This is a genomic window from Comamonas endophytica (assembly GCF_023634805.2).
Classification (GTDB): domain Bacteria; phylum Pseudomonadota; class Gammaproteobacteria; order Burkholderiales; family Burkholderiaceae_C; genus Comamonas; species Comamonas endophytica.
In genome coordinates this window covers 57672-113940 of record NZ_CP106883.1, presented here as the reverse complement: position 1 = coordinate 113940, position 56269 = coordinate 57672, and the positions used below count along the sequence as shown (strand labels likewise).

The window sequence follows — 56269 nt, the reverse complement described above, 5'->3', positions numbered from 1 at the left end:
GAACTGGTCAGTCAGGAGCGCCAAGGGCGCAACGTGATTTACCGCGCAGCCTTCCCAACGATGAACGAACTGCTGGCTTATCTCACCGAGAACTGCTGTCAGGGCGCTGTTTGCACGCCTGCGGATGCCTCCGCCTGCAATTGCTGATCTAACAGGCGAGCGGCACCGCTTGCTTTGTGCCTTTCCCCGCGTGCCGCAGCGGTGACCGTCTGCGCACCTCGCACCATTCGTCCTCAAGTCCTGCTGCTAAAACCTATGACCGATACCACTGCCCCCTTGAATGTCCTGTTCCTGTGCACCCACAACTCGGCGCGCAGCATCCTGGCAGAAGCCCTGCTCAACGACATGGGCCGGGGCCGCTTCAAGGCCTATTCGGCCGGCAGCAGCCCACGTGCCAACCAACAGCCCAACCCCCTGGGCCTGCAAGTGTTGCAGCGCGCCGGCGTGTCGGTGGACGGCCTGCGCAGCAAGACCTGGGACGAGTTCGCCACGCCCGAGGCACCCCACATGGATCTGATCATTACGGTTTGCGACAACGCTGCGGGCGAGGTCTGCCCGATCTGGCCTGGGCATCCAGCCACGGCGCACTGGGGCTACCCCGATCCTTCCGCAGGCGATGCGCCTGAGGACACCAAGCTGGAAGCCTTCCGCCAGACCATGCACCTGATGCGTCGCCGCCTGGAACTACTGGTCAACCTGCCCGCCGACAAGCTGGACAAGGCGCGCTTGCAAGGCACGGCGCGCGACATGTCGGCCTCCTGATTTCCTGCGCCGTCGCCCACGAACGCAGACCTCTCACCCTCGCACTCCCACACTATGCTCACGGCTGCCCTGATCTTTGTTTTCACCCTGGTTTTGGTTATCTGGCAACCCCGTAACCTGGGCATCGGCTGGAGCGCTTCACTGGGCGCGGCCATTGCGCTGCTGCTGGGGGTCGTGCAGCTGACGGATATTTCGGTGGTCTGGAATATCGTGTGGAACGCTACGGCCACCTTTGTCGCAGTGATCATCATCAGCTTGCTGCTTGATGAGGCCGGGTTCTTTGAATGGGCCGCGCTGCACTTTGCGCGCTGGGGCGGCGGCCGTGGCACCAGGCTCTTTGCGCTCATCGTGCTGCTGGGCGCGGCCGTGTCTGCCTTGTTCGCCAACGATGGGGCCGCGCTGATCCTCACGCCCATCGTCATGGCGATGCTGGTGGCCCTGGGCTTCTCGCCGGCAACCACTTTGGCCTTTGTCATGGCGGCAGGGTTTATCGCCGACACGGCCAGCCTGCCGCTGATCGTTTCCAATCTGGTCAATATCGTTTCGGCCGACTTCTTCGATATCGGATTCAATGAATACGCCGCGGTCATGGTGCCGGTCAACATCGTCTCGGTGATCGCCAGCTTGGCCATGCTGCTGTTGTTCTTCCGCCGTGACATTCCCGCAGCCTACGACCTTGGCAAGCTCAAACGCCCCGCCGATGCCATCAAGGACCCGGCCACCTTCCGTGCGGGCTGGGTGGTGCTGGTCCTGTTGCTGGTTGGCTTCTTCGGCCTGGAGCCCCTGGGCGTGCCGGTCAGCGCCGTCGCGGCGGTGGGCGCTGCCATTTTGCTGGCGGTGGCTGGGCGCGGGGCTGTCATCAGCACCAAGAAGGTATTGCACGGCGCTCCTTGGCAAATCGTGGTTTTCTCCCTGGGCATGTACCTGGTGGTCTACGGTCTGCGCAATGCGGGCCTGACAGACTACCTGGCGGCGTTACTGGACCGTTTTGCGCAGGGCGGCATATGGGGCGCGGCCCTGGGCACAGGCCTGCTGTCTGCCCTGCTGTCGTCCGTGATGAACAACATGCCGACCGTGCTGGTGGGCGCTTTGTCTATCGATGCCTCCAGTGCCAGTGGCATCGTCAAGGAAGCCATGGTCTACGCCAATGTGATCGGCTGTGACCTGGGCCCCAAGATCACCCCCATCGGCAGCCTGGCCACGCTGCTGTGGCTGCATGTGCTGGCCAAGAAGGGCATGACGATTGGCTGGGGCTACTACTTCAAGGTCGGTGCGGTGTTGACCGTCCCGGTTCTGCTGGCCACCCTCGCGGCCCTGGCATTGCGCCTGAGCCTTTTTGCTTGAAGCGCCCCTTTGCTTTGGACCTGCCATGAGCACCATCACCATCTACCACAACCCCGCCTGCGGCACGTCCCGCAACGTGCTGGCCTTGATCCGCAACAGCGGCGAAAAGCCCTGCGTCATTGAGTATCTCAAGACGCCACCCGACCGGGCTACGCTGGAGCGTTTGCTGGCCACGATGGCAATTCCCGTGCGCGATCTTCTGCGGCAAAAGGGCACGCCTTTTGATGAACTGGGCTTGGCCGACCCGAAGTGGACCGACCAGCAGTTGATCGATTTCATGCTCGAGCATCCGATCCTGATCAATCGCCCCATCGTGGTGACGCCGCTCGGCACCCGCCTGTGCCGCCCTTCCGAGGCTGTGCTGGACATCCTACCTCGGCCCCAACAGGGCGCACTCTCCAAGGAAGACGGCGAAGCCGTCATCGACGCGAAAGGACAATGTGTTGCAAAGCACTGATCTCCCCAACCTGGATATGCAATCGTTCGAAGTGCCAGACCTGGCGCGGCTGCTGCCGCAGCAGCGCGCTGCACATCCCCCTCGCATCTTGCTGCTCTATGGGTCGGCCCGGGAGCGCTCTTACAGCCGGCTGTTGACGGAGGAGGCAGCCCGGCTGCTGCGAGCAATGGGGGCCGAGCCGCGGATTTTGACCCACGCGGACTGCCTCTGCCCGACGATGCACCGGACAACCACCCTAAGGTGCAGGAGTTGCGTGAGTTGGCGCTATGGGCGGAAGGCATGGTCTGGACCTCACCCGAGCGCCATGGGGCCATGACCGGAATCCTGAAGGCCCAGATCGACTGGATTCCCCTTGCCGTGGGCGCCGTACGGCCGACCCAGGGCAAGACCCTGGCCGTGATGCAGGTCTCCGGGGGCTCGCAGTCCTTCAATGCTGTCAACCAGATGCGCGTGCTGGGTCGCTGGATGCGCATGCTCACCATCCCCAACCAGTCGTCCGTCGCCAAGGCCTTTGCAGAGTTCGACGAAGCAGGTCGCATGAAGCCGTCCTCATATTACGAACGGGTGGTTGATGTGATGGAGGAGTTGATCAAGTTCACGATCCTGACCCGCGACTGCGCGGACTACCTGGTGGACCGCTACAGCGAACGGCGCGAAAGCGCCGAGGCGCTGTCCCAGCGGGTCAACCAACGCAGCATTTAAGGCGACGCGACGATGCAGCGCCGCACACAGACCACCGTCATGCTGGGTGTGGCGCAAACGCTGTCCTGGGCATCGTCGTACTACCTGCCCGCGGTGCTGGCTGAATCAATCAGCCGTGCCGTTGGCATGGCGTACTCCACAGTGTTCGCCGCGTTCTCAGCGGCACTGCTGGTTTCAGCTGCCACTGGGCCCGTGGCCGGTCGGCTCATCGACTGTTTCGGTGGCCGTCCGGTTTTGATCGCAAGCAACCTGGTATTTGCTGCCGGACTGGCGATACTGAGTCAGGCCACCCAGTCCAGCGAGGTGTTTCTGGCCTGGGCCATCATGGGTATTGCCATGGGCAGCGGCCTGTACGAGGCAGCGTTTTCCACGGTTGTGCGCCTCTATGGTCAGGACGCCCGACCCGCCATCACTGGCATCACGCTGTTTGCAGGATTCGCCAGCACCATCGGGTGGCCACTATCCAGCCATCTTGCGCATGAGTTTGGATGGCGCGAGGCCTGTTTGACCTGGGCGGCGCTGCACCTGTTGCTGGGGCTCCCGCTCAACATGTTGTTGCCACGGGCTGCAAAAGCGGCCGAGGAGGGGTCAAGCGACCGCAGACAAGAAGGAATGCAGGACGCAAGCGAGGAAGTGCAGTTCCGCAGGCGCACCGTGTGTCTAATGGCCTATGTGTTCGCTGTCTCATGGTTTATCAGCACCGCCATGGCTGCCCACCTGCCACAGTTGCTGCAAATTACAGGCGGAACGGTGGCGGTAGCTATCTGGGCCGCAGCGCTTGTGGGGCCTGCACAGGTGGCGGGACGCTTGGCAGAGTACGGGTTCCTCAGGAATGCACATCCGCTGCTGTGCGCAAAACTGGCGATCCTTGCCCATCCCTTGGCCGCCATCTGTCTGGGTTTGGTTGGTGCCCCTGCGGCCAGCGTTTTTGCCATTCTGCATGGGTTGGGAAACGGCATTCTGACCATCGCCGTGGGTACGCTGCCGCTCAAGGTGTTCGGCGCGCACGGCTATGGTCTGCGCCAGGGCTGGCTGATGGTACCGGCGCGCATTCTGCAAGCCGGCTCGCCGTTTCTCTTTGGCATGGCCGTCTCCCAGTGGGGTTCAGGCGCACTGTGGCTGTCCTCATTGCTGGGAATCACCGCCTTCTGGGCGCTTCACGGTATACGGCTTCCGCAACATGTCACTGAGCTAGACAAGCCAAACCTGTAGCGGAATGGATGTCACGAGGGGGCATTCGGCGGCAGAGGAAAACGTGCGGCGCCCGATTTCTCCACGACTGCCATGACAACGTAGCGTGGCTTCTGCGACTCTTGGGGAAGTGGAGTCTCATATGCACAGCTTATCGCGATGATGTTGAAACGATACCTGGTTGACGGATGATTGCATTCCACATAATCGTCTGATCTGGCAATGGCGCAACCGTCGTTGTTGGACAGCACGACCACCGGAATGCCGCGCAGCGAGGGGCGAAAGGCGCGTTCGCACGACACATAGAAATTATTCCCGTCGATCAGCGCGAACATGGCTATCTCGAGAATCGCTTCACACAGGCCGTGACCACGCCCCAGATCTCGAGGGTCTGGCCCTCGCGCGGAACAATGTCGGGATAGGTGCGGTTGCCCGCCTTAAGGCGAAAAGTGCCGTTGACCTGGTGCAGAACCTTCACGGTGAATTCGCTGTCCAGGATTGCAACCACTATGCAGCCATGGCGCGCCGTCAGCGCTCGGTCCACCACGATCAAATCGCCGTCATCGATGCCGTATTCGGTCATTGAGGGCCCAGCCACACGCAGCAGATAGGTAGCCTGGGGGTGTTCCACCAGAATTTCCGAAATGTCCAGGCGCTTACCGCTGAAGTCTTCCGCGGGAGAGGGAAAGCCGGCACGCACAGAGCAATCCGCTAATGGCAGCACCAAAGGAGTTGCAAGCCAAGGAATCGGCTGGCCGGCGATTAATGAATTGCTGTACATGCGTACAGTATACGTTTGGTTGCGGAGCTTGAAATGATTTTCATAACGCTGCGGGTCTAACGGTGCGCTTACCACGCTTAAAAGAAGTTGCTTGACCTTTACATGTATTCCTTTGACGGAATATTCCATGGAAGCTATACTTGAGTCATGAAATGGGATGTCGAGTACACAGATGACTTTGGCGACTGGTGGGCCGGCTTGACTGCAGAAGAGCAGGAATCGCTGGATACATCGGTACGTCTGTTGGAAGCGCGTGGGCCTACCCTGGGTTTTCCTCATAGCAGCGGAATCAATGGCTCACGGCACAGCCATATGCGGGAATTGCGCACTCAGCATGATGGGCGCCCACTTCGAACCTTGTACGCGTTTGATCCCCGACGATCAGCTATTTTGTTGATTGGCGGGGACAAGACAGGAAACGACCGTTGGTATGACGTCCATGTTCCCATCGCCGACAGGCTTTACGACGAACATCTGGAGCAACTTCGAAAGGAAGGGCTGATCAATGGCTAAGAAATTCTCTGAACTGCGGCAGCAAATGTCACCCGAGGCACAGGCCCGCGCCGAGGTTCAGGCACAGGCAATGCTTGCCGAGATGCCGCTCAATGAGCTGCGCCAAGCGCGTGGCCTGTCGCAAAAGATGCTGGCGGATGTACTCCGCGTTCAGCAGCCTTCCATTGCCAAAATGGAGAGGCGCACGGATATGTACCTTTCCACGCTACGCAGTCACATCGAGGCGATGGGCGGACAGCTGGAGATCGTGGCGCGCTTCCCGGACGGCGCGGTGAAGATCAATAACTTCGCCGATCTGAGCGGCAAAGCGGTAGCGTAGATAGTCGGCTGGGAAGATCAAACGCGCGCCAGTACGATTTACCCAGTGAGAAATGGGCACCCAGCAATGACATGCTTCTGTGCTTGGGGGCCCTACGCTGGGGCAGAGCGGATCTCCACAGGCTGGTACCGAATGGCCGAGTACGTATCTTGGCTATATGCGAAGCTTGGAGCCTCAAGTGGCCCGAAGATTAAGGAGCTCTCAGATGTCGTCAGGGAAGATAAGGACGATAGGCCAGGACTTGAAAAACCATTGCAGTACCTGCGCGAAGGTGACGCCCTTATCGTTTGGAAGCTGGACAGACTGGGCCGATCCCTTAAACATTTGGTGCAAACGGTCTTAGACTAAGGGAAACGCGGAATTTCATTTAGATCATTGAGTGATCCAGAGATCGATACGACAACACGCAGCGAAAGACTGCTTACCAATCTGCTTCACTCGCGGAATTCGAGCGTGATTTGATCCTCGAGCGGACCGTTGCTGGGCTGACGTCAGTAGCAGCCAGGGGCGCAAGGGAGGAAGAAAGCCCGTAATCCTCACTGCAAAGCTTCAGCAAGCGAAACAGATAGTGGACAAGGGGCTTACATTCCGAGAAGTCGCTGCAGCATCAAAGTGGAGAAGACTGTGCTTTATGAAGCGCTAAAAGTTGATTCAACATCCTAGACGGAGGTAAACTATGAGTTACCATCATATGTACGCGCCACTGGCTAAAGTAAGCGGAGTAGTCCGCCTCTTTCTGAAGCTATTTGCTTGGGTGCTATGTTTGAACGTCGCTCTCCTTTCAATAGCTGCGTCGGTGGCCGATATTCCGTTGATGACGTTGCTTCCTCATTTTATTAAAGCTGGTTTGGCTGTTTTCGCTGCTTATATAATTCCAAGAGTAATGAGTAACATTTTGATGAGAATTCGTTAAGTAGATGTTAGAATTCTCATTGAATTTTGTGGATAATGTTTAATAAGATAAATGAAAGGATTTTTATGCAAACTACTTATAAAGAATTGATGGCTCAGCGCGATGCCCTGGAACAACAGATCCAGGCTGCACGTAAGGCAGAGCTCGACGAAGCCGTATCCAAAGTTCGCTCCATTGTTGCCGAATATTCTTTGACCGCTGAAGATGTTTTTGCGCCTGCGCGCGGACAACGCAAAGCATCTGCTGGTCATAAGGTAGAAGCAAAATATCGCAATCCCGCCACGGGCGATACCTGGACTGGCCGCGGGAAGGCGCCAAAGTGGATTGCTAATGAGGATCGCCAAAAGTTTTTGATTCAGACCTCGGCGGCTTAATAGGTTTTAAATAAAAAGGATGGCAGTAGTCATCCTTTTTTGTTATTTGTCCAACCTGAGGTGCAAAATTTTCATATTGTCGAGGGTATAAAGACGGATGACAAAGGGGCTGCTTTGGTTTGGCACATATTAGAGTGCAAAGAAGATAGGCTACCTTACTAGGAGAGAAATGAACGAACGTTATGCATTCTTTTCCAAGATCCAGGAAATAATTAGGGGACGCATAGAAAAGCAAAGCCGGAATCCGCAGAAACCTCGAAGGCAGCATTTTGTTCCGGCGAGTTACCAAGCAAGGTTTCGGGCAGATGACGAAAAGCTTTGGGTATACATTTTCTCAATGAAAAGCATTAGGGAAAGTTTTCCAAGAAGAATTGGGGTAATTCAAGACCTATACACTCTTCCTAAAAATTAGGGCGAGCCTAGCTATGTAGTTGAACACTTCTTAGCAGCTATCGAAGATATATCAGCACCAGTTATTGAGCGTATCTTAGCAGGCAAGGATTTATCCGAGGAAGATAGATTCTGGCTCTGCTATTTCCTTGGAGTCTCGTTCTGTCGCTCACATGATCTAATTCGTTCCTACAAAGCGATTTATAGTGAACTTCACTTGATGGAAATAAAATCTCAGTATTCGTCGCTTGAGAAAACTCAGGAGCGGATTGATGAAGATCCTAACCTGGATGGGCTAAGCGCCCAAGAGTTATTCGATTTAGTGCACTCAGAAGAATATGAAATTATTTATGAAAATCATGGGGTCGTTCCTGCAGTAGTGCGGCTTGTTCCGCTTATTTGTCAACTTTTTTGGGATTCCAAATTAACAATTATTCAGGCGCCAAAGAAGGAGTTTTTCGTAACTGGAGATAGTCCAGTTGTGTTGCTACCATCTCGTGAAAAAAACTCCATAGGCTTTGCGCAATCGTCTCGTGCAATACCCTTAAGCAGTGATATATGCATCATCTCCACACCTGGTATACCAGATATATCAAGAAAGATCGCGGATCGAGAATTTGTAAATTACATGAATCTGCTAATTGCGGCATCGGCACATGAGTTCATTCTGGGAAGAAGCAAAGCCTTGATTGAAAGCCTCGTTCGAGCAACAGGGGCACAAGATCGAACTTGGAAGTCTGCCTTCCGAGTGAACCAATTCACTTAGTAATTGATGTGAAGTGACTGCCCAATATGGATATTGAATTAATGCCAATAATTTCATTGAGAAGAAATGCTTGACAAGGGGTGTCCCTCCCACGTTGGCAATATAATATCTTTTGTCACCATAACATTGAACTCATAGCCTGGTCGGATTTGCAATGTAGGCTGTATGTTCATGTTCCTTTGCGCCATCTGCATACCAAGCTGTCCCATTTGCTGACCCAGCGAACCCGCGATGATTTGCGAGCTGCTGTAGTTTTCTCCGTTTTGGGCCTGCGGTTGTGAGAGCTGAATTCCTGCCGAAAACAATGAAAGCAACAGACCATGCCCGAAAAGCCGCCCGTAGTGGTTGTTAACTTTGTCATGGAAACCGGCATACCCGCCCTGATCCGCGCCTGGCATGCCATCAAGTGAAATAGACGAGCTATCGGGATAGATGATCCGTTTCCATACAACGAGTGCACGGCTCTGTCCTAAAGTTACGCTGCTGTCATAGGTGCCGATGAGCGTAGCTCCTGGCGGGATGAGCAGTTGGGAACCGGTGGCTGAGTCATAGACCGCTTCGGCTACGCGTCCAATGATTTGCCCTGGCAAGTCTGAATTAACCCCGGACACCAAGACGCTCGGAATTACCGTTCCTGCTTTGATCTCTTGAGATGGCGCGAGGGGGGCTTTGCGCTGGTTTGCCAGATAGACATTTGCTTCGGGAGTGCCAGACAAAAATGCGCGCTTTTGGGCTTGACCATTTTCAGCAGCCATCCCACTCACAGCGCCCATGCCATAGGGGTCCCCAGAGCTTGGCATAGGGCCTGCGGCCATGTATCGCTGCATCATTTCCTGCGGGTTGAGCTGTGATCCGGGACTATCTGGAGCACCCGGCGTTGGGGCTCCCGACTTTCTCTCAAATTTTTGAATGGCCCCATCGCTATCCAATGCGGCCTCCCATTTGGCAAGGTGTTTTTCTTCGACCTGCTGAATGAGTTGCAGGCGGCGCTCCATTGTTTCGTTGACCGGGGGAAGAGACGACGGGCCTACTGCCGCGGCTGCAGCCTCACCGGGTGCCAATGCAGACTCCAAGGGGGCCGGTTTTCCAGGTGGAACAAAGTCTTCTCCAGGAGGCCACACTGGTGGGCGGGCTGCTTCTGTGACGACAGGAAGTGCAGCCGGCTTAGTCTGCGCAACAGCATCTGCTTGTTTGGAAAAAAAGGTGTATGTCATGCCTGCGACCGCCATTAGCAAGATCGCACCAACGATGACCAGGGGTACCTTGTTTAGCCGTCTCACCCCTTGCCCTCGTCGGGTAGACGACAAAAAATCGGGAGACTGGTCGGCTTCGTAGTCGTGGCGTTCGTCGATTTGTGTCTCCTCGGGAGAAAAATCAGAATTTTTATCGTATGTCATTGGGGCCACCTCCCACGGTAAATGGAAAGCCATTTGGCAGCAAAGCACCATCCTTATTCCGCTGATAGAAGCGCGAAGCTTCTATCCCTTGAAATTGCAAACGTAAAAGGACCCCGGTTTCCAGCGGGGAGGCCAAATAACGCAGTGCTGTTCCTGCCGGAGGATCCGCCTTTTCTTTTTTTTCAGGATTTTTCGTTGAAAGAATAAGAACGCCATAGCCTTTTTCCCGTAATGCAGTTTGCATCGCAGGCGTAAGCTCATCCGCCACGTTGCGGGTCGGTGGTGGATCAATCACCAGCATGGTTTTGGCAGGGGACAGCGATTTGGACAGGTATACGGCAGCATCGTTCGCTAATGTGATGGCGTCGGCGGCATTGATATTTGAATCAACGTAGGAGGACGAAGATCGTAAAGGCGCAGCACACGCACTTAGGAAAAGAGCAGCTGAAAATGAGATGAAAAGACAAAAGCGCATATCAATTTCCTCCGCGAATAAGGATCACCTTGACTTGGTCTCGGCCTACGCCGCTAATCAATGCCGCCCGATCCAGCACTTTATCGACAACGTACCGATCTCCGATCACGCGATAGTTCACAATTTTTATTGATGGATCAGAGAATAGGCCACCATCCTTGCCAAGTGCGACTAGCGCTGGAGCCGATCCACCGAAATCGGACGATGGGAATTGGATAAAGGTCTTGCTGCCATCGCTATAAACGCGTATAGGCTTCCAGCTTGGAGAATCACCGCTCAATTGAAATCCAAAATCCAGATTCGCGAGATTCTGGCCGGTAGGCATGGTGTTGCTTTGCAACTGCTTCAGTTGCCTTTCACGATGTTCAGCCCACATCTTTTCCGTTTCATCTGGGTAATCGAAAGAAAGGACAGGAATCCAGTCCCGCTGCGTACTAGCAAGCTTTATGGTGTAAAGGCGGCGATCCGTCGTTACTGTTAGATTGGTCACCAATCCGGTATTAGTAGGCTTCACGATAATAACGGTCTTTGCCGATGACCCGTTGCCGATGGAAGCGGGAGAAATCTTCCAGCGTGCGCTATCTCCAGCATGAACGTCATTGACAATTTCCCCGGATTGCAATTCGATGGAGCAAACTTGCAATGGGGTACAAACGAGTGTTGGCAAAGTCGCACCAAAGAGATATTTCACGCTGCCATCGGCGCCTTTGCGTGGTCTTTCTGGGTTTATTTTCCAGTCGTTTGCCAGCTGGGCACCATAACGCTCCTTGGCGTCTAGTGGAGCTGAATGCGGAGAAGTCAAATTGACGGGCGGGAGAGCCTCTTTTGGAGAACTCGAAAGTGCCGGTACTTTTGTTTGAGCAAGCGCCGCACTGCCTGCTACCGCAAATAAAGAACCAGCGATCCAGACAGTCGTTTTTTTCATGGTAATCACCCAACTAGTTGATTCGTTGATTCCAGGAGAACTGCTTTACATAGATTCCAAAGGGATTTAAGGTAATCGTGTCTTCATCGGTTGGGGTGGCCAATGAGGTCATGATTGTTGCGGTGTATGTTGTCGGATCTGAAATGGGTTTTCCATCTCTAGAATGGACAGTTTCTGTCCATTCGATTTGCCATGTATCTCCCCCAATCAGACTGGCGCCGTGCCAAGCCACTTCGGCAGTTTCTTTTTTTGCCCGCTGATAGGGATTGTGGTCACGGTGGTAAGTGGAAAGCGTTGTATATGCGGGACTATCCGGCAGCGTTGTGGCATATGTCGCTGCCACGATTTGTTGCTGTGCACGCGCATCGACATAAACAGTCCGAGCGCCTGTAATCCACTGGCGCAATGTAGACTTTATTTGTTTTTCGCTTGGTCTTCCAAGGCTGTTTGCAGGGGACACGCGGATGACTTCACCATAGCCGTTGGTTTCCACGATGTAAGGAATAACTTTTTGCTGACCTGAAATCCAAACCAGTCCCGCCGCCAAAATGCTCGACGTTGCTACACAGCCAAATGCCACGAGTCGCCAGTTGTTCGCCCTGGAGATGTAATCACCATAGCGTTCGTTCCATTCACGCCGTGCCGCTAGGTAGGGCGTTTCCGAGATTGCCTTTGATGTCGGTGCTTTCTGCTTGGAGCGCATAATTTACTCCATTTCTATAGTGGAGGACTTTTGACACGTAAAAAAATCGATGATTTGAATTATTAATATCGACCGTTTTTTTCTTGTGATTTAAACGTGTCAAGAATTTTCCTGCTACTTTTGCTTCCCAATAAGGGGGTATGGCTCAATGCGGAGCCGGCGCCTAACCAAGCCAACCCTAATATCGCGGAAAAGCGGCCTATTATGGCTTGCGCTTTGCGAAGTCGTGTGTCTATAAAGTCCAGCCGCTCTCCCCAGCCACGGCGTCGCAAAAACTGGCCCAGCGCCCATAGCGCAATTCCGAAAATAAGCATTAGCAATAAAGGAAGAAAACCGAGGAATCCGTTCATGGCTTACCTCCTTTAGGCTTAGAGGGTCTAATGATGTTTTCTGGATCACTACGGGAATCAAAACTGTCGGAATCATCTATTGGTGCGTTAACCCGTGGGGCGCCGCTTGTTAAAGACAACCCCGCAGCTCCTTCCATGCCGGGGACGGAAATGGCCGCCAAAATGCCCGTCCCTTTCACTACGCCTGATGCAACTTGCAGACCTGTTATCGGACCCTTTTGCGCTGCTGTGAGAATGGCTTCACCCATCTTTGTTGCCAACGTTGCGACACCCGCTGGAGGAATGTTCGCGGTGTTACCTGTAGCCCCTGCAGCTGGTGGAGCAGCAGTTGGTCGAGCAGCAGCTGGTGAAGCAGCAGTTGGCGAACCTGCAGCTGGTGAAGCAGTAGCTGCTGTTGGAGCAGTAGCGGCTGGTGGAGTCGACGCAGCTGATGGAGCCGTATCAGTTGATGGGGTGGCTGCCACTGGGGGTGTGGCTATTGGGGGTTTCGCCTCTGTGTTGGAGGTTTCGACTATTGGGGCAGATATCGTGTTGTCAGAAGCTTCTACTTCTGGAGAAGCTGTCGTTGAAGTTGGTGAAGTAGTCATTGAAGCAGAGCTTGCAGTGTCCTCCGTTGACGCCTTTACAGCTGCGTCACCGTGCGTTGTCGGTGACTTCGCCGTTTGCTTTGTTGCCTGCTGAACCGCGCTGGTGGAACGAGTGGAAATTGGTTGTGCCGGGTCGGATGGCAGATTACCCCCAACCCTTGTTGGCGCCGTTGCTGCTGCATTTGACCCGCCAGTGGTTGCGCCCAAGTCGGACTTCGCGGCGGATGTTCCTCCACCCGCACCCGCATTCCCTCCAATGCTGGAGTTCAAGACTCCCGCTAAGCCCCCGCCAGTTCCACTGGCTGCTCCGCCGCCAGTGCCTAATACCCCAGCCGCCGGCGCTGCTGCACCTGCCGTCGCAATCGTTGCCACGGCCGCAGCCGCGCCCGCCGCACCAGCTGCTGCCATCCCTCCAAGAGCCGATCCACCTCCCATGGATGAGCCATTAATCATGCCAGCTACGAGTTCAGGGACGGTTTTGGCAAGATAAGCACAGACAAGGCTCAATCCAACCATCGTCCACATTGATACGTTGTCTGCTGTATATGCTTGCGCCCATTTTTTTGCTGATTGCAAGACCATTCCAACAATTAGCGTCAAAACAAACAACTTGGCTCCCACGGAAACTGCATATCTAATCATGGCAAGCGAAAATTCACGTGTCCATTGGGATCCACCAAAACCCATAAAAAGTACAGAGGCATGAATAACTATATAGGACTCGATGAGAGTGACTGCCATAAATGCTGCGATAAATGTAAAGCAAATCACGACAATAAATGCTGAAAGAGAAACCAGTAATGCGGTAAGCGGATTAATAGTCTTCACATTTCCAATGGTGTTGGCTAACTTGATGGCTTCTGAAAAAACAGCGCCTGGTTTCAAGGTTTTTTCACTAATTCCGATAGCATGGGATCCCGCTTCTCTGAAGCTGTTGACTACTGCCTGTCCCCAATCAGTAGAAAATAGTAAAAGAGCATAGAAAAAACCAATTATCAAGATAAATCGTATGAGTTCCCCAACAATCTCTCCAAAATCAGCTTGGCGGAATATTAGTGGGAAGAATATCCATACAAACTGGATCGAGGCAAGTAACCAAAAAATACTAATGGCGTAGCCGCGTAATCGGGCGTCCCAAGAGGACGCGCTGTTTTTTACAAGATCAAGTAAGCCGTTAAGTGAGCCACTCGGGTCAGTGAGATGTGCAAATGTCTCGCCAGGAAAAAATGTCAACACGACAACCATCAGAGCTGACACCAAAAACATTGGCCGGCTACGTCGTGTTAAAAACATTTCAATACCCCTTATTTAAGTCGGTGTCATTTTGTTTTGCATCAAAACGGAAAGTTTCTTTTGGTTCTGAAACGCATTCTTGTGGTAAAAGGTGAACTTTTTCTGAAATTGTGTTTCTTGTGATAAACAATGAAGTTCCCAATCCTCCAATAATTATTGCTGTAATAATAGAGGATAAAAAAATCCATATGTTGATTTTCATCATTGTTAGTACCCCTTATCCAGGCCGGTGTCATTAATTATCATTGAACTGCGCTGCTGTTGAAGTGCGTTTTCAATAGACATGCGTTCTTGCTCTTGAGCCATATAATTGCTTTGCATCTGAATTTGTGTAGCCAGCAAATCCCGGAGTTTTTGAAGTTGCTGCACGTTGGAGGCCGCGATTTCGTTGCCTGCTTGGATGGCCTGAAGGCGCCCCTCTGCGTTTTGGGAGCGACTGACCAGCGTTCTGAGTTGCGCCTCTTCTGAGGCGAATGTGCTGATGTTCATTCCTGCGGATAGCATTGCCGTGCGCGCGTTATCCTGCCCTTGCCTATCCCACTTTTCATAGCGGCTTGGCATCATCTCGGACGCTCTGCTAGATGATTGAAGATAGGTTTGGTAGCCAGGAAACTGCTGCTTGAATGCTTCTTCAAGGTTTGAAATGTTCCTCCCAATCGCCTGGGTTCCGCGGTAGACATCTGCGATGTTTTCCAGATCGCGCGTTATATTTTTGAAATTTCTCGATGGCAAGGACATGCCTTGCTTCACCATGTCGTTGTATTGACTAATTTGGGTCTGCAGCTGTTTGGCCGTATTCAAATTCGTCGATACAGCTTCAGCGTACTCACGCATTTGGTGATACCACGTAGCGCAGTTCGAGCAATAAATGGCATGAGCAGGTTTGGGAGCCGATAGATAGAAAACAGAACCAATGAGCACGCTCGCCATGATTGCCGCCGAAGCATGCAAGCCGAAGGATTTATGCGAGATATTTCTCATAGTCCACCCCCTTTTTGGTCATCCAATGAAGCGGCCAGTCCGCGCCTTCTGTATCGATAAGGCGACGAATTTCCGCCAGTGTTTCCTTGTCTGATATCGCAACAAAAGCCAGTGCAAGAGGCCCCAGGCCTAGCTCAAATATCCGCCGTCCAAGCGGTGACTTGTAATAATATTGGCGCTTGTATCGACCGTTCTTCAGCAGAGCAATTTCTTTATTGTTCAGTCCAAACATCGCGTAAAGATCAGCCGGGCCAGGGCTGTCTTTGGTCCCGTGAAGCTCAGCCTCTTTGTTGGGCAGGAGAATCTTTGTGGGGCACTGTTCCATAAGGACATCGAGCAGACCAGAGCCCACTGCATCGGACAGGCTCTGCGTTGCCAAAATGACCAAACAGTTCTTCTTTCTAAGCTCCTTGAGCCATTCGCGCAGTTTTTCCCGGAAAACTGGATGGCCCAGCATCACCCATGCCTCATCCAGCGAAAGCATTGCTGGCTGACCTTTCAAGGACCGCTCAAAGCGGCGAAAAAGGAATAGAAGCACAGGGATGGCGTTTGCATTCCCCATGTTCATTAGCTCGTCTATTTCAAAGACGGTGTAGCTACTCAATTTCAGAGAATCGTCTTTGCCATCCAGTAGATGACCCATGGAGCCGTTCAGCGTGTAGTGCGACAGGGCGGCCCGGATCTCGCCGTCCTGTATGGTTGAAACGTAGTCAGTCATCGAGCGGAAGTCGCGTGGCGAGTCCCGCAAGAGATTCATGGCCCGATGGATCTCCGACTTCTGCTGCGGCGAGGGCTGTTTCCTGGCTTGCAGCTCAAAGCATGTGGCGATCCATTCCTCGGCCCAAAGCGCGTCCGACTCGCTGTCGATGTCGATCAGCGGCGTCAGCGCCGGGGTGTCCGCTTCGTCGTTGCCAATGTCGTAATGAATGCCGCTGGTCGCTTTGCACAAGGCAAACAGGGAGCGTCCCTTGTCAAACGCCGTGATGGTTGCCGGCACATGCGATCCGTCACGCCGCGGACGGCTGCGATAGCGCCTGAATTGGGCGTGGAGCGAAGCCAGAAGCGTCGATTTGCCGGCGCCCGTCGGGCCGAAGATCAGGGTGTGCCCGACGTCGCCCACATGCAGATTCAGCCGGAACGGCGTGTCACCGGTGGTGACCGTCTGCATGAGCGGGGGAGAGCCTGCTGGGTAGAACTCGCATGGATTCTCACGCAGCCCGGGCCAGACGCTGGCCAGCGGCAACAGGTCCGCAAGGTTCAGCGTGTGCACCAGGGGCCGGCGCACATTGGGGAAGGTCTGGCCCGGCAAAGACCCCAGCCAAGCCTCCAGGGCATTGACGGATTCCACGCGGGCGCCAAAACCCCGGCGTTCAAGTTCCCGCTTGACGTGGCGCGCCTGGTCTTCAAGTACCGTGCGGCTCTCGCTCATCAACACGATGACCGGCGTGTAGTAGCCATAGGCCACGAGCCCGGATTTGGCGTCGTTGATGGCTACCTCGGTCTGCCGCGACATTTCCAATGCGTCGGTATTGACCATGCCCTTTTGGGACTTCATTACCTGCGACCAGAATCCGCGGATCTTCTGCTGCCACTTCAGCCGGTACCGGTTGAGCGCGGCAATGGCCTCGTGCTGCTCAAGGAAGATGAAGCGGCTCGACCAGCGGTAGGCGAGCGGCAAGCCGTCGAGCATGTCGAGGATTCCGGGATATGAGTGGCCTGGGAAGCCCTCGATGGCGACGCAGCTGATGAATTTCTTTCCCAGCTTGGGCGTGTCGCCAGGCCATAGCTCATGGAATCCTAGCCACGCGTCGAGGTACATGGGGCAATCCGGGATGCGCAGCGCGATCGGCTCATTGGTCAGCGCAAAGTGAAGGTAGTTCACCAGTTCGTCGGACTCGTAGGCTTCTTCCCGTTCACCAGGAGGCTTGGACACAACGATGGATCCCATGCGGCGCATGTGCAGAAGGTCGCCCAGCCCGTCTTGCAGGTCGTCTATCTTTTTCTTGAATTCCGCCAGCAGGCGGTCTGCGGGGTTTGAGTCGTCGCGGCCTTCATCGTCATAGACGAGTTCGCCAACCCTCGAGTCGCGCCGGGTCGGTGGCAGGAACTGCAGGATCAGGGCGTACTCCGTTTCAAACAGGGCATCCTTGGCCTCGAAGGCGGCGCGGCGTTCCGCGTCGATCAGCGCCGTCACGGGCTCTGGAAAATGGGATTTTTCTGGTGCCGGATAGCCTGGCGAGGGGAGCCGGGCGGCATCCATCCACATGGCCCAGCCCGAGCCAAAGCGCGCCAGGTATTGGTTGACGAGCGCGGTGAGATAGTTGCGTTCCTCGGTCGTTGCCGAGGCGGCATCGTCCCCGCGGAAGAAAAAGCCAGCCATCAGCGAGCCGTCCTTTCCCAGCACGACCCCGTCATCGATCAGCGCCGCAAAGTTGAGCAGGTCAGGCAGCCCCGCGGCTTTGCTGCGGAAGGGGGCGAGGGCGAGCATTGCGAGCTCCTTCTAGTAGACCCGGGGCGATTTCGCGAGGCGGAAGGGCCGGGAAAACGGGCTGTAGTAGGCCCGGTATTTCAGTTGCCGCAGATAGACCTTCGACATTTCAGGATCGGCCTTGGCCATCTTGCGCAGGCCATAGACACAGACCAGCCAGAGCACCAGGCCAATGCCCGTTGCCAGCAGGTTGAGCGCCGAAACCACCAGGCCACCGGCAATCAGCATGGAGAACAGCATCAGCTCGCGCTCTCCGCCCATGATTTGCTGCGGGCGGTGCAGCGCCCGGTGAAATGGCGTCAGGCGCAGCGGTTCGTTGCTATCCATTGGTGCCTCCCAGGGCCGGCCAGCGCGCCGGCTGTGGCTGGGTATGCATTGCCGCACCAGCGGCAGCTTGAGGGGGCACCAAGGCACCCGAGAACAGCGCGCCCGTCAGCATGGTGTTGGCAAAGACGATCATGCAGACCACCAGGACGACATAGACCATCCGGCGGGTGAACTCCGACACTTCGCCACCCCAGATGAGCGTGGATCCGCAGGCAATGATCCCCAGCAGCGCGATGGCAAAGGCCACCGGCCCGCTCACCGATTTCTTGAGCTTGCCCAGGGGGACTTCCCACGGCAGGCCGGCGCCGCCACCATCGGACGCATCCGCTGCATGCGCAGGCTGGATGAGGCCGAACAGAAAAACCACGAGGACAACACCCAGCCAGAAGTACGGGCTGGATACGATGGCCCACGCCTTGCCGGTGAGTGAGGACGGTGCCGAAGTGGATGCAACTTGCATAAGGACCTCTAGACTGGTTTGGTGACGTAAGCATGGCCGTCGTAGGCTTCAACCAAGACGACCTCCTGAACGCGCCTTTTGCCGCTCTCCTTCCCGATGGAAACAATCAGATCGATGGCTTCGGCGATGAGCGATTGCATTGGTGCCTGGGTGGCTTCAGCGACCAGCTGTTCCAGGCGGATCAATCCGGCAGCAGCCGAGTTCGCGTGCACGGTTGCAGCCCCGCCGGGGTGCCCCGTGTTCCAGGCCTTGAGCAGCGCCAGGGCAGCGCCATCGCGGACTTCGCCCACCAGGATCCGGTCCGGGCGCAGCCGCATCGTGGCCTTGAGCAGCCGCGTCATGTCCACGTGATCGACGGACCTCATCGTCACGGCATTGGGCGCATTGCATTGCAGCTCGCCGGTGTCCTCGATGATCGCCAGCCGATCCTGGGGACAGACTTTCGTCATGTAGTCGGTGATGGCGTTGGTGAGCGTCGTCTTGCCGGTCCCCGTTCCCCCCACCACCAGGATGTTGCGTCGGTTGCGCACAGCCGCCTGGATCGCGTCACGCTGGTCCGAGTTCATGGTCCCAGCGTCTACATAGTCATCCAGCGAAAAGATCCTGATCGCCTTCTTGCGGATGGTGAAGGTAGGCGAGCGCACAACGGGAGGGATCAGCGCCTCGAAACGCGAGCCGTCCAGCGGCAACTCGCATTCCAGGATGGGGTTCTGAGCGGTTATCTGCGTCTTCAGGGTCGAGGCCACCGTCCCCATGAGCGACTCTGCTTGCGAGGCTGAAAGCCCCCCGATCGATACCATCGGCGCCCCAAGGCATTCCACCCACAACTTTCCGTCGGGGTTGAGCATGATCTCGATCACATCCGGATCTTCCAGGAGCCGGCAGATGTTCGGACCAAGTTCGCGGCGCAGCTTCTCATTGATGCGGCGCTCATGCTCCGATCGGTTCAGTGACAGGTTGAAGGGTTCTGAACTTTGCATATTGCCCCCCGTCCTTGGGTGCTTTCCTGGCGCGTTCGGTCACCAATGCCTGTGCGGCGTGATAGTCAGTAGACTATCAATTGGAAAAATGGCGCAACATACACATGAAACAAAAAAAAACCATGCCCAGAAGCATGGTTTTATCCATTATGGATGGAGGTTTAAGCCAATTTTTTTCCTATGGCACAAGGAGTTGCCAGAGCGGAACGTCAACGCATTTGGCTAAAACTGCCATGTTGTCGAGATTGATATTGCTACGTCCTGTTTCAACTGCGCTGATCCATGACTGGGCGAATCCGGTTCGCTTGGTGACGCCCCGCTGGGTCAACTTGGCTTTTGTCCGTGCTTTACGGAAGTTGCGAGCGAAGATCAATCGCTCTGGGGAGATCGCTTTGCTGTGTGCGTCATCGGCGTCTTGCGAATCCGTTCGCATGGCACCTCCTGTTTCCGTAGTGAGAGGACCCCCTACGTAGACGGGGCAATCAGCATCTTATCAAAGCGCAGCGAAGATAACTGCCCCCACAGCAATCAAGGCAGATACTCCTGCCGTAATAGCTGAAATATACGCTGCTTTCCTGAAAGATTGGGCCTCGACAGCAGAGGCCAGTGACCTTCTTTGAAGGTTCATCGCAGACTGAATATCCTTCTTTAATTCGGTTGTGACCTGCTGCAAAGTGGATTCCATAGATTTATGTACTTGCTCACTGACATAATTGGACGCCTCGGTGATTATTTTCCCAGCGGTTTGCTTAGATTGCTCAACGTGCTGCTGCAGGATGACAGTAAGCTCCTTGCTGGTCTCCGCATACTGGCTTTCAACTAAATCGAGATATTGCTTGAGAACCAATTCATTGAGTGTGACGGTGACAAGTATAGGGTCGTCCTTGCCAAGCAAAACATTGTGGCGAATCGCGAGCTCTTTCCTGATTTCATCGAAGTCGATCATCGTTGCCTCCCTCAGACAACAAGCGCAAGCTGGTCAAAGATTGCAGATTTTGTTTTTTCCAAACGCGACTTGGCCATCAACTTGAACTCTGGCGCTTGCTTTACTTCTTCAAAAGTAAGCTTGCTGTCGAGCATCAGTTTGATGTCCTCGCCATAGGTTGTGCTGGTTTGTCGTGCAATCCGAACAATTCCAGCAATGCGATCCTTGTTATTCTTGTAGACCTGCATGTGCTCGAATTGCGTGCCCGCAGCTTCAATGTCGCCGAAATATTCATTGAGCCATACTACTATTTGCGCATCTCCGGGCATTTGCTCAGCCAACGAGGCCAGCCCGGCCAAAGTGTCGCGCATGGCTTGTCCGCCGGTAATGACCGTGTGAATTACGACCTGCTTGCCATTTTCCTGGATGATATTTATTGCGTCATTCTCTGCAAGGTAGTAGGTCAGCGGAAGGAATGATGCCGCGCCATTGTCAACAACAAAGTCGCTGTCTTCCGCCACAATCTGTTCAATCAGGTTGTCGAAATTTCTTTCATTCAGTGTGCCGTTCTTTATGAGCTCAAGGCGCTGCGTATTGAATGCCTTGTAGCCGGACAGCGTGGCATTCACAGGGTCGGTATCAACCGCCTGTACCTCATTGCCTTTGGAGCGAAGGTATTGAATCAGCAAGGCCGATATGAAGGATTTGCCAACGCCGCCTTTGCCTTGCAGGGTAAAATGAACCTGTTTCATTTTAAATCCTCTTGATTCAAATGAGATCGCCGCGTGAGTTTCCGCTGTTGGGGTTGTAGGTAAATCCATTGGGATTGCCTGCAGGTTTTTTCTGTGTCTTTAGACTGTGGTTTTTCATTCGGGAAGCATTCAGCAGATGTCTACCCAAGCCGACGGAAATTTCCTTTTGGTGCCTATCCTTTACTTCCGCACTCAGATATCGGTTGATATATTTGGTGAATTGCGGATAGGAGATGCCGAGTTGCTGCTGGTGATCCTTGTGGATGGTGAGCAGTGAATGGCCCTCTAGAAGCAGCGTCCGGAATTTCTCAAGCAATGCCAGGAAGGCCACGCGCCCTTGGCCGCGCTGGGCCTGAGTAGGCTGATCTTGCATGCTGTTCTCCTTAGCGCGTGCGCTCAAACCAAGCAGATTTCTAGCGATGCGTGCAAAGCAATTTAATGAAAATCAAGGAAATTTAGCGAAACTTTTGAAAGCTCGAAGCCTGCACAAAGGAAATTTAAGGCAACTTTGGAAGAGTGGCGCAATTCCTTGCGGAAAATATAGTCTATGGAGGATTAATTGCGGCCTGCGTGCTACGCTGGATTATCCACGCGGCGCAAAAGCTTGACGGCAAGATGTGTGCTGTAGGCCTACGCGGCTGCGCCGCTCCTGCCTCCAGCCCCCCTGCTTACTCGCCTTCGGCTCGACGCATCTTGCTCTGCGAGGCTGGGATTCGCTGCCGCGAATAGCACCAAAGACAAACGCCAGGTTGGCGCACCAGTTCCAGTGAGGGCATTCCAGATGTCACACGAAAACGACGATCAGCAGCCTCGGCCACGCCGTGAAGTGCCGCCCATCAAAGTCTGGGTGACAGACGTGGAAAAAGCAAAGGTTGCGGAATTGGCCGACCAAGCCGGTTTATCCCTGTCCGCCTACCTTCTGGCTGCCGGATTAAAGAACCCAATCCGTTCAAAGCTTGATTTCCAAGCGGTCAGTGATATCGCAAAGGTCAATGGCGATCTTGGCCGCGTCGCTGGGCTATTGAAACTTTGGCTGGCTGAAAAGCGGGGGCAGGGTGCGCGGCCAATCGATGTCGAGGCCATGATGATGGATTTCCGGGCCTTGCAGACCGAAATGACATTTTTGATGTCGCGGATGCATAAGCAATGATTGCCAAAAGAATACCTCGGGCCAAGGGAACCTCAAGCCCGGCCAGGCTGGTGCGGTACATGATTGCCGCCAAGGGAGGTATCGATCCTGCCTCGTGGCTAAGGACCGCAGACTATATTTTGGACACCCAGGAGACGACTGCCGTAGGTGAACGGGTGGCTAGCTATAGAGTGACAAACTGCGGTACGGACGACCCGGCCATTGCCACGATATTGATCAGCGCGAAACAAGCAGAAAACAGGAAATCAAAGGCCGATAAAACCTATCATTTGGTGTTTTCATTTCCGCAAGGTGAAAATCCAAGCCTTGATGTCTTGCATGCGATTGAAGATGAATTGTGCGCAGCCATAGGCTTGGCGGACCACCAAAGGATATCTGCCATCCATAAGGACACGGATCACTTGCATGTCCATGTAGCAATCAATAAGGTCCATCCTACGGGGCTGCAGAATATCGAGCCTTACTACGACAAGAAACGGCTCATGCAGGCATGCGATGCGCTTGAGATCAAATACGCCTTGCAACGAACTTTCCATGGAGCCAAGGAGATTGAAAATGAACGACAAGGATTCATTCAGCTCGGACCAGAGCAGATCTGCAGCGAGAGAGATAGCAAATTCAGAAAATACTTACTTAAGTCCTACGATATCTCGTTTGAAGAGTCACCAGAGGCCAACACCTTCAACGATTTGCGAACGCTGTCCGGCTGCGGTTTGGCACACGCTGCCAACCGAAATAAGGTGCTATTGCCGGGTGATGCATGTAGTGGTCTGGGGGCCGCAGGAGAAAGCAGCGCTGACGGCATGCGACGGGCGGGAAATGGCCATAGAGAAAATGTTGGCCATAAAGGAATAGATATAGAGGCCAAGAGCGGCATCGAAACGCTCACGGGTTATGTGGCACGCGAAATTGCCGCAGAGCTGCGTGCCGCTACCAGCTGGGCTGAAATACACATGGCTGTGGCCAGGCATGGGCTAGAAGCCAATCTGCGCGGAGCGGGCCTGGTCTTTGGCGATCCCGGACTCCCACTCTGGACCAAGGCCAGCAGCTGCGGACGCGACCTGTCCTTAAAAGCCCTATCGGACCGGCTGGGACCCTATCAGCCGGCAGCGCATAAATTGCAGCGCAAGAGCAACAAGTCCTATGCCCCCCGGCCACGGGGAATGGGCGTATCCGCCGCTGCGCTCTATGCAAGCTACCTGCGCGAGCGCCAGGAGCAAGCAGCGGCACGGCGCATGGGGCTCGAGCGGATCAGGCTAACCGGGCTGGAAGCCAACGCCCGATTGCGGAAGTGGATGCACGCCCAGCGCACCTTGCTGAAAGCCGCACCCAAGGGAGCCGTGCGCAGCATCACGCAAGGCACCTTACGGCAGCAGTTCCAAGCCACAAGAGCCAACAACCGCCAGGCGCTGAAACAGCAAAGGAGGGCGCTTTTTTCCCGCACCAGTATGCCGGGCTGGGCTCGCTGGCTGACCGAGCAAGCCGAAAGCGGAAACCTCGAGGCCTTGGCTGTACTGCGCGAGCGAGACGAGGTCGCACGCAAATGGCATGGCGACCTGCTTACCGCCGAGAGGGCAGACCAGGCAAAGGCCATCGTGATGAACTCCTTGATGCCCAAGGTGCGCAGGGACGGAAGCGTGGCGTACCGGACTGTGGACGGTGGGGTGGTGATCGACCGGAAGACCCATGTCCATGCGCAGATCGCGACCACGGGGGCCGCCATGGTGGCGTTGGACTTGGCCGCGCAGAAATTCGAGAGCCAGCCATTGATTGTGGAGGGAAGTGCTGCATTCCGGCTCGAAGTAGCTGCGCTGGCCGGCCTGCATGGCTTGCAGGTCACTTTCGTGGACGAGTCAATGGAGCAGTCGAGGCAGGCCTCGATGCGTTTCAAGGTACAGATGCCACCGGCGAATCCAATCCAAGCCAGCCAAGAACAGGCACCAAAAGAAGGGCCGAAAAGCAGGGAGGTGGCCGTACCGCCTACAGCGGATTTGCTGGCGTCATCCCAAGAATCGGTCAAAAGGGCTGCAGCAGGAACTCCAGCCCCTGCTAGCCAGAAGCAATCACCCGGGGAACAGCGCAAGAACGCGAGGGCAGGGGAGCCGAACACCTCGGAAGGAAACCTGTTGAACGTAACAATTTGGGTCAATGAGCGCAATGCATTGGGCCAAAAAATATCGTCTATAGGCTATCACCGGCTATGGATGCCCGGCGATGCCGGAGCCTTCCGGTACGCCGGCAAGCGGCGTATGCAAGATGGCTCGGAGGTGCTTTTGCTTCAGCACGCAAACGAGGTGGTGGTGAAGCCTGCAAGCGTGCATGTTGTCGCCAAGGCCGCGCGGTGGCGCGTGGGCCAGACAGTCCATCTGGACGCCCGGGGGCGCTTTATTGACCGCAATAAAGGTGTCGAGCTATGAACGCAAAAAATTCCTCCATCGTTTGGCTAAGGATGGTGGGCGGCGGTGTTTTCCTGCTGTTCGTGACGGCCGCCAGCAGCGTCTGCACGCAATTCGTCGCCAGCCGCCTGGGCTACCCCACATCGCTCGGGAAACCGGTTGCCGGCATGCTCTACGGCCCCTTCGACTGGTGGCGATGGCTGTTCAAGTTCTATGACCACGCCCCCAGCACCTACCACTACGCGGCCATCATTTTTTTCAGCAGCGTGCTGTTCGGGCTGATGTTCTATGTGTCGTGGATTGGCCTGAAGTCACGCAGCCCGCGCAAGCACGAGGAGGTGCACGGAACAGCGCAGTTCGCGACGTTGGAGCAGGTAAGGAAAACGGGGCTGCTGCCCCCCGATGGCAAGCCGGGACAGGGCGTCTACTGCGGCGCGTTTGACGACCCCAAAACCGGGGCGACCCATTACCTTCGGCACGATGGCCCGGAACATATCGCGGCACTCGCGCCCACGCAATCCGGCAAGGGGGTCGGCCTGGTCATTCCTACCTTGCTGAGCTGGCCACAGAGCGTTTTCGTCCTGGACATCAAGGGCGAGAACTACGCCATGACTTCAGGCTGGAGAAAGCACCACGCCAACAACGTGGTGCTTCGCTTCGACCCAGCCAAGCCAGGCTCAAGCTGCGCCTGGAACCCTTTGTCGGAGATCGGGCACCGCACCCGCTTCCAGGTCAGCGACACGCAAAACATCGCGCTGATGGTGGTGGACTCGGACGGCAAGGGCATCGAGGGCAACCACTTCCGCAGCGCGGCGTTCGAACTGCTGGTCGGGCTGATCCTGCACGCCCTCTACAAGGCCGAAAAAGTGGGCCGTACCCCCTGCCTACAGGACATCGGACACATGCTCACCGGGGTCGGTGTCTTTGCGGCCCCAGGCACCAAAAACGATCTTGCGGACGATTCAGACGGCGATCCAAGGGCTCTGGCCGGGTTGTTCGCTGAAATGCGCGAAGTCAAATTCAAGAGCCAGGAGCCTGCTGACGGAGAGGCCGCCCTGGTGATCACCAGCGTGGGCAGCCGCATGCTGAACACGCCCGCGCGCGAACTCGGAAGCATCATTTCCACCGCCAACAACGCGCTTTCTCTCTACCGCGACCCCATCGTCGGAGAGAACACCAGCCGCAGCGACTTCAGGATTGCCGACCTGATGGACCACGAGCGCCCCGTCTCGCTGTACCTCATATCCACGCCAAAAACCTCCAAGCGCCTGGTGCCGCTGACCCGGCTGCTGTTGACGATGATCGTCTTCACCCTGGCGGACGAGATGGAGTTTGACGACGGACGTTCGAAGACTGCCCACAAGCACCGCCTGCTGCTGATGCTGGATGAATTTCCCACGCTGGGAAAGCTGGAGGTCTTCGAGGAAGCCCTCGCCTATATCGCTGGCTATGGCATGAAGGCGTACCTCATCACGCAGGACGTGCAGCAGCTCTACAAGGCCTATACCAACTACGAAAGCATCATTTCCAACTGCCATGTGCGCATTGCCTTTGCACCCAACAAGGTAGAGACAGCGGAATGGATGTCGAAGATGACCGGCACGACAACCGTCGTCAAGGAGCAGATTTCGACCTCAGGCAAGCGGTTTGGCCTGGTGCTCGAGCAGGTCTCGCGCAGCTACCAGGAAGTCCAGCGGCCGTTGATGACGCCGGACGAGATCATGCGCCTGCCGGGACCAAAGAAAGACACCAGCGGCAGGGCGATCACAGAGCCCGGCGAAATGCTGATTTTTGTCGCTGGCCAGCCAGTAATCCGTGGCCGCCAGATCCTGTATTTCCTGGACCCCACTTTCTCCAAGCGCTCCAAGGTCAAGCCGGTGCCCACGGACTCCCTACGCGACGGCCCTCCCAAGGATGATGCAGGCAAGCCAGCGCAGGGCGATTCCAAGCCAAAGAGCTTCGTGGTTTCATGAAAACGGGCAAATCCTTCGCCATCTGGGCACTATCCTTGACCGGGCTAGTGGCGGCTTTCGCCGTCGGCGGCCGCGCTACCGGGTTGCGGATCAATGCTACGGCGTCGGCACCCACCGGCCTCTGGATGGTCAAAAAGGTCGGCATAGACAGGCTGGGGCGCCGGCGGCTGGTGGAGATCTGTCCGCCGGCGGCCCCGGTAGTCGACTGGATGCGCGACCGCGGCTATCTGGCAGCAGGAGGCTGCGACATGCAAGTTGCACCGCTTCTCAAGCCGATCCAGGCGATCGCGGGCGATGTCGTCCGGCTGCAGCCAGGCAGGCCTGCCGTGGTCAATGGCAGGGAGCTCCAGAACACCCGGGCCCTGCCTTTTATGCGCGCCTACCCGGCGGGGGAGTACCAGGTGGGGCCAGGGGAGGTATGGGTCTTCTCCAGCTATAGCGACGGGAGCTTTGACAGCCGTTACTTCGGGCCTGTCCCGCTGTCTCGCGTGCGAGGCATTGCAACTCCGCTCTGGGTCTCAGGCAGCACTGCTGCGCTATCAAGCGGGGGTGCCCAATGACTGGATTGGAACTGCTGGCGGCATGCGCCCCCAATGTCGCACCCGCAACCATCCAGAAAATCATCCATGTCGAAAGCCGTGGCAACCCCATAGCGGTCAACGCCAATGACCGTGTCGTGGCCGGCAAGGATGGCACGAAGACGCGCGTGAGGTTCAAGGCGCCCATTCCCATCCAGTCGGCACAGGATGCCGTGACCGTGGCCTACGCCGCCATCGAGGCAGGCCATTCCGTGGATCTAGGTTACATGCAGGTCAACAGCCGAAATCTGCCCGCGCTGGGGATGAGCGTGGAAGAAATGCTGTCAGATGGCTGCAAGAACGTTGCTGCCGGGGCGCAGGTATTGGCGGCTTTCTATGCGTCCGCCTTGCCAAGATTCGGCAGCGAGCAGGCCGCCCTGCGGGCCGCCTTGTCTGCCTACAACACCGGCAATTTCAACCGGGGCTTTCTTAACGGCTATGTCGCGCGATACGGCATAGCAGGCGGGGCAGCGCCGGGCGTCAACGTGCCCGCCCTCGATCCCCGCACCTCCCCCACTGCCATCTTTGTTCGCCAGCAGCCAAGAAAGGATGCCTCCATGAATGACACCAAGGACCAAGCCGCTCCCGTCGCCATCCGGGTCGATCCAGTCATCAGCCGTTCGCAGGCCGACGCGGGCTTGCCGGGCGTTCAGGTGGAGTACACGGCTGAGGAAGCAGAGCGCAATGGCGCCTTTGAGGAAACCGCACTCAGCGAGGCCGATGCCTGGGAGGCAAATGCAGACCTGGCTGCCGACGATCCCCAGGGCACTGCGATCTTGGTCGGAGGCAAGCGCGTGCAGAGGAAGGGCAGAGGTGGCTGACCATGAAACAGGAATACGCAGAACAGGTGGCGGCCCGAATCATCGAGCAGTTGCAGCAGGGCGTTGCCCCTTGGCAAAAGCCCTGGAAGCCCGGCGAATTGCGTTTGCCCTACAACCCCACAACCGGCCAGGCCTACCGCGGCATGAACAGCATGTGGCTGCACATGCAAGGCCATGGCGACCCGCGGTGGATGACCTACAACCAAGCCAACGCAGCGGGCGCACAGGTCAGAAAGGGCGCCAAGGGAGCGCATGTTGTCTACTGGAAAACCAATGAAGAAAGGAAGCTGCAGGACGAGAACGGCAGGCCTGTGCTGGACAAACGCGGGAAGCAGCAAACCGTCACCGTGCAGCTGGAGCGGCCACGTTCGTTTACGGCCGTAGTGTTCAACGGGGAGCAGATAGACGGGCTGCCGTCGATAGAGGCCCGCCCAGTGGCCGCAGAATACGAGCGCCACGAAAGAGCTGAGCGCATTTTGCAAAACAGCGGCGCGCGGCTGCACCACGAGGAAGGCGACCGGGCGTTTTACCGGCCCCGCACTGACAGCATCCACTTGCCGGAGCGCGGCCAGTTCCCAACAGTCGATGCCTACTATGCGACCGCCTTCCATGAGCTCGGGCACTGGACGGGACATCCCAGCCGGCTCCACCGTGAACTAACCCATCCCTTTGGTTCCGAGGGCTACGCGCGCGAGGAGCTGCGCGCGGAGATCGCCTCCCTGATGCTGGGCGAACGCCTCGATCTCGGGCACGACCCGAGCCGCCATGCTGCCTATGTCGGTTCCTGGGTGAAGGCCTTGCAGGAAGACCCGCGTGAAATCTTCCGGGCTGCGTCGGACGCCGAGCGGATCAGCGGTTTCGTGATGGCCTTCGAGCAGGAGCAGCGCCTGGAGCAGACAACGGAACATTCGGCGACACAGCCGTCGGCGGCTCCGTCCCGTGCCGTTTTGCACGAACAGCCGGAGAAGCCTATGCCATCCCGCACCTACCTGGCGGTACCCTATGCCGAGAAGGAAGAAGCCAAGGCGCAAGGGGCCAAATGGGATAAAGAGGCCAAGGCCTGGTACGCCAAGGCTGGGGTCGATGTGGCCACGTCGGGGCTTGCCCGCTGGAGCATCGACAAGCCGGGCGTGATCCAAGCCGCGCCACCAGCACCTATCGAACAGCAGTTCCTGAAAGCGCTGCGCGACGCCGGCTTGGACATCAAGGCCGCGCACGATGACAAGGTCCACCCGGTGGCCGACGGCAAGATCCATCGGGTCCCGGTGGTGGATGACAAGGCCGGCGCGACCAGTGGCGCATATGCCTTCCACCGGCACGACGCCATGCCTGGCGGCTTTATCCAGAACTACAAGACCGGCCAGATCGTGCATTGGAAGCCTGAAGGAAAGACAGATGCTGTCTCGGCCGAGGAGCGTGCCCGGTTCGCGGCGGCGGCCGATTTGCAGCGGCAAGCGCGATCCGCAGAACGCGCAGCAGAGCATCAGGCGACCGCCGCCGCCGCCGCCGCGTTGTGGCACGAAGCGCCTGCAGCAACGGCAGAAAACGCCTATTGCAAAGCCAAAGGCATCCAGAATCCAGCCGGCCTGCGCGTGGTGCCTGCGGCCATCTCAGCGGCAGCAGCGGCTCACGGAATAAGGATCGCCAAGACACCCGCGGAAGCCAAGGAGCTGCGTGAAGAAGCTCCCACAAACCGGGTCTTCAAGGAAGGCGACCTGCTGGTCCCGGGGCGGGATGCCGGGGGCAAGCTGTGGACGCTGCAAAGCGTGAATCCCCACTTCAAGAGCTTCATGAAGGGCGGGCGAAAGCATGGCGTTTTCTGTGCCACTGGCCCGGATGGGCCGGGAAATTCCCCTTTGGTGCTTGCAGAGGGGTATGCCACGGCCGACACGGTTTCGCGGCTGCTGGAGGGAGCTCCTGTCATCGCGGCGTTTGACGCCGGCAATTTGGATGCAGTGGCAAAGAGCTTGCGGGAGCAGTACCCCAGCAGGCTGCTCTTGATTGCTGCGGACAATGACCACCAGGCGCAGGCAGAAAACAAACCCAATGTGGGGCTGCAAAAGGCCATGGAGGTGGCCCAGAAGTATGGCGGGGGAGTGATGGCGCCCCAATTCATGCCTGGCGCTCGGGGATCGGACTGGAACGATGTGGCGGCCATGGGCGGTGATGAAGCCGCCCGCAAGATGCTCGCGGAGCAGATGGCCATTGCAACCAGGGATGCGGCGATCACTGCGGATCGCTTGACCACTCTGGCCCGCGAGCGCGACATGGAAGCGCGCAACGACCCAACCACCAGTGCGGACGACGCAAAGCTTGCCTTGGAGCGGGGCCGGGCTGCCGAAACCATGGCTGGCGCGCAGTCCCAGCTGGGTGAGGTACGGGGCTTGGCGGCAGATGGCAAGTTGGGCAATGAAAAGGGAAAGCGGTCGATAGGAGCCGTCAAAGCTGGCCTAGACCGCAAAACCGGAGCCATGCATGACAAGGCCAAGCTGGAGCGCCAGGAAGTCCAAAACAGCGGTCTAGACCAAGCTTCAGAGATCTCCTGGAAGAAGCTGCCGCTAGACGTGCGCCAAGCGAAAGAGGACCTGGTGAGAAGCGGCCGAGCCGTTTCGCTGCCGAAGGATGCACCCATTGCACTGCGCAAGGCGGCGGGGTTGGACGTGATTTCAGGCCGAAGCCAAGGCTATGACGCGGACCTGTAGCCAGAGCGCAGGGAGCAAAAAGTGGGGTTCTGTGAGCATCCTCTGCAGATTAGGAAACCCGTTCGCCAATCATGTCCCATGAATAATTGAGCACGTTGCCGATTTCATTTCTATTGCCTGTGGCAGCGGTCATGTTCGATGGTGCGCCAGTGCGTGGTGAGCGCACGATCAGCGCGCGGGCTGGATATCGGTGACGATCATCTTCCCCTCCTCGGTGACAACCATAAACTTCACTTTGTCGCCAGGCTTCACGTTGGACAATAAATTCTTGTCCTTGGCAGTAAAGACCATGGTCATGCCGGGCATATCCAGATGCTGGATGTCGCCATGCTTGATGGTGACCTTACCGTTATCCAGATCAACTTTCCTGATCTCGCCATCAGTCAGGGACGTTGGTTGAGTCGCTTCTGTCTTGGCCGGATCCATGGCTGGCTGAGCAAAGCTGCTCATAGGCAGTGCTAGGCCCAAAGCTACAGCGGAAATGGCAAGCATTTGTTTGATTATGTTCATGATGAACTCACGAGTACGAGTTGAAAACTTCCACTGAGCCATCTTTCTGGATCAGCAGCACTTTGTAAGGATCGCGCTGACCGCCATAAACTGGTCCGTCCATCCCGGGCGATCCGATGGGCATCCCTGGCACGGCTAAACCGAGTGCCTTGGGTTTTTCCTTGAGCAAGCGCCGAATATCGGCAGCAGGCACGTGGCCCTCGATCACATAGCCTTGCACAAGAGCGGTATGGCACGAGCCGTGTTTTTGCGGCATGCCCAGCCGGCTGCGCATCGCGCCGTTGCCCTGGTCGATCACGCTAGCGGTAAAGCCGTTTTGCTGCAGATGGACTATCCAGTCCTTGCAGCATCCGCAGTTCGGGTCTTTCCAGACCTGAATGGCAACGGATTGCGGCGCGGCAAGGGCGGGCAGCGCGCTCGAGCCAAGGAGCACGGTTCCCAGCAGCAATCTGCGTCGCTGAGGGTTCATATAAGAAGCTGACGATGACATGAAGTGGACTCCTGATTCGACGCGTTGCAATGGGGTATTACTTCTTGCCAACTTGGACGGCACCCTTCATGCCGGCTTCGTAGTGACCAGGCATCAGACAGGCAAAGTTCACGCCTCCCGCCTTGGTGAACTGCCATACGATTTCGCCCTGCTTGCCAGGCTGCAGCGTCACCTTGCTGGGTTCGTCGTGCTCCATTTCCGGGAACTTCTTCATCTGTTCCAAGTGCTCCAGCAGTTCTTTCTCTGTGCCCAGGCTGAGTTCGTGCTTGACCTGTCCGACGTTTTTGACGATGAAGCGCACGGTTTCGCCCTGTTTGACCTGAATGTTCGACGGCGTGTAACGCATGTTGTCGCTCATTTCGATGGTGATGGTGCGACTGGCCTTGGCGGCGACGCCGGGTTTGCCAATGGCTGTCTCTCCCCCGTCACCGTGACCACCTGCATGGGTGCCGCTAGCGAAGGCTGTCCCCGATGTGGCCAGTGCAATCATGGCGATGAGTTGGGAAATAGAGGAGTGTTTGAATTTCATGGATGGGTTCTCGTTGAAAATGGAAGAAAAAATCAATGCTCGCCATGCGATGTAGGCTTACGCACCTTGACTTCGGTCGGAGTTGCAGGCCTGCGAAGGCGCGGCATGGACTGGCCGCCCTCTGCGCTAAAGCGCGCGGGCTCGGTCATCGGGCCGGTGTATTCATGCGCGACCGTGCCTGCCGGATGCTTGAACCATCCGGGGTCTTTGTAGACGCCGGGCTGCTGGTCCTTGCGCACCTTGAGCACGCTGAACATTCCACCCATCTCCACCGATCCGAACGGCCCCTGGCCGGTCATCATGGGCATAGTGTTGTCGGGGATTGGCATCTCCATCTCGACCATGTCAGACATACCGCGTTCGCCCATGACCATGTAGTCTGGAATGAGCTTGTTGACTTTCTTGGCTAGGCCGCTGTGATCCACGCCAATGAGAGTGGGAACGTCGTGGCCCATGGGGTTCATGGTGTGGTGGCTCTTGTGGCAGTGGAAGGCCCAATCTCCTTCCTCGTCGGCCACGAACTCGATCTGACGCATCTGGCCCACGGCCACGTCGGTGGTTACCTCATGCCAGCGCGTGCTCTTGGGCGTCGGGCCACCGTCGGTGCCGGTCACCACAAACTCGTGTCCATGCAAGTGCATCGGGTGATTGGTCATGGTGAGATTGCCCATGCGAATGCGAACCTTGTCATTGAGCCGGACATTCAAGGAATCGATGCCAGGAAAGACACGGCTGTTCCACGTCCACAGGTTGAAGTCCGTCATTTCCGCGACCTTGGGTGTCGCGGCCCCTGGTTCGATGTCATACGCACTGAGCAGGAAGCAGAAATCCCGCTGCACTTCGTCGATCAGGGGGTGCTTGGCTTTAGGGTGCGTGACCCAGAAGCCCATCATGCCCATGGCCATCTGCACCATTTCGTCGGCATGCGGGTGGTACATGAAAGTGCCGGGACGACGCGCGACGAACTCGTAGACAAACGTCTTGCCCGTTGGGATGGCCGGCTGTGTGAGGCCGGTCACGCCATCCATGCCGTTGGGCAGGCGTTGCCCATGCCAGTGGATGCTGGTGTGCTCGGGCAACTTGTTGGTAACGAAAATGCGCACGCGGTCGCCTTCGACCACTTCAATGGTCGGACCTGGGCTCTGGCCGTTGTAGCCCCACAAATGGGCCTTGAAGCCAGGTGCCATTTCGCGCACCACCGGTTCGGCCACCAGGTGAAACTCCTTGACACCCTGGTTCATTCGCCACGGCAGCGTCCAGCCGTTGAGGGTGACCACCGGGTTGTAGGGCCGCCCCGAGTTAGGCACCAAGGGGGCCATGGTATTCGGGCTGGTTTGGATCACCGGCTCGGGCAGTGCCGCCATGGCCACGCGGCTCACCGTGCTGGCCGCGACTGCTCCGCCTGCGATGCCTGCGTATTTAAAAAAATCTCTTCTGGATGTCATGACATGGATCTTTGCTTTAGTGGCCCGCATCGCCCGCACTGGGCGCGCCTGACGTGACTGACAACGTGGTGTTGATAGGGCGCCCGATTACGGATGCCTGCATGGCGGCATCGGCCAGCCAGAACTGCTGTTGCGCATCAATGGCGGCCGTGACGGCGCTAATCTGATCGCGCGCGTCGGCCAATAGCTCAAAGACGCTGATCAGCATGCCGTTGTAGCGAAGCTGGTTTTCCTCTGAGATCACCTTGCGCAGCGGCATGACTTCATCGCGGTGGTGACGCGCCACGTCATAGGCCGTGCGATACGCTGAATAGCTTTCGCGCAGGCTGGAGCCGGCAGAGCGTACCGTGGCTTCGAGCTGATTGGCCGCCGCCAGGGTCTGGGCATTCATCGCGTCTCGCTGCATCCCGCCCCAGTCGAAAATGGGTAGGCGTACTGCGATTTCCCAGCCGCGTGCGGTCGAACGTGTGCCTTCTGCGCGATCAAAGCTGGTATTGCGGCTCCCCTGCAATTCGATGTCGGTGAAACTGGTCGCCATGTTCAGACCCTGGGCCTTGGCTGCACCATCCAACGCGGATTGCGCCAGACGGATGTCCAGACGCGCCTGGGTCGCTTGCGAGGCGACAGTCTGTGGATCCAGCGGCTTCTTGGGCAGCTCCGGCAGCCGCTCCGGCAGCTTAAGCGCTTGTTCCTGCGCCTCATCCAGTCCCATCAGTCGCACGAGTTCTTCACGGGTGGCCGTAGCCTGGTGCTGCGCGGCGCTCAGCCGGGTGGCGGCATCGGCGTAGAAGACTTGCTCGCGAGCACGTGTAATCCGATTGAAGTTGCCCGCCGCCTGCATGCGCTTGGCGAGTTCCGCTCCTGCTTCCGCACTTTCATAGACCTGTTTGGCGTATTTGAGCGCTTGCTGCGCGGCAACGGCCCGCACCCAGCCCTGACGCACACGGGTGATCTGGTCCACCACGTCACTGGTCAGGCGCAGTTGCGCTTGCTCAATGCGCCGGGTAGCGACGCCGTGGCGTGCTGGAAGAGTTAAAAGATCCAACAAGCCGAAGGACAAAGCGCGCCCCAACTCCAGCTCGTCGCCCGCGACCATGCGCTCAAAACTGAAAATGGGGTTGGCAATTCGCCCGACCTGCGCGGCATTCGCCGACTCGGCCCAACCCTGCGCCAGAAGGGTCTGCAGGGATGGGCTGTTTACCAAGGCCAACTGGACAGCATCTTTCTGTTCCAGGGGCTGCGCCAGCAAGGCTTGAGCGGCTTGTGCACGCTGGCCGCGTTCATCCTGGGTACGAGCCAATGCGAGTTGGCCCCCGGTAAAGTTGCCAGCCTCGTTGTTGATGCGTTGAATGTTCTGATCCAGGTTGACGCTGGCACAACCGGCTAGCACTGCCAAGCCGAGTGCAGACAGGGCCAGTTTGGCATGGGTGGCACGCAACCCAATCATGGCTTGTCTCCTCCATGATGACCAGAATGCGGGTCGCTGGCGGGGCTGTTTTTGTCTGACGCGGGATCACTCATCTTGATTTCCTTGGCATAGGCGCGCCAGCCGCCAATCTGGCCCACGCGATCATTGGCTCCGCGCCAAGACTGCACCGGTTGATCCGCATAGGCTTGGTAAGCCCCGATAGGGGACGAATACTGCAGCGTCGTCAGCGGCGCTGGCTTGGGCGCCTCGGTGTCTGCTGGAGCCTGGGCGAAAGCCACCCCCACAAACAACACGAATGTCGAAGGCAACACAGCCCTGAATGGCGGCAGGTAGTTGGAAGTGGCCATGGTCTCCTCTAGAAGAATTTCAGTCTCACGGTATGGAGAGATTCTGAAGAGATCACCCTTTCATTCAGATGTTCTGAAAATTACATTGTTGTTATCTACATGTCAGAACCGCTCAGGCTTGGCAAACTCTCACCCAGCATTGAACGGAGCGCATACGTGAAAATATTGATCGTCGAAGACGAACCCAAAACGGGTGAGTACCTGCGTCAGGGTTTGACAGAAGCCGGATACATTTCCGACCTAGTGGCCAACGGCGCGGATGGCCTGCATATGGCCTTGCAGGGCGAATATGACTTGGTGATCCTGGATGTCATGCTGCCCGGCCTGAATGGCTGGCAAGTGCTGCAATCCCTGCGTGACCGGGGGATGGGCATGCCCGTCCTGTTCCTGACTGCCCGCGATCAAGTGGAAGATCGTGTCAAGGGACTGGAGCTCGGGGCCGACGACTACCTTGTCAAGCCGTTCTCGTTCGCCGAGTTACTGGCCAGGGTGCGGATCATTCTGCGGCGCGGCCACCCTGGCAACGAAAGCACTATGTTGCGAGTGGCCGATCTGGAGCTGGACTTGCTGCGCCGCCGGGTATCCCGCAATGGCAAGCGTATCGATCTGACGGCCAAGGAATTCGGCCTGCTGGAGCTGCTGATGCGCCGCCACGGTGAAGTGCTGCCACGCTCCCTGATCGCATCGCAGGTGTGGGACATGAACTTTGACAGCGACACCAATGTCATCGAAGTGGCGATGCGCCGCCTGCGCGTGAAAATTGATGAAGGCCAACCGGTCAAGCTTATCCAGACCGTGCGCGGCATGGGCTATGTGCTGGATATGCCAGAGGAGGAATAGGTGGAGTCGAAACTGTCTTTGGGCAAGCTTTCGCTGACCCGCCGCTTAACCCTTTTCTTCAGCATGGTGGCCGCGGCTGTGGTGCTTGGGTTGGGAGGTCTTTTTCTGGTGGAAATTGATCAACACTTCGTCGAGATGGACCGGATGGCCCTGCAGGAAAAGCGGCATTTGATCGAGGAAATTCTTGGCAATGCAAGCGCAGTGGACGACGCAAGCTTGCGCTTGAGCGAGGCTTTGAATTATCACCACGACCTCCATGTCCTGGTGCAGGACGCCCAGGGAAGGACAGTTTTTCAATCGTCAGCATCCAACCTCAATGTGCAAAGTGGCGTTGCTCTTAGCACCGAGGAGCAAAGCATTTTCGGGGTCTGGCGTCACCACGATACCGAGTTCCACACCTTGAGCTTTGGAACTGCCCCGGCTTACTCCGCATCGGCGTTGCAGGTTTTGATCGCAGCGGATACCAAACACCACACCCAATTCCTCAATGGGCTGCGCAGCAGTTTGGCGTTCTACGTGGTCGCAGCCATTCTCGTGTGTAGTCTGCTGTCGTGGCTCGCGGCACGCCACGGGCTCGCGCCTCTGCGTGAAATGAAGTCACGCGCAGCGGTGGTCACTGGTCAGAAACTTTCCGAGCGCATGCCAGTGGAAGCTGTTCCGGTGGAAATGGCCGATCTGGCGCAGGAGCTCAATCGCATGCTGGACCGCCTGCAGGAGGACTTTCAGCGCCTGACCGAATTCTCGTCGGACCTGGCACACGAGCTGCGCACCCCCATCAGCAATCTGCTGACGCAGACACAGGTGGCGCTGGTAACCAAGCGCGATGCTGCGACGTACCGCGACATCCTGGCTTCCAATGCCGAGGAATTTCAGCGTTTGGCGCGCATGGTGTCCGACATGCTGTTCCTTGCCAAGACCGAGCGCGGCGTGGATCTGCCGCATAAGGAGCTGTTCTCCGCCCGCCAGGACGCACTAGCGCTGCTGGATTTTTATGAGGCCGTAGCCGAGGAAAAGCGCATCCGACTCCAGTTGAAAGGCGATGGCGAGGTTGAAGGCGATCGCCTGATGTTTCGCCGTGCAGTGAGCAACCTGCTGTCCAATGCCGTGCGTTACACGCCCGAGGCTGGAGATATCACTATTCACATCACCAGTACAGCACAAGCGACGACAGTGGCCGTGGAGAACACTGGTACCGACATCGATGCCAAGATCTTGCACCGGCTGTTCGACCGCTTCTATCGAGCCGATGCTTCCAGGGCCCATCCCGACTCCGATGGCTCCGGGCTGGGCCTGGCCATCACACGCGCTATCGCACAAGCCCACGGTGGCCGTGTCACGGTGACGTCGGGCCACGGGCGAACCTGCTTTGCCCTGGTGTTTCCCCATCGGGGCTCTCAATCATCAAGCTGACAACATTGTCATCGGGTGGTCCAGATTCTGTTGGGTTGCGCTTCCTAAGATGGACACATCACCTCAACGCCCCACCAGGGCATGAGATGCAAGTTTCATCCACCTTCGTTAGGAGCTTCAATCATGATCCAACAACGCCTCTCCCTTGCTTCCATCATCGCAGCCGCAACCGCAGTGGTTGCTCTGGGCCTTCCAGGGATGGCTTCGGCAGCATACGAGCATCCTGCCAACAATGAAAAGGGAATAATCGTTCACCAGGAACACTGGAAGAGCGAGAAGACGCGAGAGCAGGTGATCGCGGAAACCAAGGCTGCCATGCAGCAAGGGCGCCTGTCGTATGGCCAAAGCAACTACCCGTTCCGCACATCTGAGGCGGGTCCTGGCAAGACGCGTGAGCAAGTGATCAATGAAATGCTGAACGAGTCATCTGCCGAACGCGACACGCGTGAGCGTCTCTACTACCCGGGTTGATCGCCTTCAGTTGGAATTGCAGCGGATCACATTGAATCCTTGCTGTGAGATCGCTGGCATTGGCCTGGCTACCGCTGGATAGCTCCGGCCACTGTCCAATTTCTCTGAGACCTCACTGCCGCGCCCCGTCTTGGCAAATTGCTTTCCCAACCGCTGCTCGAACCGGTTTCTGCTGCCTGCATGAACCTATGCCGTCATCCAGCATTTGTAGCGCCTGCTAGACACGTTTCATAGTCCCTCGGCCGCATGCTTCATGACACCAGCCCGGTGAAGAGCTTCTAGGCTGGACATGGGCGGTGACGACTTCCTTGTCCATAGCCCAATATGGCCTGGTTCTGCGCGATGGCCGGCCTTCTAGGCAGCACAGCGTCATGTGATGGCGCGGAGTCTTCAATCCAAGGCGCTATGGTCCCAGTGCTGGGATGGGCCAGCGCCGACGGCATTGCGAACCACAGTGATGCCTTCAACGTTTAAGCCAAGTGAAGACCGCGGCTTTCAGCCGTTGGGGTCGTGTAGCAATGTCGGCCTTCTTGAGCTTTGCTAGTTAGGGTGATGTGCTCGGACCCGAGCTCTATTAGGGCTCGCAGAATCGCAGCCTTAGCCTTCAGCACCTCACCACGCTCACACAGGTAAACAGGGGGGTTATCCGCAGACCTACTGCGAACCTACGACAGGTTGCAGTGATCCGAATCGAGAATGCCCGATATGGACTATCAGGTGGCGTTTTGTGCCAAGGAATCAAGTCTGGAAGCCATGTTAGACCTGAAAGCGACCTCGCGATTACGGCTCTGAAATCTCCGCGTCATGCTCGACACTTTATCCGCACAAAACGCGCTGTCGAGTGGTCAATCGTCGGTGCTTACCTACAGCGCATATCGCATGCAGGCACAGAAGATGGCCTGTCCTCGCAACGCAAAAGCGCAGGATTTTTGTTCAATCAGCACCCTCCAACTACCTAAGGAGCTTCATATGGAGCTTAACGAAACACCTAACCAAACCTGTATTCAAGCCTGCATTGCTTGCGCCACGGCCTGCAATCAATGCTTTGCCGCCTGTCTTCAGGAAGTTGACGTCAAGATGATGGCGCGTTGCATCGCACTTGATGTGGATTGCGCGGCTATGTGCAGCCTGGCCGCCAACGCGATGGCCCGCAAGAGCGAACATGCGCAGGCCATCTGCGCCCTGTGCGCCAAGGTCTGCAGGGCGTGTGGCGATGAATGCGCCAAGCACGACGCGCAGCATTGCAAGGCGTGCGCCGAGGCTTGCTACCAATGCGCCGATGAGTGCGCCGCCATGACATCGGCCCACTGAGCGCCTCGTGAACCACAGGAGAACTCCATGAAAAAAACATTCCTGATCCAGAAACACTCGGTCGTCGCAGCACTTTTTGTGGCCTCGGTTGCTTCGCCTTTGGCGCTCCATGCCCAGGCAGGGCCATCCTCCGGTTCTAAGGCAGACGGAATGGATCACTCAGCATCAGATGCAAAGATGAACATGAAGTCAATGATGAAGGAGAACAACGAGAAAATGGCCGCTGTGCCGATGACAGGCAATGCCGATGTGGATTTCGCGCAGATGATGCGCATTCACCACCAAGGCGCGATCGACATGGCCAAGAGTCTCTTGCGCGATGGCAAAGATCCGCAAATGCTGAAGATGGCGAAAGACATCATCTCGGCGCAAAAAAAGGAAATCGCAGTGCTTGATGCGTTTCTGGCTCGCAATGCCAAGCCGGCTGCGGGAACTGCAAAGTAACCTGCGCAAACGCCGCTGATGCTGCCCGGTACCTGGGGGAGCCTTAGGGACAGGGACAGGGACGGGGCAGCGTCCATTTGTGCAGGTGATGTGTGGACGCCCCGCTTGCCTCCTTGGCCAGGGACGATGTAGATCTTGTCCGAAGTTTAAGGGTCTATTTCACTGCTGTTCTAGGTTTGTCCATCGTTGGCATACCGCCCTTTTATAGCCTCACAAGGTCAAGTTGACTCCAGCCAATCTGAGGTGTGAAGTTCATTGCGCAGGTGACGCTGCAGCCGGACGAAGCGGTCATCACCAAAAACTACCCCAACTCCTTCCTGAAAACCGATCTGAAGAAGTTCCTCGATGACCAGGGCTTAGAGGAAGTCATCATCGTTGGTGCAATGAGCCATATGTGCATCAACGCACCACGCGCGCTGCCTCGGACTTTGGCTACAAGGCCATCGTCGTTCACGATTTCACTGATGTAACCATCGTCACGACGGACGAATACCTGGCCGGCTGAGCGGAAGGCGAGAAGGGGTGGTATGCACCGAGGCGCTAATGCCGCAAGCAGGGGCCATCGTCCTGTCAGGTGTGCGCCAACGAAGCGCGCCGCCGGCCCTTGCTTTGCGCTGACGCGGATGTGTCTTCGATTTTTTCGAGGTCGGCCAGGATCGGGCGGTCCGGCCGGTCATCGCCGGCGCAGCAGCTCACCAAGCTTTGCAAGGTATCGGCCATCTGCCGCAGCTGGTCGATGCGACGCTGCAGATCGGCGATGTGCCGTTGCGCCACCTCCTTGACATCAGCGCTCTTGCGCGAGCGGTCGCGCCACAAACCCAGCAGGTCGTGGATCTCGGCAACCGCGAAGCCTAGGTCGCGGGCGCGCCCGATGAAGCGCAGCATGTGCACATCCGACTCTGAGTAGGCGCGATAGCCGGATTCCGTGCGCGCCACCGCAGGCGTCAGGCCCACCGATTCGTAGTAGCGGATCATCTTGGCAGAGACCCCGGAAGCCTGCGCCGCTTCACCGATATTCATGACTGTTTCTCCTCTGGTCTCTATTGCTTAGGCGTGGGCGGCCAGCGGCGCGCGGAAACCCCGCAGCCGCAGCGCGTTGCCCAGCACGAACACGCTGGACAGGGCCATGGCGCCTGCCGCGAAGATCGGCGAGAGGAGGAGGCCATAGGCTGGGTAGAGTGCTCCCGCCGCCACCGGAATCAATGCGGTGTTGTAGGCAAATGCCCAGAACAGGTTCTGGCGAATATTGCCGATGGTGGCCTTGGACAGGGCAATTGCGTTGGGCACGCCCAGCAGGCTGCCGGACATCAACACCACATCGGCAGCTTCGATGGCCACGTCAGTGCCGGTGCCGATGGCCAAGCCCACGTCGGCTTCGGCCAGCGCTGGCGCGTCATTGATGCCGTCGCCCACGAAGGCCAGCCTGCCGTGCGCGGCCTTGAGCCGCTGAATGGCGTGAACCTTGCCTTCCGGCAGTACCTCGGCCACCACCTCGTCGATCCCCAGCCGCGCCGCGATGGCGCGGGCGGTGCGTTCGTTGTCGCCAGTGACCATGGCAACTTTCAGGCCTAGTGCGTGCAATGCTGCGATGGCTGCTGGGGTGCTGGGCTTGATAGGGTCGGCAACGGCGACGATGGCTGCCAGGCGGCCGTCGATGGCCGCATACAGCGGTGACTTGCCCTCGCTGCTCAGGCGCTGCGCGCTGGCGTCAAACTCTTTCACATTCAGACTCAGAGAGTGCATGAAGCGGTCGGCGCCGACTTCCACACGCCGTCCGTCGGTGCTGGCGCGCACGCCCATGCCAGTAATGGACTCGAAACCGCTGAGCACAGGCAAGGCGAGGCCCTGCTGTGCGGCGGCGTCGACAATGGCCCGGGCAATCGGATGCTCGGAGCGCGCCTCCACCGCCGCGATCAGTGCCAGCACCTGGGCACGGTCGAAGCCTTCGGCTACCTCCAGATCGGTGAGTACCGGCCGGCCCTCGGTCAACGTGCCGGTCTTGTCCACGGCCACCACCTTGGCATCCCTGAGCAGTTGCAGGGCTTCGCCTTGGCGAAACAATATGCCGAGCTCCGCGCCGCGGCCGGTGCCCACCATGATAGAAGTGGGCGTGGCAAGGCCCATGGCACAGGGGCAGGCAATGATGAGCACGGCCACGGCGTTGACCAGTGCGAATCCCAGCGCGGGCGAGGGGCCGAACACCGCCCAGATCAGGAAGGTCAGCAGCGCGGCGGCCATCACGGCCGGCACAAACCACAGCGTTATCTTGTCCACCACAGCCTGGATCGGCAGCTTGGAGCCTTGCGCTTGCTCGACCAGGCGAATGATCTGCGCCAGCACGGTCTGGCTGCCCACGGCGGTTGCATGCAGGGTCAGCGCGCCCTTCTGGTTCACGGTGCCGCCGACGACGCTACTGCCCACCGATTTCGCTACGGGAATGGGCTCGCCAGTGATCATGGATTCGTCGACATAGCTCTGCCCTTCGAGCACATCACCGTCGACCGGTACGCGCTCGCCCGGGCGCACTTCGACGTGGTCGCCACAAACGACCTCGCCAATGGGAATGTCGCTGCTGCGACCGTCACGCACGACATGTGCCGTCTTGGACTGCATTCCAACCAGGCGCTGGATCGCCTGGGACGTGCGCCCCTTGGCGCGCGCTTCCAGAAAGCGTCCAAGCAGGATCAGCGCGACGATCACCGCCGCAGCTTCGTAGTAGACGTTGACCGTGCCCTCGGGCAGCATGGTGGGCGCGAAGGTGGCGATCACTGAGTACGCATAGGCTGCCAAGGTGCCCACGGCAACCAGCGAGTTCATGTCGGGGGCCAGGCGCAGCAGCGCGGGAATGCCCTTGGCATAGAAGCGCCGGCCCGGGATCAGAAGTATCAAAGTGGCCAGCACGAACTGCACTATCCAACTGGTCTGCATCCCTAGTGTCTGCGACACCCAATGGTGCACGGCCGGAATCATGTGCGCGCCCATTTCAAGAATGAATACCGGCAGAGCCAATGCGGCAGCAATGGTTAAGTCGCGGCGCAGCGCCGCACGCTCGGCGTCCTTGTGCGCCATGGCTTCGTCGTTGCCGACCGGGGCGGTGGCCTCGATGACGCGGGCTTCGTAGCCGGCTTTTTCCACGGCCGCAACCAGCGATTCCACACCCACCACGCCGCGGATGGTCGCGCGCTCGGTGGCGAGGTTCACGCCGGCTTCGGTAACGCCGGGCAAAGACTTTAGGGCACGTTCGACGCGGCCAACGCACGAGGCGCAGGTCATGCCAGAGACCGCCAGCTCCGTCGTGCTGGTGGGCACGTCGTAGCCCGCTTTCTTGACGGCCTGTATCAGCGCCAGGCGATCGACCGGGCCGCTGGAGCGGATGACCGCACGCTGTGTGGCAAGGTTCACTGCTACCTGAGCGACGCCTTCGACCTTGGCTAGTGCCGCCTCGACCCGGCCGACGCAACTGGCACAGGTCATGCCCTCGAGCGGCAGGCTTATAGTGGGCGTGCCGGGTTGAACCCGGGCGTTGGCTGATGCGTTCATGAGCGGTTCCTTCTTTGCGCGTTGCCGCGCGACAGCCTGTAGACTAAAGCTTCCCATAATGGGAAGGTCAAGGGGCCTAGACATATCATTGCCACATGGCATGGCCGCGCAAGGTCGATGCGATGAGCCAGGTGCTGATGGACATGATCAGCCGCATTGCCGAAAACCACGGCGAGGAATAGTTCAAGGCTTGGCTGGAACCGACGCGATTTCGTGGCTCTGTTGCCCGGCTCTGCCGCTCACGCACCGCGTCCAAAGGTTCTGCGCCATTCGCTGAGACTGACCTGATTGCGGCGCTTGAAGTGTTGGGGCAGTGAGGTGGCCTTCTGGAATCCAACCAGGCCCGAAATGGCCTCCACTAGCAGCGAGATGCGCTCTAGCAACTCCCGCCTGCGCTGCAGCCGCTCGTTGATCAACCAGTCTCCCAGCGATATGCCGGTGGCCTTGCTGAAATGGCGGGTGAACGTGCGCCGGCTCATCGCGGCGCGTTGCGCCAGGGCATCAACGCTGTGCACGTGACTGAGGTACTGGCGCAGATGAGCCAGCAGCTGGTTGATTCTCGCGTCTTGCGTGGAGCAACCCACAGGTTGCTCGATGAACTGCGCCTGGCCGCCTTCGCGGTGCGGCGGCCCCACCATGACGCGCGCGACTTTGTTGGCGATTTTCTGGCCATAGTATTTGCGCGCTGTCCAGACCCGCGCCCGTGCCCGCGGATGTAATCAAGCGATCGTCGTCGACATATAGCGCGTCATGTCGAGCTGGACCTGCGCGAAGCGGCGGGTGAAGTCCTGCTCCGCCATCCAGTGTGTGCTGGCGCGTCGGCCATCGAGCAAGTCAGCACAGACGAACGCATAGTCGCGGTAGCACAAACCCCACCACATGGGCTCCGCGCTGATGTGCCTGGCGCAATGCCAGTATCAGATCGGCCTGGGGTGGAGTTTTGCGATCGTGCCAGCCCGGCACGATCACGACGTCGGCCTGCGGCACGGGTTTCAGCCCGCCATCGGACTGCACTGACAGCGCCCGCTCGGCTGCCATCGCATTGCTGTGCGCAGTGACCACCTTCAGATCAAACAGGGCATGCTTGGGCAGGCCGCCCCGAAGATCGTGAAAGGCACGCCAAAGTGGAACAGGTTGAAGTGCGGATATTCAATCAGGGCAACGGTGGATAAAGACTGAACATCTTCTGTTGCCAGGTGTTGTCCGCTTGCTATAAGCGGCGCTTATCGTTACTTATTTGGGATTGGCTTAAGTAGCTGAGCTTGGCGTTGTTCATTGGCACCGTTTGCCAAAGTGCACTCAGCGTCCGCAATCGGCCAGTAGTTGACGGCTGGGATTTCGGGCTGACAGACCGCTTCGACTGGCAGCGGTCATTTGATTGTTGCATCACACGGAGGCAACGCTTTTATGTAGATCAAGGTTGAGATACGATTGGTTTCAGATGTGGGCGAAAGTTCGATATCTCTGGCAGGAGCTACAGGCAATGAGCGAAGCAGACGCTCGGCAGGCATGAGTCGCCACGCTGCTTGCTAGATTCCATGGAACCAAATATATAAAGGGATGGGATGTTTGAATCGATTGATCCACTGGACATTTACAGCAAGAACATCAATATACTCATTGGCTCTGGTTCTTCAGCAGATTTGTTCCCAACTCTTGGTCTCGCGATCAAGGGGGGAAATGGCGAATGGGAGACGATTGAGACACTTGCTACCAAGTTTGAGACTTGGCAGGATAAAAAAACTGCCTTGTTCATGCATTACTACAACACGTGCATTTTTCCAGTTCAAACCTTTACGCCCAGCACCGTCACATCTGACAAAGGGAAAGCCAATCTTCAAAACTATGAAGTCTTCCTAAAAACCCTTCTTGGGCTGCTAGACAGAAGGAAGGATCTCAATCGAAAGATCAACATCTTCACTACCAACTATGACGGATGCTTGGCTCATTGTGCCGACAACATTCTCATGCAGGGTTCGTATGATTTCGTCGTCAATGATGGCACTTCAGGCTTTCACAGGAAGCACCTTCATGCTAAGAACTTCAACACCTTCCAGTGCCAGACTGGTATCTTCGAGCGAAGCAACTATGGGGTTCCGCAGCTCAACATTATCCATCTCCACGGTTCTGTCTACTGGTCTAAAAGTGGCGATAGGATTGAAGTCAATTATGCCAACGACTTCAAACACATGATCCATAGGAAGACACTGGAGAAGATTGGTAAGTTTTCTGATTATCTTGTAACAGATGGCGGTCGCACGGCGAAAATTCCGCCTATAAGTTTCACGCTGGCACAAAGACAAAATTTCTGGGATGAGTACAACAAGCTGCCCATCGTCAATCCAACAAAGTGGAAATTTCACGAAACTGTTTTTGAAGAGCATTACTACCAGATGCTCAGGATCTTAAGCTATGAGCTTGAGAAGCCCAATTCCATCCTAATTACTTTCGGATTTTCTTTTGCCGATGAGCACATCAGAAAGCTTGTGCAACGCTCCCTATCTAACCCGCAGCTTCAGACATTCATTTGCTGTTACAGCCAGGGTAGTGCAAAGAGCCTGAGAGAGGAATTCAAGCTCTGGAAGAACGTAACCGTCATAGGTCCGCCAGATGGTGAAAAACTAGACTTCACCAACTTCAATAAATACATATTTTCCCTCAAGGCTGAGAAGTATGAAGCGCCAGCTGAAGGCGAGGACCCTCTATGAGCATCGTCGTAGGCGAAGTAATTGCCGTATCAGGCGTCCGCATATCCTTGCGAATCTTTGAAGAATCCAGCCAAGAATCAATTTTCTATGACGGCGTGAAGTATCGGGGCGTCTCACTCAGAGAGCATATTACTATTCAACGTGGTTTCATAGACATTGTCTGTCTTGTAGAAGGAGAATATCTTGATGAACGCAAGATAGAGGCTGAGGCCGAGAAAACCCAGTACATCCGGAAGATAGATGTTCGCCCCATTGGCTACATCGTGGATGACAATTTCTTTGAGGGTGTGAAGTACATGCCAATGATCAGGGACAAGGCATCCCTGCTTAGTGAGCCCACGGTGGGAAAGATCTATGGTACAGAGGGAAAGAGCAATTTTTCAATTGGTTCCATGCTTAAGGAAAACGTGTCCATCAACTTGCCGTGGACACGTATATTTAACAGCCACCTTGGAATCTTTGGGAATACGGGGAGCGGCAAGTCCAACACATTGGCAAAGCTCTACACAACCCTCTTCAATGAGAAACTTCCCGCTCTCAAACGCAAGAGCCAGTTTGTGATCATTGACTTCAATGGCGAATACGCCGAAGACCAGATCCTGCCCGCAAAGGAAAAGCAGATAACGGTGCTGGATTCCAAGAAGAGCAAGCATAAATTCAAAATTGAAGCTTCTCATTTCTGGGATGCTGAAACACTAAGTCTTCTCTTCCAGGCTACAACCAACACACAGCAACCATTCTTGCGACGCGTGCTGACCGGTAAGGAGAAATTTAAGGATGTGCCACTTGAGCGCTTCATTGAAAAGACTTTTGAGAAGGCCTTTAGTGCCAGTGAGCCCAAACCAGATGCGCTTGAACTGAGCCGCGAGATAGCCAGGATCATCGATTGCGAAAAATTGCAGGAACATCTAAAGGGCATTATCTACAACGCTAAGCACAAGTATTTCAAAGATGCTGACGGCCACTTTTACAACTCTGACCGTGACGGTTTTGAAGCCTGCCTGAAACCTATCCTAGATGAGTATGTAGATGTTCAAGACTTGGATCAGTTCACGGAACTCATCTTGAGGTGCTACCTTCAACTGTGTTCGGATGTGGTATTGGGATATGCCCAGTACGAACACATTCAGCCTGTGCTGTCACGGGCGAAATCATCGATCACAGCTCTTCGCAACGTGCTTGAAATCGTAAAGGTGCCGCCGCCGCCGCATCTTCTGCATGTCATCTCGCTCAAGAGGTGCAAGAACGAGATCAAGAAAATCTTGCCTTTACTTATTGCTAAGAACTTTTATACGAACCACAAGGATTCTGAGAACCTAAAGAGCCCGCCAACTAAGACTCTTCATCTCATCATTGATGAGGCTCATAACATCCTGTCAGAGCAGTCCACTCGTGAGCATGAGATCTGGAAGGACTACCGACTTGAGCTTTTTGAGGAAATCATCAAAGAGGGTCGCAAGTATGGGGTCTACCTTACCCTCTCTAGCCAGCGCCCAGCGGACATCTCTCCCACCATCGTTTCACAGATCCACAATTTCTTTATCCACCGGCTTGTAAACGAGCGAGACCTTATGTTGCTGGACAACACGATCAGCACACTAGACTCATCCTCCAAGGCACTGATACCTACGCTTGCTAAGGGCTGTTGCGTGGTTACAGGTACTGCATTTGACCTGCCTATGATCCTGAAGATAGACCCGCTACTTAAGGAACATCGTCCCAGCAGCGATGACGTCAACCTGGAAGAGCTTTGGGCATTGCCACCATCCTGAATTCCATTCCAAGGTCATTAGCATCGCTCAGTAAAAATGCCTCTGACGGACCCGATAGGTTGCCCCTGTCACAAAACGCTTGTAAAGGCGCCCCATGCGTCATGGAAGACGGCTTTGAGCAGCAAAGCAACATCGATCCGGTGCCAGCGAACGGCTGCTATGGGTTGTGGATTCAACCGGTCGATGCAACACAATGACTGCCACTGGCAGAAGGAGTGTTGGCATGAAGCAAAGACCGCGGATTTACTACACCGAAGCTCAGAAAGCCCTGATGTGGGATCGCTGGAAAGCTGGCGATACCTTGCACGAGATTGGCAAGCTGTTTGACCGGCCGCACACCTCCATTCACACCATCCTGAGTGCGACGGGTGGCATTCGACCACCAGCCAGGCATCGGTCTCGCTTGGCATTGACCATGCCTGAGCGCGAAGAGATCTCCAGGGCCTTGGCAGCAGGTGAATCTATCCGTTGCGTTGCCAGGCGCTTGAAACGAGCAGCATCCACCATCAGCCGTGAACTCCTGCGCAATGGCGGCAAGACTTGCTACCGGGCAGCGAAGGCTGATGAAACCGCCTGGGAGCGAGCGCGTCGCCCAAAGATGTGCCAGTTGGCCAACAACCCTGCGCTGGCTCACATCGTGACGGTTAAATTGCAAAGTCAGTGGTCCCCCGAGCAAATAGCGGGGTGGCTCCGACGAACTTACCCGGGCGACAAGGATTTACAGGTGTCTCACGAAGCCATCTACCGCACGCTATTCGTCCAAACACGCGGAGCCTTGAAGAAAGAGCTTCTGGAACACTTGCGGCGCACCAGAGGGATGCGTCGCTCACGCCACCACACCCAGAAGACACCCATCCATGGTCGGATCGTCGATGCAGTGCCCATCAGCGAGCGTCCTGCCTGCATAAAGGATCGGGCAGTGCCGGGCCACTGGGAGGGTGATCTGTTGTTCGGCGATGCCTACAGCCAGATTGCGACGCTGGTGGAGCGGCACACGCGCTACGTGATGTTGGTCAAGCTGGTGGACAAGGACTCGTACACCGTGGTTGCGGCGCTGGCCAGACATGCACAAACCTTGCCGCAGCAGCTCTACCGCTCCTTGACCTGGGATCGGGGATCGGAAATGGCGGGGCACAAGCGATTCACCGTGGCCACCGACATCCAGGTCTACTTCTGCGATCCGCAGAATCCTTGGCAGCGCGGCACCAATGAAAACACGAACGGATTGCTTCGCCAGTACCTTCCCAAAGGCATTGATCTGTCTGGATACTCACAAGACAGCCTGGATGCGATTGCCAGGCAACTCAATCAACGCCCACGCAAAACGCTGGGATACCGGACACCTGCCGAGATGTTCGATGAATGTGTTGCGTCGATCGGTTGAATCCACAGTCGAGAGCTGCCACTTGGCAAGAATAGCTAGCGATAACCGTTTGACTTACCGTTACTTAAAGGAGTTGGTTTGATTGAGTTAGGCTGACCTCCCCTGCCAAGCCTTGCAATACTCAGTGTCGCTCGTGGACGAGAGTACAAATTGGTCTTCGAGTTTTATCATTCACTTTAGGCCCCTAACTAGTTAGCTCGAGATGGGTAGAGCATTTGTGTCGCCATTTCGCTACATTGTCCTAAAAGTGCTGCAAGCACCGCGCGCAGCTTACTGGCGTCATATGCGCCTGATGCAATGGCTTCTAGAGACACTTCATAGAAGGCTTTGGTATAGCTTTCTTTGAAGTTAAGCGCGCCTTGATAGATGCCTAGCGACTCCTTGTAGTTCGTCCACCTGACTTGAGCAGCTGGACGGCTCTTCAGCCGCAAGTCAAGATAGCATTCGATGGCTGCCGCGCGCCCATTGATGTCTGCGCTCACGACACCGCTTGGTCCATGCGCCGGGAAATCGCGGAGTTCGTCGAGATCAGGCAATACCATTGCCCGCATGTTCACCGGAAAGTTGAAGCGCTGTAAGCCACGAAAAGCGTCGATTCCCTCGGCGTCGTTATCGAAAAGAAAAACCACGCGGTTGTGAACGTCAATCTTGACCAATCCCTCGGCAAATTTGGCCAGATTGCCCGTGCCAGAGAATGGGTGCCGCTCCTCGATGTCAATGAAACGGAAGAAGTCTTCAATGTCTGGTCGTAGTAGCGCGAATCCGCGCTTTAGGATGTGAGTATCGGAAGATCCCTCAGTCGCGATCAGGTAAGTTTGGTGACGCCGTGCTCCGGCAACGAAGTCTTCGTTTTTCGCCCAGCCGGCATCGACGAAATTCCCGTAGTCCCAGACAACTTCTAGATCTAAATTTGCCGGATTTTCCGCCAGCATTCGTAGCGTCGAGTAGGGGTCTAGGAATTCGATGAGAGCGCCGAAGTGACTGCGTTCCGAATGGAAACGCATATCTCGTTCATAGTCCTTCAGGTCAGGCCTAGCGGCCGTAAGCGCGCCGGCAAATCGACCTCGTCCCTCAGCAAGCTCGGCTTCATAGTCATCAATGGATTCATTGTTCAGGTCACGTACAGCATGCGCACGGATGAATTCAACGAGCTGGTCGAATGTGAAATGGTTGGGTTTGTCGAAGGTGTCATCTGCTGCGAGATCGGTTTCTAGGTCGTTGTTTTGCTTGGCTTGCGTTTCGTATTCCGACTTGATTGCGCTCAATGTGTATCCCAGCAGTTCGAGCCGTGACACCATAGAGCCAAGACTGCGGCAAAAGCACAGTTCGTTTTGGGTGACATCTTCTTGATGCTGCTCGCAGTACTCGTAATCGATGTAGGGATGCCGTCGACGTTGACGGTCCGCTTCCTGAAACAGCATGCCATGATCCATGCCGATGTGGTGTGTGTTGTAGGTGAGATCGATGTCGCCCACGGTCAAGGTGATGGGAGTGCTCATAAGTAGTTCAAATTGCTTCGGCCTTGGCACCGCCCCCCAAGGGCATAGTAAAAACCGACAATGCTTCAAATACTCGACTAAGAGTGCGGACTAACATGAAAACAAAAATCAATCGACACAGTATCATCTTACGTGAAATCGCTTTTATACAACATAAAAAAGTAAATTCGGGGGCTTCCTGCCGTCTAATGTAAAGTAATGGCGGCAGCGGCGCAGGCGAGGTCAAATAAAGAGAACTGGACTCGGCAAAATGTCAGACGAAAGAAGTTTTAGCGAAAAAACCAAAGCTGACGATAAGAGTATTGGATTTGATTTTCAGTACTACTATTTCCTGTATCGCATTCTTAATTTGAAGACGGGACAGACTGTCGGACTTGAGGTCAAGGACGACGTACATAGCGAGCTGGACGCCGACTTCAACATCCTATTTCAAATCAAGCATACGGTAAGGAAAAACGCTGAGGGGGGAGCCATTGCGCTCACTGAACTGGACAGTGACCTTTGGAAGACCATGCGTAACTGGGCGGAAATCATTGTCGACAAAGCTGAAGGTCGAATGGGTCTTCCTCAGCAACTTGATTACGTCCGAAGAACCGAGTTCCACTTGGTAACTAACAAGTCGCTTTCCACGAAGAACGAGTTTATTGCGAAGGTCGCGGAATTCCAGGATGGTGTGTGCGACCTCAAAGCTATCCAAAAACATCTCAAGTACTTAGAGGAAAAAACGGAAGACGGCACCATTAAAGGTTATATCCGCACGGTGGGGAAGCTCGAAAAGATGGTGTTGGATGCGTTCCTCCGTAATTTAAAATTCGAACTGGAGGTTGATGACATCATTCAACGATGCAAACAAGCACTACGCGAAAAAATCATCTCCGAGGAAAAAATTGACTTCGTCTTCGAAAGACTAGACTCAAATATAAAAAGTGAAAACTTTATCGCCATTAAAAACGGCGAGTCTATCGTGATTAGCTTTGAACAGTTTTCGATGAAGTACCGCCGACTGTTTGATAGCGGCCGGAGCAAGCAGCTCCAGTATTACCAGTTTTCACCTGAACTTCCCGAGGACATCTTCGCGCAAAGGTTCATCAGACGTCTCGTCGAGATAGAAGATATATCTCCCGGGGATGAAGAAGATGCAGTTGAGTACACTAGGCACAAGCTACGGTTGACCACGCTACTCGGTCGCTGGGTGCAAGCTGGCGACCTCGTTCAAGATGAAGTCATGGCGCTTCACGAAGACGTCGTACTACGGTGGAGGAACAACTTCAGGGGAGCATTCAGAAAATGCAATAATCCAGCTGCAGTTATTGATGCTGCCACTGCGATACTTAAAACGCTGAGAAGCGAAAAATTCCAATTGAACGCGGACCAATTACCCACTGAACTCAGTAACGGAGAGTTGTACCACCTGTCCGACGTTGGTCGAATCGGTTGGCACCAAGATTGGGTAAAAAATGACTAGCATATGGTCCGGGTATAATAACGTCGGAATTTGTGCTACGGCACTCATAAGCGTGCTCCGGCACACCGAGCATATCAGCGTTCCAAAAGCGCTTCTGGTGATGCCTCTCGTCATGCATGAGGCTACAGTGCGGCACCTCTCAGATGCTCGAGTTTCGCATCGTGGATCGGCCGCACTCGCCGCACAGCGCCCTGACCTTTTCACCAATTTTTCAGAACGGTACGACGCGAGTCTTGTTGCTTCTGTGAACGCCATTCAGTTGCTTGTTGTTTACGGGTACGCAATCTTCAACGACGGCCTTTCTCTAAATAAACCATTGCAGATTGACAAATCATTTGGCAAACGTGCAGAGAAGATTGATAAAGCCTCCAGTCACATTGCGTCCTTGCTGTCAAGTCCCGTTGACGAACTATATTTGAACTTCAGGGTGAAGATTTGAACTTCGGTTTTGATGCCATTACGATTTGGTCGCGCAGCGGCCAACAGCGCCAGCTTAAATTTGAACGAAACCGCGTTAACGTTCTTACCGGCTGGAGTCACACAGGCAAAAGTGCATTGCTTGACATCATCGACTACTGCTTTTTGGCCAGCAGTCATAAACTACCAGACAGTGTTATCAACGAAAATGTCGGTTGGTACGGACTAACGTTCTATATCAACGATAAGACGTACACTCTCGCACGCCGAAGCCCGATAGAAAACGACGTCTCTAAGGACTATTACTTCTCCAGCTCTGGCACAGTTCCTGAAAAGCCGGAAACTAACACGGCTGAAGCCGACATAAGGCTCATCCTCGAGTCTGAGTTCAGTATTGATGACAACGTGAAACTTTCCTACGGGGGGGGTGCGCTACGAGCCAACTCGAAGGTATCCTTTCGTTATTTTTTCCTCTTCAATACCATTTCTGAAGACATCATTACCAACAGCCGCACGTTCTTCGATAAACAGTCGGAGGACCGTTATCGAGAGGCGCTGCCCCGTATTTTCGATATGGCATTGGGAATTGACGACATCGCGAACATGAACGCCAGGGAGCAGCGGGAAGCTTTGAAGAAGGAGTTGCAGCGACTCGAACGAAAATCAGTGGCGCTTACGAATGGCCGAGAAACATTCGATGAGGAAATTCGGGAAATCGCCCTGAAAGCTGCAGAGTACGGCCTGCTTGATGCAAAGCCCTCAGACGTTAACCGAGAGTTAGTGCAGCGAGCAATAGAAAGCGCCGCATCGCTAGATGTGGGACGTGCTAATGACCGCTACGCACAAGTTAACACGGAGTTGATCTCGGTGAATCGACGCCTGAGAAAGCTGCATCACTTCACCGATGAGTATCGCTCCTACAAAGGTAATCTGCAGGGCGCTGAGGACAGTTTGCGTCCGATTCAGCAGCTAATTTCGAGAGCGTCTGAAGTCGTAAAATCCGAGATATTCGACGAGCTCATTAGTTGCCTTAAGGCAGACCTCGTTAGCGTCAAAGCCTCCTTGGCAGGAAAGCAGCCCGTGGATGGTCAAATTCAAGCCATGATTAAGAAACTCGAGGCGCAGCGGGAGAACCTTCAACGAGACTTAGCGCTTCTGCCTCAAGATCCAAAGTCGTTTGCCTCAGAGCGAGAGAAGTGGCTATTCGTAGGAGAAGCTAAGGGTCGCCTTAAGCTATTCTCGGATACGACTCCCGTAGCGGCGTTTTCTGTAGAAACCCGCTCAGCCAGCGAGATCCAATCGGAAATCGACACCATCTCGGTCCGCGATGTAGAGGAAACACGCGACGCTATCATTTCCGTAATAAACGAAATTACGCTAGCGCTTCTGAAAGAGACCGGTGAAGCCCTTGCCAATTATGCAAAGTATCAAACCGACTTTGCTTATAAAGAGAAGCGCCTTAGACTGCGCAAGCCTCGATCGCGGCTGATTGAAAACGTTGGCAGCAGTTCGAATCACATGTTCCTGCATCTACTTCAGTTTTTAGCCCTTCACGAGGTCGCGATAATCCACCAATCCCCCTTTGTGCCTAAATTTCTAATTATCGATCAGCCAAGCCGTCCGTACTACCCGGACGATAAGCCAAAGGATGATGTCGTTCTTGCGAACAGCGATAGCGAGAAGGTACAAATAGCGTTCCAACTGCTAAATAACTTCGCAGCCAGAATGAATAAGCAATATGGTTCAAACTTCCAAATGATTGTACTTGAGCACGTGCCGAAAGACACGTTTGATGGAATGGAGTTCGTATATGTGCTCCCAGAGTTTCGCAATGGAGAGGCGCTGATTCCTGCCTCTTGGCAGTAGTGCTTTAGGAAAAGGCTCAGGCCTGATGACTGAGTGCAGCGAGAGACTGGAGGACTTGAGGCGCGCGCGTAGCGGCTGGGAGGTACTAAAACAGACCTTTTGGCAGCTCGACGCTCGTGCAGCGATAGGGCAACGTGTTTACCCTCGCCGTGAGATCTGCCTCGCCTGGTGAAGGTGCTATTTCAATTGCACGCCTGCCTGTCTTTACAGGTCCCACTCGCGCAGCGCAGGAAAGAAGGGCTGGAACGAAAGCGCTATAGTGTGTTTCACGGCTAGCCCACCTTGGAATGATACACATTGAAGAATACAACCCTGTCCAGCAGTTCGCCGAGCTGCATGCACTAATTGTCGATATGGTCGACGCCCCTGGTGGCGAACCGATTCCGGAGGGCATGCAATGGATGGCGGATCGCCAGACGCTTTCGAAGAAGTTCGCGCATCATTTGCACACCATCGCGCAGATCCATCAAGGCTCTGTTTTGCTCGTCGGAGATGTTGGTCTACGTTTCATCGATCATGGGTCGGTAAAGGTGATTGCGCGGGCCGTCCTTGAGAACTTCATCGTGTTTGCCCAGGTCTTCGGCGACCATAACCCGGAGGTCTGTCGCTTCCGGCACATGACGTGGAAGCTAGGTGGACTGCTGGATCGGCAGAGTCTGAGCGCAAGCACAGCGGATAGCAAGAGCCGGCTGGCAGCGGAGAAGCTGCGGATTGACCAGCTCAGTGCTGAAGTGAGGAGGCATCCGGTTTTCCAGACGCTGACCAACGGCGCGCAGAAGGCAATCCTTAAGGGTGACTGGAAGACCGGCCGGTCCTGGCAGGCGCTGGCAAAAGAGTCTGGCCTGAGCGAAGGCTACTTTCGGAACATCTACTCCTACCTCTGCGGCTATTCCCACAGCAGCTACGCAGCCGCGATGCAGGTTGGCCAGGCCAACGACTTGGCCGTGCAATCCAGTCTGTCGTCGTCGATGCTCGGCGTCATGTGCCTGTGCATGGCGCGGTTTGCGAGCATCTACGCCGGCCTTTTCCCATCTGCGCGCGCAGTGCTAGAGCGAGAGCGGCGCCCAGCGATGGAGATGTGGGATATCAGTGCGGCACACCTGGAAGAGGTGTACGCAGGTCAATAGCTTCGCAGTCAACCGCTGCTGGTCAGCTTCTGCCATTGCGCCTCGCATCCCTGCTTTTGGTGCTGATCGCGATTTATACACAACTCCCGGACGAATGTCCGATGATTGCAGTGGCGGGGGCACTCAACCCGCCGGCATCGAATGACTCAGTACAGGCTTAAGGAGCCTGTCACCAAATGCAGTTGGGTTGCTTATGGCACGTTCCAAGTCGGCTTGCTCACCTCCGACAGGAACGCGTAGGCTTGCATGTGCAAACGCGGGACAGGAGTGATCAGGTTTTGGTGGCTTGGCCATACCTATGCATAAGTCTCGATAAGCCGCGTATGGCACGACCTTCGTGCCAAATCTTTCGCCCCGAAAACATTCCTGCAAAGCTCATTTCCTTAGGCTCTTTTTGCTACCAATAATTTAATTCAAATTTATCGACGCATCATATCCCTCATTGTGGTGTGTGTCGTTTAATCACGAGATGTTCGGGTTGAGCACTGCA

Annotated in this window: 55 protein-coding genes and 4 pseudogenes (1 of these 59 running past the window's edge); 31 read left to right on the top strand and 28 right to left on the bottom strand. The window is 56.0% G+C overall.

Going from position 1 to position 56269, the window contains the following annotated elements; all coding sequences use genetic code 11:
- From M9799_RS20495 to M9799_RS20470, 6 genes and pseudogenes are all read left to right on the top strand, one after another.
- Window positions 1-147, top strand: the end of a protein-coding gene (locus tag M9799_RS20495; RefSeq protein ID WP_263726270.1) for an ArsR/SmtB family transcription factor. The gene continues 177 nt to the left of window position 1, outside the view; the window shows 147 of its 324 coding nt (coding positions 178-324); its start codon lies beyond the left edge, outside the window; its stop codon occupies window positions 145-147.
- A 108-nt stretch (window positions 148-255) separates the two neighbouring features.
- Complete coding sequence (locus M9799_RS20490) at window positions 256-762, top strand: arsenate reductase ArsC (protein ID WP_231045143.1); 507 nt, start codon at window positions 256-258, stop codon at window positions 760-762.
- A gap of 54 nt (window positions 763-816) precedes the next feature.
- A complete protein-coding gene (locus tag M9799_RS20485) occupies window positions 817-2106 on the top strand; it encodes an arsenic transporter (protein ID WP_231045142.1) in 1290 nt (429 codons plus the stop codon).
- 25 nt (window positions 2107-2131) lie between these two features.
- Complete coding sequence (gene arsC / locus M9799_RS20480) at window positions 2132-2563, top strand: arsenate reductase (glutaredoxin) (protein ID WP_231045141.1); 432 nt, start codon at window positions 2132-2134, stop codon at window positions 2561-2563.
- Between the two features lie 16 nt (window positions 2564-2579).
- A pseudogene (gene arsH / locus M9799_RS20475) lies at window positions 2580-3265 on the top strand (arsenical resistance protein ArsH).
- A 12-nt stretch (window positions 3266-3277) separates the two neighbouring features.
- On the top strand, window positions 3278-4477 hold the full coding sequence (locus tag M9799_RS20470; RefSeq protein ID WP_231045139.1) for an MFS transporter: 1200 nt from the start codon (window positions 3278-3280) through the stop codon (window positions 4475-4477).
- Between the two features lie 185 nt (window positions 4478-4662).
- Here M9799_RS20470 and M9799_RS20465 read toward each other — a convergent pair.
- Window positions 4663-4791: pseudogene (locus tag M9799_RS20465) on the bottom strand (Y-family DNA polymerase); the annotation flags it as partial.
- A 2-nt stretch (window positions 4792-4793) separates the two neighbouring features.
- Window positions 4794-5237 carry a LexA family protein gene (locus M9799_RS20460; RefSeq protein ID WP_231045149.1) on the bottom strand — a complete coding sequence of 148 codons (444 nt, stop codon included), beginning with the start codon at window positions 5235-5237 and terminating at the stop codon, window positions 4794-4796.
- 147 nt (window positions 5238-5384) lie between these two features.
- On the opposite strand from M9799_RS20460, the gene M9799_RS20455 reads away from it, so the two are divergent.
- From M9799_RS20455 to M9799_RS20440, 5 genes and pseudogenes are all read left to right on the top strand, one after another.
- Complete coding sequence (locus M9799_RS20455) at window positions 5385-5750, top strand: type II toxin-antitoxin system RelE/ParE family toxin (RefSeq protein ID WP_231045138.1); 366 nt, start codon at window positions 5385-5387, stop codon at window positions 5748-5750.
- Window positions 5743-6069 carry an XRE family transcriptional regulator gene (locus M9799_RS20450; protein ID WP_231045137.1) on the top strand — a complete coding sequence of 109 codons (327 nt, stop codon included), beginning with the start codon at window positions 5743-5745 and terminating at the stop codon, window positions 6067-6069. The genes M9799_RS20455 and M9799_RS20450 overlap by 8 nt, the downstream gene beginning before the upstream one ends.
- A gap of 66 nt (window positions 6070-6135) precedes the next feature.
- A complete protein-coding gene (locus M9799_RS20700) occupies window positions 6136-6417 on the top strand; it encodes a recombinase family protein (protein ID WP_377009190.1) in 282 nt (93 codons plus the stop codon).
- A gap of 630 nt (window positions 6418-7047) precedes the next feature.
- Window positions 7048-7356, top strand: coding sequence for an H-NS histone family protein (locus M9799_RS20445; RefSeq protein WP_231045136.1), 309 nt, complete (start codon window positions 7048-7050; stop codon window positions 7354-7356).
- Window positions 7357-7525: 169 nt separating this feature from the next.
- Window positions 7526-8512 (top strand): annotated as a pseudogene (locus M9799_RS20440) (DUF4238 domain-containing protein).
- A 53-nt stretch (window positions 8513-8565) separates the two neighbouring features.
- Here M9799_RS20440 and M9799_RS20435 read toward each other — a convergent pair.
- The 16 genes from M9799_RS20435 to M9799_RS20360 form a co-directional block, all read right to left on the bottom strand.
- On the bottom strand, window positions 8566-9909 hold the full coding sequence (locus tag M9799_RS20435; RefSeq protein WP_231045135.1) for a TrbI/VirB10 family protein: 1344 nt from the start codon (window positions 9907-9909) through the stop codon (window positions 8566-8568).
- Window positions 9896-10384, bottom strand: coding sequence for a conjugal transfer protein TrbH (locus M9799_RS20430; protein ID WP_231045134.1), 489 nt, complete (start codon window positions 10382-10384; stop codon window positions 9896-9898). The genes M9799_RS20435 and M9799_RS20430 overlap by 14 nt, the downstream gene beginning before the upstream one ends.
- A 1-nt stretch (window position 10385) precedes the next feature.
- A complete protein-coding gene (gene trbG / locus M9799_RS20425) occupies window positions 10386-11309 on the bottom strand; it encodes a P-type conjugative transfer protein TrbG (RefSeq protein WP_231045133.1) in 924 nt (307 codons plus the stop codon).
- A 13-nt stretch (window positions 11310-11322) separates the two neighbouring features.
- On the bottom strand, window positions 11323-12012 hold the full coding sequence (locus M9799_RS20420) for a VirB8/TrbF family protein (RefSeq protein WP_231045132.1): 690 nt from the start codon (window positions 12010-12012) through the stop codon (window positions 11323-11325).
- A gap of 62 nt (window positions 12013-12074) precedes the next feature.
- Entirely contained in the window at window positions 12075-12362 is a 288-nt protein-coding gene (locus M9799_RS20415; protein ID WP_231045131.1) for a hypothetical protein, read from the bottom strand.
- Window positions 12359-14242: a P-type conjugative transfer protein TrbL gene (gene trbL / locus M9799_RS20410; protein ID WP_231045130.1), complete on the bottom strand. Its 1884-nt coding sequence runs from the start codon at window positions 14240-14242 to the stop codon at window positions 12359-12361. Before trbL ends, M9799_RS20415 begins: the two co-directional genes overlap by 4 nt.
- A gap of 1 nt (window position 14243) precedes the next feature.
- The gene (locus M9799_RS20405; RefSeq protein WP_231045129.1) at window positions 14244-14447 is read right to left on the bottom strand and encodes a hypothetical protein; all 204 of its coding nucleotides are present in this window, start codon (window positions 14445-14447) and stop codon (window positions 14244-14246) included.
- Window positions 14448-14449: 2 nt separating this feature from the next.
- A complete protein-coding gene (gene trbJ / locus M9799_RS20400; RefSeq protein ID WP_231045128.1) occupies window positions 14450-15223 on the bottom strand; it encodes a P-type conjugative transfer protein TrbJ in 774 nt (257 codons plus the stop codon).
- Entirely contained in the window at window positions 15204-17711 is a 2508-nt protein-coding gene (locus tag M9799_RS20395) for a VirB4 family type IV secretion/conjugal transfer ATPase (RefSeq protein ID WP_231045127.1), read from the bottom strand. The genes trbJ and M9799_RS20395 overlap by 20 nt, the downstream gene beginning before the upstream one ends.
- Before the next feature lie 12 nt (window positions 17712-17723).
- The gene (locus tag M9799_RS20390; protein WP_231045126.1) at window positions 17724-18038 is read right to left on the bottom strand and encodes a conjugal transfer protein TrbD; all 315 of its coding nucleotides are present in this window, start codon (window positions 18036-18038) and stop codon (window positions 17724-17726) included.
- On the bottom strand, window positions 18031-18498 hold the full coding sequence (locus tag M9799_RS20385) for a TrbC/VirB2 family protein (RefSeq protein WP_231045125.1): 468 nt from the start codon (window positions 18496-18498) through the stop codon (window positions 18031-18033). Before M9799_RS20385 ends, M9799_RS20390 begins: the two co-directional genes overlap by 8 nt.
- A gap of 8 nt (window positions 18499-18506) precedes the next feature.
- A complete protein-coding gene (trbB, locus tag M9799_RS20380) occupies window positions 18507-19478 on the bottom strand; it encodes a P-type conjugative transfer ATPase TrbB (protein ID WP_231045124.1) in 972 nt (323 codons plus the stop codon).
- Between the two features lie 178 nt (window positions 19479-19656).
- Entirely contained in the window at window positions 19657-19911 is a 255-nt protein-coding gene (locus M9799_RS20375; protein ID WP_231045123.1) for a helix-turn-helix domain-containing protein, read from the bottom strand.
- A 60-nt stretch (window positions 19912-19971) separates the two neighbouring features.
- Window positions 19972-20424 (bottom strand): hypothetical protein, encoded by a 453-nt coding sequence (locus M9799_RS20370; RefSeq protein ID WP_231045122.1) that lies wholly within the window; start codon window positions 20422-20424, stop codon window positions 19972-19974.
- An 11-nt stretch (window positions 20425-20435) separates the two neighbouring features.
- The gene (locus tag M9799_RS20365; protein WP_231045121.1) at window positions 20436-21155 is read right to left on the bottom strand and encodes a nucleotide-binding protein; all 720 of its coding nucleotides are present in this window, start codon (window positions 21153-21155) and stop codon (window positions 20436-20438) included.
- Window positions 21156-21171: 16 nt separating this feature from the next.
- The gene (locus M9799_RS20360) at window positions 21172-21528 is read right to left on the bottom strand and encodes a TraK family protein (protein WP_231045120.1); all 357 of its coding nucleotides are present in this window, start codon (window positions 21526-21528) and stop codon (window positions 21172-21174) included.
- On the opposite strand from M9799_RS20360, the gene M9799_RS20355 reads away from it, so the two are divergent.
- The 7 genes from M9799_RS20355 to M9799_RS20325 all read left to right on the top strand — a co-directional run bounded on the left by M9799_RS20355 (window position 21527) and on the right by M9799_RS20325 (window position 30775).
- The gene (locus M9799_RS20355) at window positions 21527-21763 is read left to right on the top strand and encodes a hypothetical protein (RefSeq protein WP_231045119.1); all 237 of its coding nucleotides are present in this window, start codon (window positions 21527-21529) and stop codon (window positions 21761-21763) included. The genes M9799_RS20360 and M9799_RS20355 overlap by 2 nt on opposite strands.
- A 173-nt stretch (window positions 21764-21936) precedes the next feature.
- A complete protein-coding gene (locus tag M9799_RS20350; RefSeq protein WP_231045118.1) occupies window positions 21937-22305 on the top strand; it encodes a plasmid mobilization protein in 369 nt (122 codons plus the stop codon).
- On the top strand, window positions 22302-24722 hold the full coding sequence (gene traI, locus M9799_RS20345) for a TraI/MobA(P) family conjugative relaxase (protein ID WP_263726256.1): 2421 nt from the start codon (window positions 22302-22304) through the stop codon (window positions 24720-24722). The genes M9799_RS20350 and traI overlap by 4 nt, the downstream gene beginning before the upstream one ends.
- The gene (locus tag M9799_RS20340; protein WP_231045116.1) at window positions 24719-26674 is read left to right on the top strand and encodes a type IV secretory system conjugative DNA transfer family protein; all 1956 of its coding nucleotides are present in this window, start codon (window positions 24719-24721) and stop codon (window positions 26672-26674) included. The genes traI and M9799_RS20340 overlap by 4 nt, the downstream gene beginning before the upstream one ends.
- Entirely contained in the window at window positions 26671-27234 is a 564-nt protein-coding gene (locus M9799_RS20335; RefSeq protein ID WP_231045115.1) for a S26 family signal peptidase, read from the top strand. The genes M9799_RS20340 and M9799_RS20335 overlap by 4 nt, the downstream gene beginning before the upstream one ends.
- Window positions 27231-28073 carry a lytic transglycosylase domain-containing protein gene (locus tag M9799_RS20330; RefSeq protein WP_231045114.1) on the top strand — a complete coding sequence of 281 codons (843 nt, stop codon included), beginning with the start codon at window positions 27231-27233 and terminating at the stop codon, window positions 28071-28073. Before M9799_RS20335 ends, M9799_RS20330 begins: the two co-directional genes overlap by 4 nt.
- A 2-nt stretch (window positions 28074-28075) precedes the next feature.
- Window positions 28076-30775, top strand: a complete 2700-nt coding sequence (locus M9799_RS20325) for a zincin-like metallopeptidase domain-containing protein (protein ID WP_231045113.1) — start codon at window positions 28076-28078, stop codon at window positions 30773-30775.
- A gap of 168 nt (window positions 30776-30943) precedes the next feature.
- On the opposite strand, the gene M9799_RS20320 is transcribed toward M9799_RS20325, so the two are convergent.
- From M9799_RS20320 to M9799_RS20295, 6 genes are read right to left on the bottom strand one after another with little or no spacing between them, the layout of a single operon-like run.
- Window positions 30944-31285, bottom strand: a complete 342-nt coding sequence (locus tag M9799_RS20320) for a copper-binding protein (protein ID WP_231045112.1) — start codon at window positions 31283-31285, stop codon at window positions 30944-30946.
- 7 nt (window positions 31286-31292) lie between these two features.
- Entirely contained in the window at window positions 31293-31775 is a 483-nt protein-coding gene (locus tag M9799_RS20315; protein WP_377009262.1) for a DUF411 domain-containing protein, read from the bottom strand.
- A gap of 37 nt (window positions 31776-31812) precedes the next feature.
- Window positions 31813-32304 (bottom strand): cupredoxin domain-containing protein, encoded by a 492-nt coding sequence (locus M9799_RS20310; RefSeq protein ID WP_231045111.1) that lies wholly within the window; start codon window positions 32302-32304, stop codon window positions 31813-31815.
- 32 nt (window positions 32305-32336) lie between these two features.
- Complete coding sequence (locus M9799_RS20305) at window positions 32337-33749, bottom strand: multicopper oxidase family protein (protein ID WP_231045110.1); 1413 nt, start codon at window positions 33747-33749, stop codon at window positions 32337-32339.
- A 16-nt stretch (window positions 33750-33765) separates the two neighbouring features.
- Complete coding sequence (locus M9799_RS20300) at window positions 33766-35196, bottom strand: TolC family protein (protein WP_231045109.1); 1431 nt, start codon at window positions 35194-35196, stop codon at window positions 33766-33768.
- Window positions 35193-35525, bottom strand: a complete 333-nt coding sequence (locus M9799_RS20295) for a hypothetical protein (RefSeq protein WP_231045108.1) — start codon at window positions 35523-35525, stop codon at window positions 35193-35195. The genes M9799_RS20300 and M9799_RS20295 overlap by 4 nt, the downstream gene beginning before the upstream one ends.
- A 156-nt stretch (window positions 35526-35681) precedes the next feature.
- Between M9799_RS20295 and M9799_RS20290 the strand changes: the two genes are divergently transcribed.
- The 6 genes from M9799_RS20290 to M9799_RS20265 all read left to right on the top strand — a co-directional run bounded on the left by M9799_RS20290 (window position 35682) and on the right by M9799_RS20265 (window position 40471).
- Window positions 35682-36365 carry a heavy metal response regulator transcription factor gene (locus M9799_RS20290; protein WP_231045107.1) on the top strand — a complete coding sequence of 228 codons (684 nt, stop codon included), beginning with the start codon at window positions 35682-35684 and terminating at the stop codon, window positions 36363-36365.
- 63 nt (window positions 36366-36428) lie between these two features.
- A complete protein-coding gene (locus tag M9799_RS20285) occupies window positions 36429-37775 on the top strand; it encodes a heavy metal sensor histidine kinase (protein WP_231045147.1) in 1347 nt (448 codons plus the stop codon).
- 123 nt (window positions 37776-37898) lie between these two features.
- Window positions 37899-38246, top strand: a complete 348-nt coding sequence (locus M9799_RS20280) for a DUF4148 domain-containing protein (protein ID WP_231045106.1) — start codon at window positions 37899-37901, stop codon at window positions 38244-38246.
- 969 nt (window positions 38247-39215) lie between these two features.
- Window positions 39216-39557, top strand: coding sequence for a four-helix bundle copper-binding protein (locus tag M9799_RS20275; RefSeq protein WP_231045146.1), 342 nt, complete (start codon window positions 39216-39218; stop codon window positions 39555-39557).
- A gap of 27 nt (window positions 39558-39584) precedes the next feature.
- The gene (locus M9799_RS20270; RefSeq protein WP_231045105.1) at window positions 39585-40001 is read left to right on the top strand and encodes a DUF305 domain-containing protein; all 417 of its coding nucleotides are present in this window, start codon (window positions 39585-39587) and stop codon (window positions 39999-40001) included.
- A 245-nt stretch (window positions 40002-40246) separates the two neighbouring features.
- Window positions 40247-40471: an isochorismatase family protein gene (locus M9799_RS20265; RefSeq protein WP_231045104.1), complete on the top strand. Its 225-nt coding sequence runs from the start codon at window positions 40247-40249 to the stop codon at window positions 40469-40471.
- A 100-nt stretch (window positions 40472-40571) separates the two neighbouring features.
- Here the strand turns inward: M9799_RS20265 and cueR are convergent, their stop codons facing one another.
- The 3 genes and pseudogenes from cueR to M9799_RS20695 form a co-directional block, all read right to left on the bottom strand.
- Entirely contained in the window at window positions 40572-41021 is a 450-nt protein-coding gene (cueR, locus tag M9799_RS20260; RefSeq protein ID WP_231045103.1) for a Cu(I)-responsive transcriptional regulator, read from the bottom strand.
- A 27-nt stretch (window positions 41022-41048) separates the two neighbouring features.
- Complete coding sequence (locus M9799_RS20255; protein WP_231045102.1) at window positions 41049-43541, bottom strand: heavy metal translocating P-type ATPase; 2493 nt, start codon at window positions 43539-43541, stop codon at window positions 41049-41051.
- A gap of 239 nt (window positions 43542-43780) precedes the next feature.
- Window positions 43781-44737: pseudogene (locus tag M9799_RS20695) on the bottom strand (GlxA family transcriptional regulator).
- A gap of 369 nt (window positions 44738-45106) precedes the next feature.
- On the opposite strand from M9799_RS20695, the gene M9799_RS20245 reads away from it, so the two are divergent.
- The 3 genes from M9799_RS20245 to M9799_RS20235 all read left to right on the top strand — a co-directional run bounded on the left by M9799_RS20245 (window position 45107) and on the right by M9799_RS20235 (window position 49405).
- Window positions 45107-46249: an SIR2 family protein gene (locus M9799_RS20245; RefSeq protein ID WP_231045098.1), complete on the top strand. Its 1143-nt coding sequence runs from the start codon at window positions 45107-45109 to the stop codon at window positions 46247-46249.
- Complete coding sequence (locus tag M9799_RS20240; protein ID WP_231045097.1) at window positions 46246-48021, top strand: ATP-binding protein; 1776 nt, start codon at window positions 46246-46248, stop codon at window positions 48019-48021. The genes M9799_RS20245 and M9799_RS20240 overlap by 4 nt, the downstream gene beginning before the upstream one ends.
- 223 nt (window positions 48022-48244) lie before the next feature.
- Window positions 48245-49405: an IS30 family transposase gene (locus M9799_RS20235; protein ID WP_231045096.1), complete on the top strand. Its 1161-nt coding sequence runs from the start codon at window positions 48245-48247 to the stop codon at window positions 49403-49405.
- Window positions 49406-49593: 188 nt separating this feature from the next.
- On the opposite strand, the gene M9799_RS20230 is transcribed toward M9799_RS20235, so the two are convergent.
- A complete protein-coding gene (locus M9799_RS20230) occupies window positions 49594-50904 on the bottom strand; it encodes a HEPN/Toprim-associated domain-containing protein (protein WP_231045095.1) in 1311 nt (436 codons plus the stop codon).
- Between the two features lie 250 nt (window positions 50905-51154).
- On the opposite strand from M9799_RS20230, the gene M9799_RS20225 reads away from it, so the two are divergent.
- From M9799_RS20225 to M9799_RS20210, 4 genes are all read left to right on the top strand, one after another.
- Complete coding sequence (locus tag M9799_RS20225; protein ID WP_231045094.1) at window positions 51155-52369, top strand: hypothetical protein; 1215 nt, start codon at window positions 51155-51157, stop codon at window positions 52367-52369.
- Window positions 52362-52808 carry a three component ABC system middle component gene (locus M9799_RS20220; RefSeq protein WP_255662844.1) on the top strand — a complete coding sequence of 149 codons (447 nt, stop codon included), beginning with the start codon at window positions 52362-52364 and terminating at the stop codon, window positions 52806-52808. Before M9799_RS20225 ends, M9799_RS20220 begins: the two co-directional genes overlap by 8 nt.
- The gene (locus tag M9799_RS20215; protein ID WP_231045092.1) at window positions 52805-54652 is read left to right on the top strand and encodes a DUF3732 domain-containing protein; all 1848 of its coding nucleotides are present in this window, start codon (window positions 52805-52807) and stop codon (window positions 54650-54652) included. The genes M9799_RS20220 and M9799_RS20215 overlap by 4 nt, the downstream gene beginning before the upstream one ends.
- A gap of 287 nt (window positions 54653-54939) precedes the next feature.
- Window positions 54940-55779, top strand: coding sequence for a hypothetical protein (locus tag M9799_RS20210; RefSeq protein ID WP_231045091.1), 840 nt, complete (start codon window positions 54940-54942; stop codon window positions 55777-55779).
- The last annotated feature ends 490 nt before the right edge of the window (window positions 55780-56269 follow it).

Bases quoted from the DNA above. Each gene is read 5' to 3' on its own strand.
- M9799_RS20245 (WP_231045098.1), top strand. From the start codon at position 45,107: ATGTTTGAATCGATTGATCCACTGGACATTTACAGCAAGAACATCAAT.
- M9799_RS20460 (WP_231045149.1), bottom strand. From the start codon at position 5,237: ATGTACAGCAATTCATTAATCGCCGGCCAGCCGATTCCTTGGCTTGCA.
- M9799_RS20235 (WP_231045096.1), top strand. From the start codon at position 48,245: ATGAAGCAAAGACCGCGGATTTACTACACCGAAGCTCAGAAAGCCCTG.
- M9799_RS20310 (WP_231045111.1), bottom strand. From the start codon at position 32,304: ATGAAATTCAAACACTCCTCTATTTCCCAACTCATCGCCATGATTGCA.
- M9799_RS20240 (WP_231045097.1), top strand. From the start codon at position 46,246: ATGAGCATCGTCGTAGGCGAAGTAATTGCCGTATCAGGCGTCCGCATA.
- M9799_RS20340 (WP_231045116.1), top strand. From the start codon at position 24,719: ATGAACGCAAAAAATTCCTCCATCGTTTGGCTAAGGATGGTGGGCGGC.
- arsC (WP_231045141.1), top strand. From the start codon at position 2,132: ATGAGCACCATCACCATCTACCACAACCCCGCCTGCGGCACGTCCCGC.
- M9799_RS20295 (WP_231045108.1), bottom strand. From the start codon at position 35,525: ATGGCCACTTCCAACTACCTGCCGCCATTCAGGGCTGTGTTGCCTTCG.
- M9799_RS20230 (WP_231045095.1), bottom strand. From the start codon at position 50,904: ATGAGCACTCCCATCACCTTGACCGTGGGCGACATCGATCTCACCTAC.
- M9799_RS20445 (WP_231045136.1), top strand. From the start codon at position 7,048: ATGCAAACTACTTATAAAGAATTGATGGCTCAGCGCGATGCCCTGGAA.
- M9799_RS20275 (WP_231045146.1), top strand. From the start codon at position 39,216: ATGGAGCTTAACGAAACACCTAACCAAACCTGTATTCAAGCCTGCATT.
- M9799_RS20485 (WP_231045142.1), top strand. From the start codon at position 817: ATGCTCACGGCTGCCCTGATCTTTGTTTTCACCCTGGTTTTGGTTATC.
- trbB (WP_231045124.1), bottom strand. From the start codon at position 19,478: ATGCAAAGTTCAGAACCCTTCAACCTGTCACTGAACCGATCGGAGCAT.
- M9799_RS20220 (WP_255662844.1), top strand. From the start codon at position 52,362: ATGACTAGCATATGGTCCGGGTATAATAACGTCGGAATTTGTGCTACG.
- M9799_RS20255 (WP_231045102.1), bottom strand. From the start codon at position 43,541: ATGAACGCATCAGCCAACGCCCGGGTTCAACCCGGCACGCCCACTATA.
- trbL (WP_231045130.1), bottom strand. From the start codon at position 14,242: ATGTTTTTAACACGACGTAGCCGGCCAATGTTTTTGGTGTCAGCTCTG.
- M9799_RS20430 (WP_231045134.1), bottom strand. From the start codon at position 10,384: ATGCGCTTTTGTCTTTTCATCTCATTTTCAGCTGCTCTTTTCCTAAGT.
- M9799_RS20435 (WP_231045135.1), bottom strand. From the start codon at position 9,909: ATGACATACGATAAAAATTCTGATTTTTCTCCCGAGGAGACACAAATC.
- M9799_RS20420 (WP_231045132.1), bottom strand. From the start codon at position 12,012: ATGCGCTCCAAGCAGAAAGCACCGACATCAAAGGCAATCTCGGAAACG.
- M9799_RS20470 (WP_231045139.1), top strand. From the start codon at position 3,278: ATGCAGCGCCGCACACAGACCACCGTCATGCTGGGTGTGGCGCAAACG.
- M9799_RS20365 (WP_231045121.1), bottom strand. From the start codon at position 21,155: ATGAAACAGGTTCATTTTACCCTGCAAGGCAAAGGCGGCGTTGGCAAA.
- M9799_RS20700 (WP_377009190.1), top strand. From the start codon at position 6,136: ATGACATGCTTCTGTGCTTGGGGGCCCTACGCTGGGGCAGAGCGGATC.
- M9799_RS20225 (WP_231045094.1), top strand. From the start codon at position 51,155: ATGTCAGACGAAAGAAGTTTTAGCGAAAAAACCAAAGCTGACGATAAG.
- M9799_RS20320 (WP_231045112.1), bottom strand. From the start codon at position 31,285: ATGAACATAATCAAACAAATGCTTGCCATTTCCGCTGTAGCTTTGGGC.
- M9799_RS20350 (WP_231045118.1), top strand. From the start codon at position 21,937: ATGTCACACGAAAACGACGATCAGCAGCCTCGGCCACGCCGTGAAGTG.
- M9799_RS20300 (WP_231045109.1), bottom strand. From the start codon at position 35,196: ATGATTGGGTTGCGTGCCACCCATGCCAAACTGGCCCTGTCTGCACTC.
- cueR (WP_231045103.1), bottom strand. From the start codon at position 41,021: ATGAATATCGGTGAAGCGGCGCAGGCTTCCGGGGTCTCTGCCAAGATG.
- M9799_RS20490 (WP_231045143.1), top strand. From the start codon at position 256: ATGACCGATACCACTGCCCCCTTGAATGTCCTGTTCCTGTGCACCCAC.
- M9799_RS20305 (WP_231045110.1), bottom strand. From the start codon at position 33,749: ATGACATCCAGAAGAGATTTTTTTAAATACGCAGGCATCGCAGGCGGA.
- M9799_RS20285 (WP_231045147.1), top strand. From the start codon at position 36,429: ATGGTGGCCGCGGCTGTGGTGCTTGGGTTGGGAGGTCTTTTTCTGGTG.
- M9799_RS20325 (WP_231045113.1), top strand. From the start codon at position 28,076: ATGAAACAGGAATACGCAGAACAGGTGGCGGCCCGAATCATCGAGCAG.
- M9799_RS20315 (WP_377009262.1), bottom strand. From the start codon at position 31,775: ATGTCATCGTCAGCTTCTTATATGAACCCTCAGCGACGCAGATTGCTG.
- M9799_RS20335 (WP_231045115.1), top strand. From the start codon at position 26,671: ATGAAAACGGGCAAATCCTTCGCCATCTGGGCACTATCCTTGACCGGG.
- M9799_RS20280 (WP_231045106.1), top strand. From the start codon at position 37,899: ATGATCCAACAACGCCTCTCCCTTGCTTCCATCATCGCAGCCGCAACC.
- M9799_RS20370 (WP_231045122.1), bottom strand. From the start codon at position 20,424: ATGATCGACTTCGATGAAATCAGGAAAGAGCTCGCGATTCGCCACAAT.
- M9799_RS20210 (WP_231045091.1), top strand. From the start codon at position 54,940: ATGATACACATTGAAGAATACAACCCTGTCCAGCAGTTCGCCGAGCTG.
- M9799_RS20455 (WP_231045138.1), top strand. From the start codon at position 5,385: ATGAAATGGGATGTCGAGTACACAGATGACTTTGGCGACTGGTGGGCC.
- trbJ (WP_231045128.1), bottom strand. From the start codon at position 15,223: ATGAGAAATATCTCGCATAAATCCTTCGGCTTGCATGCTTCGGCGGCA.
- M9799_RS20330 (WP_231045114.1), top strand. From the start codon at position 27,231: ATGACTGGATTGGAACTGCTGGCGGCATGCGCCCCCAATGTCGCACCC.
- M9799_RS20355 (WP_231045119.1), top strand. From the start codon at position 21,527: ATGCTGTTCTCCTTAGCGCGTGCGCTCAAACCAAGCAGATTTCTAGCG.
- M9799_RS20415 (WP_231045131.1), bottom strand. From the start codon at position 12,362: ATGAACGGATTCCTCGGTTTTCTTCCTTTATTGCTAATGCTTATTTTC.
- M9799_RS20390 (WP_231045126.1), bottom strand. From the start codon at position 18,038: ATGGATAGCAACGAACCGCTGCGCCTGACGCCATTTCACCGGGCGCTG.
- M9799_RS20270 (WP_231045105.1), top strand. From the start codon at position 39,585: ATGAAAAAAACATTCCTGATCCAGAAACACTCGGTCGTCGCAGCACTT.
- M9799_RS20375 (WP_231045123.1), bottom strand. From the start codon at position 19,911: ATGCGAACGGATTCGCAAGACGCCGATGACGCACACAGCAAAGCGATC.
- M9799_RS20360 (WP_231045120.1), bottom strand. From the start codon at position 21,528: ATGCAAGATCAGCCTACTCAGGCCCAGCGCGGCCAAGGGCGCGTGGCC.
- M9799_RS20385 (WP_231045125.1), bottom strand. From the start codon at position 18,498: ATGCAAGTTGCATCCACTTCGGCACCGTCCTCACTCACCGGCAAGGCG.
- M9799_RS20405 (WP_231045129.1), bottom strand. From the start codon at position 14,447: ATGATGAAAATCAACATATGGATTTTTTTATCCTCTATTATTACAGCA.
- M9799_RS20450 (WP_231045137.1), top strand. From the start codon at position 5,743: ATGGCTAAGAAATTCTCTGAACTGCGGCAGCAAATGTCACCCGAGGCA.
- M9799_RS20395 (WP_231045127.1), bottom strand. From the start codon at position 17,711: ATGCTCGCCCTCGCCCCCTTCCGCAGCAAAGCCGCGGGGCTGCCTGAC.
- trbG (WP_231045133.1), bottom strand. From the start codon at position 11,309: ATGAAAAAAACGACTGTCTGGATCGCTGGTTCTTTATTTGCGGTAGCA.
- traI (WP_263726256.1), top strand. From the start codon at position 22,302: ATGATTGCCAAAAGAATACCTCGGGCCAAGGGAACCTCAAGCCCGGCC.